We start from the raw sequence: 57,671 nt of genomic DNA on the forward strand, positions 1-57,671 counted from the left end.
TGGATTTCTACCCTGAGCTCTGAAAATATTAAAAGCTGCATCATTCATTTGCAAATATACAGTATCTAAGGTAACACCAGTTTTATTCACTATTTTATAATCACAAATAACATAATTATCATGAAATTGCTGACTCCACGCAAACAGTTTGCGATGAACTTCAATACCCCAGTAATTTCTTGTAGACACACTAATTACTTGATCGCTTGTCCCAACCATTTTTGTGGGATCAACAACTGCCCAATGTTCTTTTATTTGTCTATTTTCATTATTAACGTAATTATCTGGTAAGTCCCATCTGATATAATTTGTCATTGGCTGAATTACAACCTCAGCAGTATCCCAGCTCGAACCATAACATGATAATGTATAATAAGGCCATACATCCCAGGTGGTATCTGAAACATTATCAACTGTAGTTACATTGGGTCCATAAAAATTCCTCATAGCAATAGTTGTTGGCCCCGTAGAGTTTCCATAATTATTATTAAAACCTATACAATTGTAATCTGCAGGAAACCAGCCTGCTGTATAATTAGGAGACTTCTGCCATGTAGGACCGTGATCCCACACTCCAATACCTACCCTATTAACCTTCATTATTGCCAGCTTATCATCACCAAAAAGATTTATACCAACAAAAAATGTGGTAGTAAATACAATCACATAGCAGAAAAATCTTTTTTGAGCCTTTAATAGATTTCCCATGTATTTAACCTCCTAAAAATTTTGTTGTTAGAAATTAATCTCTAAACCAAACCATATTTGACGAGGATATCCATATAAAAACATCTTATTATCTGGATCGTTTATATAAGGTTTATCATCACTTCTTAATTCACCAACCTTATCATTTCCGGGAATATAATAACCAGGATTTTGCTCTCTCAGGTTATCATATATCGGATCATCATACATAGGAAGCCTTAAGGATGCAAGATATTTTTCTCTATCTTCCCTATTCCTAAAACACCATCCTTCATTCATCCAGCTATGTTTAATATTAAAAAGGTTTTGAATATCCGAAAATAGGCTGACTTTAATTCTCCCAAAATTAATTCTTTTTGATATCCTCATATCAAAATTTAGATAATCTGGCCATCTTAAATTATTCGTATAATTTCTTATGTTAGCAGGATTCCACGTGAAAGTACCTCCTCTTACCCATCTACTTGTTATACCAATCAACCAGCCACCAATCGGATATATGCCCCCAAATCCGGGACCTATTGTTTCAGGTACATGAAAAGTCACATTACCAGTGACCATTGGTCTCGTTGATGGTCTTATTTCCTCTGCTTCATAATATCCATATTGTTCATTCCATACTTCGTCATCAGAAATTACTGATCTTCCCACATATCCATATTTTTCTATCATATATCTGTAATTAAGCCAACCTGTTATATATTTACCAACCTGCTTGGTAATGCTTGCCTCAAAACCTTGTATATCTTCATATCTATTATTTGTTCTCACACCATATCTCACTGTTCCGTCTGTCCTTTGATAGGTTATACTCCCTGGTTCGCCAGAAACATCCTTATAATATGTACTTAGATTAATTAGATACATATCAAGTAGATTATAAGTAATACCCAGCTCATATTGAATTGTTCTTGGTGGTTCCAGATTTGGATTTCCTATATCTCTTAATCCTACATCTCTAAAGCTCATCATATACAGATACATATCATTATATGCCGGATTTGAGCGAAAATGACCATAATTGAAATAAAACTTCGATCTTTCAGTAACAGGAAAAGAAATTCCTAATCTTGGGCTTATAGCATAATGATTTTTAGTTTTTTCAAATAGGGTACCACCTGTTGTATCATTTATAGTATTCCACCTTCTCCAGATTACGGAGATGCCTGCAAGCTGATCAGCAACCAGCTGAGAAATATTACCTCTTTCAGTACCTGTACTAAAGGCAGCCACATTGAAAGGATCGCCCGTTGGCCACACTTCATCTCCTGTATTATAATAATCAAACCTTACACCAATAGTAGCAACCATACCTTCAATAGTAATCTGGTCTTGCACGTAGGCACCAGCTACCCATGGCTGTCTATGGAAATACAACTCCCTTTCATTTATTACATACATTTTATTGTTTAAATCGAAATAGTTTACTTCAAAACCTGCTTTGATTAGGTGAGCTAATGTTACCTGACTGGAAAAATCATATCTCAGGCTATATTGGCTTGCATATGAATCATCAAAGTAATTCGCTGATTTACCACTAAATCTTCTTCCCAGACCGTATACAGACGATAATCCATTGTCTTCCCAATATTTCGAAGAATCCTCCGGATCATAAACCAGGTACTTCTGCATACCCCATCTTGGTTCAATCATTCTTCCATAAGGTTTTTCATCTAAGTATATGGGACCAAAATTTATTTTATATGATTTGTCTCTTAATTCCCATAGTTTTTCACCCATATAGTATTTTGAGGTTGAATACTGTAATGTCAAATCCCAATAGGTTCTAGAGCTAATCATATGATTTAATTTTAATCCTGCAACATATATTGTCTGATTTTTTGGATGAAAGAATGTAGGATGCCAGTAGTAAGTTTCTCCTACTCCTCTTAGATCTCCAACATTATTTTCGTCCATTAAACCACCACGACCATATAAAGTAGGAGTTGCTAAGGCGATATTTTGTATTTGTGCTACTCCTTTTCTAAGTCGGTACAAGAGAGTCAAATTCAGAGTAGTTTTTCTAGTTAAATAGGATTTTAAGGTTAGCATTGTGGTAGACTTCCAATCAGAAGGTCTCTCTTGACATACAGTCGGCTGTATAAAATAAGTATTATTTGTCTGATGCGATAAATAAAAAGTCGCATCTCCGAGAAATTTACCAATCAGTGGCACCGGTCCACCAAAACCAAAATCTATATTGTAATCGGAGTGCGTACCTTCCTTTTCATGGGCATGCTCCTCAATTGCCTTTTTCTTCTTTTCCCACTCTGGATCCTGTGTTGTCCATTCAGGATATAATTCTTCGAGCTTATCCCAATCTGGAACTACCATATGATTCCAACATGCCCATAGATATAAATCCATTGGAGTTGCCTCTTTCTGATAGTCAAGATAGAACAATGTAGCTAATGTTTTCCATCCTGTGAAAGCGTCATGCTGTTGAGCCAAATATTCTGCTTCACCAGTATCACCATTGGTATACATTAACCACCCATTCTTAGTACCCTCAAAACCAACTATAGGATCCAAATAAGGCTTCAGGGCGTAATTACCTATATCGTATATCGATTTACCAAATCTTTTCATCCGTGGCAAATTAGCCGAGATTGACAATCTACCATGATATGCATCTCTATAACCTGTTTTTGTGGTTACATTTATAAGTCCTGATCTAAAATTTCCATATTCTGCACCAAATCCACCAGTTACAACCGATATTTGTTCAATTGCACTTAATGGTATTATAGGCTCAGCTTTACCCATTCTAAAATCAACAACAAGAAGACCATTTACCATAGAGCCTGTCTGTTCTGCAGACCCTCCTCTAATCTCCAGATACCTTGCATTAGTTACTCCAGGCAATTTGTCTAAAAAGTTTTCAACCGTACGTACTCCAGATATCTCCAGGATTTGTTCAGAGGATACCACCTGTTGAGTGACAGACACTTCTTTATGTAGAATATCTCTTTCAGCAGTTACGACAACTTCTTCCCCCTTAATAACTTCCTGTTCCATTTCAAAATTGACCGTCGTAATCTGATCGACGGAAACAACAACCCCCTCTTTGGTAATCTTCTTATAACCAATCATCGAAGCCTGCACAGAGTACACTCCTGGTGGCACATTTAGAATAACATACCTACCATCCTCATCAGTCGCAGCACCAAGATATGTGCCCAGTATGATTATATTAGCTCCAGGCAAAGGCTCTCCTGTATCCTTCTTTATAACCCTACCTGTAATTTTACCAGTAACAGCAGCATATAACATATCGATACATGATAGACTTACTATAAAAAAAATGATAACATTAAAACTAATGATAAGGATTTTTTTCATAATCCCCTCTGTTTAAAATTACACCCTCGTTCTAACAAACGTTTGCTCATCACAAATAGATATTAAAAAAATAAAAACCTCGTGTCAATACCTTTTTAACTACCTGCAAAAAAATATTCCATCTACTAAAATAGTTATTATAGCCATCCAAAATGAAAATACGATTTATTCTTAAAAGTCATTATCATCTCATTGGGATATCACATAAGGACTCTTGTCTTATTACACGTATTTACCTCAAAGTGATATTGCAAAAATTAGCTAATCTCTTAATAAAACGCTTGCATAAAATAAAAATTTTATTATAATTAACAGCGATATAAGGAACTATTTATTGACAGGCAATTATAAATTTCTTAAAATTTCTAGTTATTGAACAGTTTCTAAATGCATCGAAGAGATTTTATTAAAAACATTACAACATCAATCTTATCTATACCGCTTTTTAACCTATTATCATGTGGAATTAGGGAAATTATTCATAAACTTCCCAATATTCTAATAATTATCTCTGATGATACCGGCTGGAACGATGTTGGTTTTCATAATCCAGAGGTTATAACCCCAAATCTTAATAAATTAGCGAAAGAAGGTATTGAACTTACCAATTTTTATGTTCATCCATTATGCTCACCAACCAGAGCTGCTCTTCTTACCGGAATACACCCTAGCAGATTCGGAATTCTTGGACCCATAGCTGGTAAAGATAAAACTGCTCTTCCCAGAAATGTCATTAATCTACCCGCTTTTTTAAAAAATATCGGATATAATACAGCCCTTATCGGTAAATGGCATTTAGGTCTTTCACTATCTGCAGGACCTAAACAGTATGGTTTTGATTATACTTACGGATACCTCCATGGTCAGATTGATCCGTATACCCATATGTATAAATTTGGTGACAAAACCTGGCATAGAAATGACAAATTTATTGATGAAAAAGGACATGTAACTGACCTATTAACAGAGGATGCTACAAGATATATAGAAGAATCCTCAGGGAAGGGAAAACCGTTTTTCCTTTATCTTGCATATAATCTACCTCATTACCCTCTAAACGAAGAAAAAAAATGGCTGGACTACTATAATGAAGAGACAAATTATTCCAGAAAGCAATTCCTGTCCGCAATGACTCACCTTGATCATTCTATAGGACAGGTCGTCAATTGTATTCAAAAAAACAAATTGCTAGAAGACACTATAATCATATTTTTAAGTGATAATGGTGGGCAAAAAGGCTGGACTCCTTCACCTCTCGAGTACAATGGTAGATATAAAGCAGCTGATCGATTAGGTGATAATTCTCCTTACAGAGGATGGAAAGGAGAACTCTATGAAGGAGGCATTAAGGTACCGTCTCTTTTATACTGGAAGGGAAAATTTGAAAAAGGGAAAAATAGTCAACTAATAATAGTTGAAGACATTTTCCCAACGGTTGCAGCTATTTTAAATGAAAATATTAATAATGAAAAAACAATAGAAGGCATCGATATAACACCATCCTTTAAAGGACATGAGCTACCAGAAAGGACACTTTACTGGAGAACTAAAAGACAAATCGCTGTAAGAAAAGGTCGCTGGAAATTGATAAAAAATCTCAAACCAAATGAATCAACACCTGAGTACGAATTATTTAATCTGCACGATGACCCTTATGAACAAAATAACTTATTTGATAAAGAAAAATCTATTGCAGAGGATTTAATTCTGGAAATGCAACAGCAAATAATCAAAGATCCGCCATATCTAAGGAATTTATAAAATATTTATAGAAATAGATTGGAGATAAACCATGACTTATGGAGAAAGTATCCAATTACAGACAAAAGGATTCAGTCACATTATAAATATCACACCTCAGGTTCAGTCAATTGTAGAAAAATCAATTATAAAAAATGGTATAGCTTGCATATCATCAATTGGTTCCACAGCAAGCATTACTACTATTGAATATGAGCCTGCTCTTGTAGAAGATATGAGAGAACTTCTCGAAAAGATTGCACCATCTTCCATGCGAACACGACACTCCCAGACTTGGGGTGATGATAATGGTTTTTCCCATCTCAGGGCATCACTTATGGGACCATCCGTAACAATTCCATTCGAAAATAAGAGACTTATATTGGGCACATGGCAACAAATTGTAGTAATTGATCATGATAACAGACCAAGAAATAGAGAGATTTATGTACAGCTTGTAGGGGAATAAAAACTAACTTTATTTTTGACCAATATTTTTTCTCAATCTATTTACAAATCGCTTCATTTCATCATAATCTCTTGCACGTATTATGTGTGTTAGGTATGACAGCTGAGAATTTATTCTCTCAATTTGTTTTAAGGTATTTGGATTAAATAACACTTCCGCAATCAAATAGTCATCCTCAGATAGAAGCCCCCTCGCTATATCTAAATGTTTCTTAAATGTCGTTCCTGGTGCCTCCTGCTCCTTCATACATGCTGCGAAAACGAGTGTAGAGGCAAATGGCGTACCAAGTGAGTATGCAGTTATTTCATCATGTTCTTTAAAGGTGTATTCATAAATATTTAGTCCCAGGCTTTTATAAAATTGTCTAAAGAATTCTTTACCTTCCTCATCTGATTCTTTAATTATGATAGCATTTTCATTCTGAAGTTCGTGAATGTTTGCAAAAGTAGGACCAAACATTGGATGAGTGGATACAAATCTTCTATTAGCTTTTTTATAAAATCTTTGTACGTCAAACTTCACAGTTGTTATATCGGATAGAATACAATCTTCCCTGATAAAAGGCAACACATTCTCAAAAGCACTGATTGTATGTTGCAGATTAACAGCATTAATTACAAGATCAGGATCAAATTTCTTTACCTCTTCCAGACTTTTGAATCTTTCAGCATTGAAAAGATACTTCATTTTTCTGATATCAACATCGTATGCTGCTACATCATAATCATGACAAAACTCTTCTACAAGCCAAGCCCCCATCCTTCCAATACCCATTATAAATATTTTCATAATTGCTCCTCTTTAAAAAATTCTTTTGACCCTTTGTTCAATTAACATTAAATCAGCAAAAACAATTGCAGAGGCAGCCTCAAGAATTACTGGCATCCTCAATGCTATACAGGCATCATGCCTTCCTTTAACTTTTATTTTTTCCTTTTTACCAGTTATTAAATTTGTGGTATCTTGCGATTTAGAAATGCTTGAGGTGGGTTTGACAGCAACTCTAAAGACCACTGGATTCCCATTTGTAATACCACCATTTATCCCACCTGCATTATTCGTTGCGGTTTTACCATTAATATCCTCAATAATATCATTATGTTCACTGCCTCGCATTCCTGCCGATCTGAAACCGGCTCCGAATTCTATTCCTTTTATACCTGGGATGCTAAAAACAATGTGACTTATCAGGGATTCTACAGAATCAAAAAAAGGCTCTCCCAAACCAATAGGCACATCATCTATCCTACATTCCACTACACCACCTACAGAGTCACCTTCTTCAACAACATTTTTAATCGCATTTTCTATATTTTTATTACCACCGACTTCTATAATCTCTGTACTATATTTTACTGGATAGGTCACTTTTTTAGCAATTACTCCAGCTACCACAAGTCCAGCAGTCAATCGTCCTGAAAAATGTCCACCTCCTCTATAATCATTGTACCCACCATATTTCTTAAAAGCTACGAAATCGGCATGACCTGGTCTTGGAAGGTATCTTAACTTATCGTAATCCTGAGACCTAATATTTTTATTCTCAAGAATAATTGTAATCGGTGCGCCAGTGGTCTTATTATTAAATACACCAGACAGGATTATGGGTCTATCTTCTTCCTTTCTTGGTGTTGTTCCTATTCCTCCTCCTCGACGTCTCGATAGGTCGATAATAAAATCACTCTCATTTAATTCAATTCCTGCCGGACATCCGTCAATAACAATGCCAACTGATTTTCCATGGGATTCACCAAAAATATTTACCCTAAAAATTCTCCCAAAACTATTCATTTTATTTTTGCTCCCAGACTTTTTAAATCATCGAAAAAATTCGGATATGATTTCTCAACTGCCTCTGAGTTTTCAATTTCAACTCCTTTTACAGAAACCAATCCTGCTACCGCACATGCCATCGCTATCCTATGATCATCGTGGGAAAAAACTCTCCCACCCTCTACATTACCTCCCTTAATCTTCATAACATCATCTATTATCTCAATAGCAATACCGACTTTAGCAAACTCATTTTTAAGCGCAGTAGCTCTATTCGACTCTTTGTATACAAGCCTACTAACTCCTTTTATTTCAGATACTCCATTACATGCAGAGGCAAGTGCAACAAGTGGTGGGAAAAGGTCAGGGCATTCAGTTGCATCAAACTCAAAAGGTAATAAATTATTTTTCTTTATTTTTACTTTGCCCTCGTTAGTATCAACATCTGCACCAGCTTTTTTTAATACATCAATGATGGCTCTATCTGCCTGATATGAATTCATATTTATATTTTCCACCTCAACATATCCAGCCAATGCACCAGCAACAAGAATAAACGAAGCTCCGCTCCAGTCTCCCTCAACATTATACCTGTCTCCTCTGTATTTTTGCCCACCTTTAATTATAAATCTTTCATAATTATAATTATCGACAAACACGCCAAAATCACTTAAAACTTCAAGAGTCATGCCGATGTAAGGTTTGCTCTTTAAATTTTCAACATATATAAAAGAATCCTTCTCTATAAGAGGCAGTGCAAATAGAAGCCCCGTTAAAAATTGCGAACTAATAGAGCCATCAACGTATACCTCACCACCCTTTAGAGGTCCCTTTATCTTTATAGGCGGTTTACCATTATTATCAATGAAACTTACACCGAGTTCTTCGAAGCTTTTTCGCATGAAATCCACTGGTCTATTTAATAGCGTACCCTTCCCAGTTACTGTAATCTCCTTATCAGTTAGAGCTACAACTGGAGAAAACAACCTGAGGCACAGTCCACTTTCATAGCAATTCAAAACTTCATCTCCAACATTTAACTTTCCATCAGTTCCTTTTACAAATACCAGTTCACTTTCAACATTGACCGATGCACCAAGTTTTTTGGCTATTTCAATTGCGGCAAGTCCATCTTTACAAAATGAAGGATTGGAAATGATCGATTCACCTCCTGCTAAAGTCGATGCGGCTACAGCCCTTATCATCATGCTTTTTGAAGGTGGAGCCTTTATCCTACCTCTTACTTCTGATGGCGAAATTAATCTCTTCATACAATCTATCCACTACACTATCAATACTCTTATTTTCATTTAAAATTACAAGGTCAGCTACATCAAAATAATATTCTAATCTGCTTTTGAAAAGCTCATGTGCTTTTTTATATTGATCCTTAACGTTTAAAAGTGGTCTCGTATCACCTCTAACCCTTTTTAATGACTCATCGATTGAATTAACAATCCAGATATTAAAGCATTTATCCTTCAATAGTTTCCTATTTTTCTCCCTGACTATAATACCACCTCCACATGAGATAATCTTTCTCTTACCCAAATTCTCACTGATTGCGTTACTTTCATATTCCCTGAATTTATTTTCCCCTTCAATCTGAAAGATATCTTTTATCATTTTCCCCGTTTTTTCCTCGATAAAGTCATCAAGATCGACAAATTCCCAGCCCAGTCTCTTCGATAGCAACCTCCCTACTGCGCTCTTCCCGGTTGCCATAAATCCAATTATACATATGGTATTTATTTCCTTTTTTAAATTCATTATCCCATTTATAATTTTGTCATCAAGCTCTGGTTTTATCCCAACAAACTTTTCAAAAGCAGGAATTGATTGTCCAATCAGCCAGTAAAAACTATTCATCACGACACATTTCTTACTGTTATCCAATTCCTGGAATATAGAGTTTTTATAATTAACATCCATCAAAAGCTTATTTTTATCAACCCACTCTTTTTTAATAAGATTTATTTTTTGTGGTAGAGCTGAGATTACAATATCAGAGTTCCTGACTACCCATTCAAGGTTTTCCAGCGGAGACCATGAGCAACCCAATTTTATTGCAAATTCAGCAGCCTTTTTTTCAGTCCTATTTAACAATATTACCTCGGCACCCATACTTTTAAGAACATAGGCACATGTTCTGCCAGCACCGCCAAGTCCAATAATCGCTACTTTTTTCTCCTTGATATCAATACCGTATCTATTAAAAACAAATTTAACTCCATCTATATCGGTATTGTATCCATATAATTTACCATCTTTTTTAATTACAGTATTTACAGAATTCAGAAATCGTGCGTCATCATTTATATCATCAATAATTGAAATTATACTCTCTTTAAAAGGTGATGTAACATTTATACCATTAAGTAATAAAAGATCAAACAACAATTTAACTTCAATAACATCATCTACAGCTATTCTGGTATAGTACCCCTTAATATCATAAATTTTAAAATATGTACCCATTATGTCAGGGCTTTTACTATGAATTATAGGATTGCCTATTACACCAAAATATTTCATAAATATTTCTTTAAACTTATCATCATCTCTTCATAGGTCTGGTAATCTATCTGACCATCAGCAGTTGTTAAATTAACTGCATAAGAAGTATACATAAAAGGAGCCCCAAGAAATGGAGCAGCTATTCTAGTTATTTTCCCGATTTCACCCATTCCGAAGGCTATTAATTTCTTAGATTCAACCTCATATAACGATAATATCCTTGAGACATCTTCAGTCTCATTTACTTTTGTTACTACCTTTACAAGATCTGCTCCTTTTTTCAAGGCATGCCTTATAATATTTACTAGTTCTCTTCTTGTGTTTGTATAGCTAAAATTATGATATGATAATATCAAGTTTGTATTATGAGCTTTTGTATACTCCTTAAAAATATCTATCAATTTTCCATCTTCAAAAATATCCAGATCAATATATCTTACTGAAGCAATCATTGCATCAATAAAATAATCTTCCTTATTGCGAACATTATACCCTCTGTAAGTAACGATTAAATTTTTATATCTTGAAATAATATTCGAGTATTCGGATTTATCATTAATGAGATCCAACCTCAATTCAATAAGATAGCCTTTTCTAACCAAGGCACCAATTATTTTTGCATCAAGAAATGGCAAACTGACGCAAATCATTCAAGACTCTTTTTAGTTCATGAAAGCTTATTTTTTTTATTTTACTTCTGCCAATTTCTTCTAACAGAACAAGATTTATAAAATCTGTTTCTTTCTTCTTATCTTTTTTTATATTATCGATAATAAGGTCAATATCAAACTCAGCCTCCACTGGCAGGTCAAATTTTTTTATCATTTCAATTACTTCAAATGTATCACCTTTACTAAATCCGAGAAGCAACTCTGAAATCTCCGTCTCAATTTTCATGCCTATGCTTATCGCTTTTCCATGACTTATACCTGTTATTCTTTCAAGTGCATGCCCTATTGTATGTCCAAAATTCAACTTACGACGTTCGTATGATTCTTTCTCATCACGGGAAACAATATCAGCCTTTATTCTGACACACCTTTCGACAATATGTGAAATCACATCCTGATTAAGGTTCTTTGCTTTTTCACAATTTAACCTTAAATAATCAAATAAATCTCTATCAGCAATTAAAGCGTATTTTATAATTTCAGCAAACCCGTTAATTAGCTCCTCTCGAGGCAGTGTATTCAACATCTCTATATCACAAATAACAAATTCTGGCTGATTTATAGTCCCAACTATATTTTTATATCCCCGAAAATTGACACCGTTCTTGCCGCCAACGCTGGCATCTACCTGTCCTAGAAGAGTGGTCGAAACAAAACCAAATTTCAAACCCCTCATATACGTCGAAGCAACAAAACCAACCACATCAGTTGTAATACCTCCCCCAATTCCAACAATAAACCATGATCGGTCTATCCCCTTTTCGAGTAAATCATGGTAAATTGGTATTATTCCATTTATAGATTTATTATCCTCCTTCGGTTCAAATAAGATAACCTCTTTTCCAATGTTTTTGTCAATTATATCTTTATAAATATTATAAACATTGGCATCCACAATCAGAATTGTATCCTCAGGAATATACTCTTTTAAATTTCTGATACTCTCCCCAACTAATAATAATGATGTTTTTGCTTTCGTCTTTACATTTACTTTTTTTATCATATTAACTCCGTATTAATCAATTGGAATTACCTTTAATTTTATAAATACATCTATATAATATATTAATTTCTTTCATCAATTTTTTAAATTGCTCGGGATTTAACTGTTGGTCCTTATCACTCAAAGCCTCAGGTGGATTATAATGAACCTCTATCATTAGTCCATCAGCACCAGCAGCTATTGCAGCAAGGCTCATAGGCGATATGAGTTCTATTCTACCTGTTCCATGAGATGGATCAACAACAACAGGAAGATGAGATATGCTTTTGACCGCAGGTACAATACTCAAATCAAGAGTATTTCGTGTATAGTTTTCGAAAGTCCTTATGCCCCTTTCACATAAAATAACATTCGGATTTCCTTCTGACAATATGTACTCTGCGCAATTTAGCCACTCACTCATTGTGGAGTACATTCCTCGTTTCAATAACACCGGTTTATCAACTTTTCCAACTTCCTTCAAAAGCGAAAAATTCTGCATATTTCTTGCTCCGATCTGTAGAATATCAACATACTCACAAATCCAGTTCACATCTCTCGAATCAATAACTTCTGTAATAACAGGAATCCCAAACTCCCTTTTTGCTTTCTCTAAAAGTTTCAAACCCGTTAAACCTAGTCCCTGAAATGAATAGGGGCTTGTTCGAGGCTTAAATGCACCACCACGCAGAACATTTGCACCTGCTTCCTTCACCGCCTCTGCGGTTTTCATCAGCTGGTATTCATTCTCGACAGAACATGGTCCGGCTATTACAAGAAGGTCCTGACCTATTCGTACACCATCAACTTCAATTATCGTTTTTTCTTTTCCTGAGGACTTTAAAGCTAACTTTATATCCTTCATTTCAATTCCCCACTTTTTAGGTTATAAATATAACAATTTCTATAATTTATTTTAAATCTATGTTGGAAAAGAATGTTTTATTTAAGCTTTAATACATGTAAACATTATTCCCTTTCCAAAACATATTTTCTTGCTTTCATCATTTTTCTTTCAACATAAATCTGAATTGCCTCTGCCAATCCAAGAATCTTAATCTTTTGAAAAAATAGTTTTTTCAAGTATTCTATCATTTCATCGAGTGTTTCAAACTCCTCAGGATTAACACCATTAATAATATTCTCAAAAACATTCAATGCCAGAAGTTCATTTTTAAATAATGCTATATTCTGAAAAAATACATAGTTGGTTAATTTTCCTGCATTTTTCTCTTTTTTCGTCTCTTCAATTAATTGTTCAATATCATCTTCTAAATCTTCAAGTTCAACTTTTAATACTTTTAAATAACATTTCTTTACTTTTCTCATCTTAATGCCTCCATTTAACTTAATATATTCACCATATACTAAATTTTCAAGCCTTCTGTTACATTTTTATTTAGAGATAATAGAAAATTTTTTTATTTTATGAACGATAAATTATAGATTCGATATAGTCTGAAAGTAACTTATTGAAAATTTAAAATTAAGATTTATAGTTTCAGGATATACGGATCACTGACCAATTTATTAATATTACACGTAAACTCTGTTGTGATGTGGAGAACCTAAAATGGCTTCTAGGAGAACTGAAAGAGAAAAGAGCGAGAATACTGCTCTCCAAAAGGAGCTAAAAACAATAGACGTATTTTCAATCGCCGCAGGAGCGATGATATCCTCAGGGCTATTTATTTTACCATCTATACTTTATAAAGACCTTGGTTCTATAATGATTATGTGTTATTTCCTTGCTGGAATCGTATATATTCCATCAATATTTTCAAATATAGAGTTGGCGACCGCTATGCCAAAAGCTGGAGGAAGTTATTTTTTTATAGAAAGAAGTCTTGGTTCAATATTCGGAACAATTGGAGGTCTTTCAACCTGGCTATCACTGAGCTTTAAAAGTGCTTTTTCTTTTTTCGGAATTGGAGTATTTATTTCATTCTTGTTTCCTCAAATAGCAAATAATATTAAAATCATTGCTTTAATATCTTGTATTATTCTTACTCTCATCAATCTTTTTAAGATAAAAATTTCAAGTACTCTTCAAAATGTCTTGGTCTTCTCAATCATTTCTATTTTAACCATTTATTTGGCCATTGGAATAACTAAGATTAATCCTCAATACCTATTACATTCAAAAAGCTTTTCATTCGGTGCTCTAATATATGGGGTCGAATCTGTATTTATATCATATTTAGGACTTACAAAAGCAACAAGTATCTCAGAAGAAATTAAAAATCCCACAAAAACAATTAAAAATGGTATGCTATCATCTTTCTTTGTTATATGGGTATTATATACTTTGTCCATCATAGTAACAGTTGGTGTTCTTCAACCAGGTGAATTTGATAAAACACTTGTTCCTTTATCTACCTCCGCATTAAAAATAATGGGAGTCCCGGGAGAAGTTCTTCTCACCATTGCTGGTATATTAGCAGTACTAACAACTGGTAACGCTGGCATAATGGCAGCTGCTAGGTTTCCATTAGCTCTTTCAAGAGATAAATTATTGCCGAGTTTTTTATCCTATGTCTCGCCAAAAACCCATATACCCACTCTTTCAGTTATCACAACAGGAATCATTATTGCTGTCAGTATTTATTTTCTTGATATAGAAAGTTTGGTCAAAGTTGCAGGGGCCTTTGTAATTTTAGAGTTCATCTTTGTAAATACTTCACTAATAGTGATGCGAGAAAGTAAAATTTTAAATTACAAACCATCCTTCGTGTCTCCTCTATATCCATGGTTACAAATTCTCGGTATTATTGCCTATATATTCATCTTATCTCAATTGGGTACAAAAATAATTATAGGAATGGCATCCTTTATCGTTATAGCCATTTTATGGCATTTTATATATAAAAAAGAGTTTACAACCAGAAAATCTGCCATCATACATATCATAGAGAGAATAACCGATAAAGAGATAGCAGACCCATCCTTAACAAAAGAACTAACTGAAATTTTAAAAGAGCGTGATGAAATAATTGAAGACAGATTCGACAAATTAATAAAAAATGCAATCATCATTGATATAAAGGAGAGTATTACCTTAGAAGAGTTTTTTAAAATAGCTTCTCAAAAGCTCGGCGATAAACTTGAGGTTGAGCCTGAATATATTTATCAAAAGTTGCTAAAAAGAGAGAAAGAAACCACAACAGAGATAAGACCTGGATTGGCTGTTCCGCATATTACAATAGAAGGTGAGAAAAAATTTGATATGCTTATTGCAAGATGTGAAGAGGGGATATTATTTACACGAGATTTGCCCCCTGTATATGCGGTATTCGTTCTAATTGGAACGAGAGATGAGCGCACTTTTCACCTGAAAGCTCTATCATCTATAGCACAGATTATTCAAAATCCTGACTTCGACAAACACTGGCTGAGAGCCATAAATGAAGAAAGTCTCAGATATTTAATACTCGCTGCCGATAGAATCAGGGATGTCTATAAATCAGGTAAATAAATTGACTCTACACGTTCGATAAAGCTATTAACCTCAATTAAATACCTATCATAAGCATCTTCATATGTTTCAAAAACATGTTCTCCTATTGTCCATGTTTCAGAATCATCGGGATCAGGCTCTATCGAAACCAGTGAATCTATGTCGCTAAATTTTCCAAGATAATAAAAACAGTCTTCTATATCACCAGTCATAAAATAAGCTCTTGCTAAAATAACATAAATATCAATATAATTTATTGACGTATCATGCTGAAAAACATATGTAGAATCCAACTGTAATAACTGCTCGCCCTGCTCAATAACAAAAACATAAATACTATCATAATAACCATAAAGAGCAGCCCCACAGATAGCATCTCTATGCGGGTTAAGCGAACCAAGTACCTTGATAAAATCCTGAAAAATAGTTGAATCTGTCTTATCAATAAAAAGCTTTGACCATCCAATACCTATATATGCATCAAGTGAGGTGCTGTCATATTCAAGATACTTATAGAAATAATTTAGCGAAGACTGATAGTCACCATTTTCAAAATAATTCCAGGCAATTCCTAAATACTTAATGAAATTGAATACTGTATGAAATCCTATAGTATCTGTTAAAGTAAAATTTCCCCATAAATCAAAGGATGTTGCAAAACATCTGTATAATGTTGAATCTTTTAGATCTATCAGTTCAAACCTGTGAGATTGTCTATATTGATCTTCATTTAAAACTTCTCTTTTTGTATCTCCACTCTGCCAATAGCAAACAACTGATGAACACGGCTCATCCGTCTCCCAGTATAAAACAGCACTGGTATCAGTCACTTCTAACACAGTCAAAGGCTCCAGTATAACAGGAGGATCAGTATCTTCAATTATTTTTATAATCTCCCTTTCACAATTTACCAAAAACACAATAGTCAAAACCAGGATAATTGAAATCTTCTTCATGCTATACCCTTTTGTTGATATAAACAATTGACATCTAAAATTATATTATATATATTAAAATTGATTGATGAAAATTTCACATAGGTAGTAAATGGAAGAAGAAAAACAAAAAAACATTGACAAAGATAGAAGAGAATTTTTGAAGAGAATGGCATCATCTTCAATATTCGTCCCTCCAGTTATAAAAAGCTTTTCTCTTTTGCAAATAAGCACCTGGTGGTGGTGGACAGGACATCATCATCATCATAGATGGAGGACCAATGAACCTCCTCCACCTCCCCCACCTCCTACTCCTCAGTAATCGGCATTTCAAGATACTTTTTTTTTAAATAATTTATAGCTGCAAGAAGTGTCTCTTCATAGCTTTTGTATTCTCTATCCTCAACTATCCATGTAGAAGGAATATCAGGCTGAATTCCATTTTCAGGCCACACCTGATCTATCAATGCCTTTACTCTGGTAAAATTCCCCTTCTTAAAATATGGTTCCAGCAATATAACTCTGACCGTATTGGCATCTATTTTCTTACAGTATCTAAATTCCCAGTTAGGATAAAAATTCAGTACCTTTTCACCATAGAAAATTGAAGAATCAACATTAGCTTCAATTATATAAACAAGCGCTAATCCCGCCAAGCCAATTTTTAAATAATTGTTTAGCTCAACGCTCCTAATTAGAGAACTTTTTGCAGCAATCAATGAATCATTGTATATTCTGTGCCAACCGATCGAGGCGTGGCAGAATGGGTAAAAAGTGTTCTTATTAAATGCACCATAAAAATAAAATCTTGCAGAATCATAGTCGGCTTCTGTAAAAAATGACCATCCAACTCTTAAGAAACTGTGTATATTATGTAAAGTGTGAAAAGAGTCAATCTCAGTCTTGACAGGACCATTTTCATAATAATCCCATATTTTCAACCTATAATAGTAAGTCATAAATGGTTCAAGTCCACCAATCTCAACTCTATGAATCTGACTATTTTCTTCTTCAATATATTCTCTGACATCACCACTATCAAACCAATATTCTATGACAGCGTTAGTTGGTTCGTTAGTTTCCCAATATATCACTGCGGAAGTATCTTTTACTTCAATTACATCAGGCTGGACTACTACAGCAGGATTCGTATCATCATATTTATAAATTATTTTTTCTGAACAAGAAATAAAGATCAATAAAAGCACTATGATAATAGATACTAAAAAGTTATTTCGAGATTTCCTCATTTCACCAATACCACCTTTTTGTTATTATTATAAATTACCTTACCTTTATCTCTTATAAATATTTTAACTATATACATACCAGAAGAAAGTATCTTACCATTCAAATCCCTCCCATCCCAACATGCCACATGATAACCTATATTTTTTCTACCTAAATATTCACTATAAACCTCGCGCCCAAGCAAATCATACACTTTCAAACTTACATCTCCAGCTTGCCCCATTACATATCCTATCATCGTCCTGTTATTAAAAGGATTAGGAAACGGCTCATCTAACCTGAAATCTATCACTACCTCTATCTCATCATCTCCTCTGTATCCCCTATCATTCATAACCGCATATATCCCACTCCTATCAACAATCATCTCTCCATTATACCTGCTAATATATTCCCACTTTCCTCCACTAAACCTGTATACCGATAACCTCTCCTTATTACCTATTCCAGCCAAATCTATCCTCAACTTCCTCCCCGTATCTATCCCCTCAGGTCCAATATACACAGGACTATCTACTAACTCCATTCCCCTCGGTATATCTATCGCCATCTCTCCACGACTTATCAATAACTCATTCACCGTTATTCCATCATCTATCCCAACTCGCATACCTAATCCATATAACTCAACCTCTTCCACAATCTCCTTACCTACCTCTAACCTTGCAAGCCCTATATCCATTGTCCCTTCATTACCACTTAAATCCTTCCCCAATACCTTTACATTGTGATTGCCATATCCTATATCTATATCACTATAATATACCCTCGGTGGATCATCTATACTCCTTACCTCCTTCTCCTCTCCATCTAACTCTATACCTATACTATCCAATGGCTCATCACTTACTATATACAAACTTATCCTACCTCCAGATATACCTCTCTCGGCTATCACATACCTGAATGCAGGCGGACTATTATCTTCTACTACCTCACCTCTTAGCCTGTACCTCATCAGGCTATCTCTCATAACAAATCTATATCCATCACTATCTCGTAAATCCTCTATAAGTAGATTACCATCTTCATCAAGTAAGCTGAACTTAACATAACCAGGCAACATCCTTATATGTGGCCATAATATATAATACTTTTTGCCCTTGTTTGAACTATTCACCGTTATCTCTATATTCCACTCCTTACTCTCTCCCTTCCCAAAACTACCCTTAAACTCATATGCCAAAGGTCTATCATCCGGACCCCTAAACTTCATATCTACAAAATTTCCCATTCTGTCTATCCCTTGAAAATCATAAGCATCCCAAGCATCCAATCCATCTTTAGAACCTTTACATACTCCCACCAGATTCTCCATATCCCTTAACTTCCCATCCTCACTTATCACTCCTATCTTCAAAAACCAATCCCAATCATCATGATAACTCCCTCGCTTTAATCTGAATACCTCCGAATATCTACTCAATCTACGCTGTACCTCCGATACCTTACCCAATATCCGCCTGTTAGGTATTACTATATCTATATCACTTACCTTATCCAACTGTATAAACCAAAATCCCTTCCAAACAGATATTGTATCCACACTACTTACATAATTAGGTACTACTAACTCATATTGACCATTTACATGATCCCATAAATAGGCATACTGACTTATTATACCCGCATTCGCAGCATCTATTAAACTCATCTCCTGAACACTACTACCATTATGTAACAACACAACTGTATTCGACCAATCTATCAAATAAGGATAGGGATTGGCAAACATGTTAAACCCAGGCGCAGGAGGCTGCCAATCCACGTTCGGCGCAGCAGCTACATCAAGTGTATCTGGTACTCTCAACTGCTTACCCTCTACATCTACATTTATATCACTACCTATATTCTGCCATATGAAATGACTTATACCTGGATAACAATCCGGCGGCCAGTAACTGGTATCTGGATACCCATACTCATAATATTCCGATACCGAATCCTCTGTCGTCCACCTTATACATCCCCATGACCCATCAGGCATCTGATTACCAAAATCATCCCCATATACAGCAAAAGGGTCACCATCAAGCGGCACTAATGGCACTCCTACCATCACCCATACATTTAATGGAAAATTACTATAAACCAGCTCCCTGTAAGGTAACGATTTACTAGCCTGCGAAGTGTTACCATAACACCCCATATTTATCAAATCTCCATTATCCTCCGGCTCTAAACTATAATCATCACCAGGATAACCACCATCTATACACGGAGAATGATTTGCATCTGCTGTCCATAATCCACCATGATATGACCCTGCCTGACTCTGAAGATGAAAATCATCATCACTCCAACCATCACCCCCAAGTACATTATCCGACCCATCCGGATCTACAAACAACGGATCCTCAGATATAGACCCATTACCAGGACTCGCTACTCCATACCAGTTGTTACTATTTCCATATACACAATTGTAACCCAAAATCACATCAAATACACCAGAGCCGTGTATACCTCTCGAATTTCCAACCACTATATTATTACGCCAAAATCCAGATACATCACTACCATATAGCCCCGTCCCTCCTACACTGTATATAGTATTATTTTTTATATCTACCGAATATCCCCCATTACTGTATATACGTATACCGTAGGCAGTTGAGTATTTTCCATAATATATTAAATTGTTCTCAATTGTTGTGTTATTAATAGATGAAGCATATATTCCACCTGTTCCTATCGTATGGATGATATTATCCCTAAACTCACCAATACTAAATGGAGTTGATGCATTTATTAAAATTCCCTCATCTATATCATAAATAGTATTTCCTTTGATAGATTGGATGTTGGCGGGATCAGAAAAATATATACCATCACCACCACAACTATAAATAGTATTACTATCAATTCTATTTATATAATAACTACCATCAGAAATAATATAAATTCCTGCTCTACTGGAAATATCATGAACGATATTATGTATTACTTTATCACAATTTGAATTCTGAATAAATATACCATCGTAGCTCCAGACGTTGTATATCTCGTTATTTGATATAATAGCAACGCTATTTGCCTGTGGAATGTTATACACACGAATTCCATAATTCTGACAATCATGTAATAGATTGTTATAAATTGAATCACAACCACTACTATAAACATATATTCCAGCCGAGCCCCAGATATTATATATTAAGTTATCATGAATTGACCTAATAGTGCTGTTGCTGATATTAATGCCGTAATTATTACATCCATAAACCTCATTGTTGTAGATAGACAATATAGTTGAACCGTCATCAACGTATATCCCATAAGGAGTATTTGTTATATTATTCCCCGATATATTATTAGCATCGGAATCAGTTATATATATTCCTCTCTGATTACCTCCCTGTATTTGACAATTTTCAATGGAAACATTTGAAGAACTTTTTACATATATTCCATAATCACTATTCCATAAAAAATTACCCCTGTAAATATTAATATTCGAAACACCATTTAATCTAATTCCCATATCAGAGTAATTTATATCAAAATCGTAAATGTAAATATTATTGGAACTCGATATATCTATACCAGGATTACTACCACCCTGAACTACACAATCATTTATGTATATATTCGAAGAATTATTACTTATATACATCCCTCTTTTACTATTCCAGTTAAAATTACACGTGTCAATATAAATAAAACTGGCACCGCTTATCACAATACCATTGCTATTAGCACCAGTTATTGTAAAACCCCTTAACCGTACATAACTATTACTACTCAACCTTACTGAATAATTCTTCCCTGAAGAGATTGTGACATCACCTGGACCGTCTGGAACATATCTTGCCTCATAGTCACCATAGTAGGTTACCATATTTGATGAATTCCCGCTTTGAGATATACTTACTCTCTCACTGTACCAAGCCGGTCCCACTATTACCGTATCTCCAGGTCCTATATTTCCATCTTTTGCCGCCCTACCTATAGTTTGCCATGCTGTCTGTGGTGTCAATCCATCATTTTTATCATTACCAGCATAGCCTCTCACATAATATTTAGTTGCTAAAATATTACTTGTTGCAATTATTAAAGACATAATAATAATTTTTAAATACTTTGAAAGGTGCATATTCTTAATCCTTTACATACCAATTATTAAGTTATCATAGAATGGGCAATTTGTCAATCCAGTGCAGTGTGACCTGCGTCACGAATTGAATATTTTCTCCAGTTTTTTCTCAAATTCTACTTTTAATAATCCTGTTAATCCATGCTCTTGTCCATTTAATATCTTTTTCAAAGCTTTTAACTCCTCCCCGGAAAATTTTATAGCATTTAAAACATGCCTTTCAAAGGCTTCATAAGAAATTGGTGCTACAATTTTTGTAATCTCTGCAATAACTCTCGCATATTCCCTTATCTCATACTGCGCATGATAGTCAAGACGCAGCTCTAAAAAATGAAAAAGGTTATGCAAATCTATTTGCCAGTACCACTGAGTATATAGAGATAGAGGCAGATTTATTCTTGCAAGCTCCCTGGCTATATTATCGTCAATCATTTTATTATAATCCTCATACGCCCTCTTTTGACCCTCCTGCAAAATTCTCAAAACCTTTTTCTGTAACTCTATCGGTACTTCGTCCTGATCATCTCTACCCTGACGATTAGTCCTACTCTGAAACCTGACACATTTTGCCTCAGGTACATAAAACTCCTCCTCCAAGATACTATACCTACCAGAAATCTCATTAACTCTCGCTGTCCTGTGTCTTATCCATTGCCTTGCTACAAAAATTGGCATTTTACAGTGGAATGTCAAAATAACCTGTTCAAATGGTGATGTATGTTGATGCCTCATAAGATAATCTATCAACATTTTATCTTCACGCAATGTCTTTGTACCCTTTCCATATGAAACACGTGCAGCCTGAACAACTCTTTCATCACCACCCATATAATCGACAAGTCTAACGAAACCTTTATCCAGTACTTTAAACTCTTTATCCAATATTTTTTCTGCTTCTTTATTTATTACATGCCCCATTGCATCCTCCCTTTCTAATATCATCAAAAATGTATCATTTTATATTGTTTTTTTAAAATAATATTTACTACAAATTAAAAAATCACCGCCTATTTTCAATCTTAAGGTGTGGTTCAATATTTCCTTAATAACAAAATAATGATTTATTCCATTTAAAAAATTTCTAACTATTAACTTCAAGTCTTGTAATTCTAAAATTCAAACAATAAATTAAGTTGCCTTTTTTGGAGATTAATTTATTATGAAGGGTGGTATTAATATTAACACAAAAACTATAAAAACGACACAGACCACCCACGAATATTTCCAAACAAACTTAACGAATATTCCTACAACTACAACAGGTAGATAATAACCTGCCTCCCGGGACAGAATCCCTGAGAAAATAATATCAGGAAAAATCCCGGGAGAGGGAAAAGGCTATTTGAATATTTAATAAAGAAAATGGAGGGGAAGATGAGCAAAAAAGTGGCTATTTTAGGCGGAGGAAATATCGGAGTCGCGATGGCAAAAGGATTTACAAGATCTGGTTATCTTAAACCCGATAATTTAATAATTACAAGAAGACACCCTGAACATATTAAAGATCTCGAAAAAGAGGGATATATAATAACAAATGATAATAACTATGCTGTAAAAAATTCTGAAATTGTAATAGTTGCCGTGAGGCCAGAACAATTGAAATCACTACTTGATGTTATAAAAGACGATGTTCAGGAAAACAAACATATCATCGTTTCAGTTGTCACTGGCGCTACTATCGACTTTATTAAAAGTTATTTAGGTAAAAAGGTATGGGTTTTCAGAGTAATGCCGAATACAGCAGTTGCAATATGCGAATCTATGACCACTATTTCCTCTATTGATGCACCAGAAGATGTAAGAAAAAAAGTGGTAACTCTTTTCTCAAAAGTTGGTAAAGCACTGGAGATCCCGGAAGAATATATTATACCGGCAACTGTCCTATGTGCGTCTGGTATAGCATTCTTCCTTAGAGTAATTCGGGCAGCATCCCAGGGTGGTATTGAAATCGGCTTTCATTCTGATGAAGCAATCATGATGGCAGCCCAGACAGCAAAGGGATCCGCATCAATCCTATTGGAGTCAAAAGGGCATCCAGAATCGGAAATTGACAAAGTAACAACACCACGAGGTATCACCATCGCTGGGCTAAATGAAATGGAACACAATGGTATTAGTTCTGCTCTTATAAAAGGTATAATCGTATCGTATAAGAAAGCAGTGGAGTTAATGCAAAACGGTAAGAAGTAATCTGCCTATGATTGTTATTAAGCTAAGTAGTAACGCACTAAGTAGTCCTCATTATCTACAGAGAATTGCGGAGATTGTAAAATATTTCTGTAAAAGATATGGTAGATTAATTATTGTTAATTCATATATCGAGAAAATTGCAGATTATGTAAATAGTATTATCACAAAATCTGGTGAATATGGATCCCCGGGTACTACCATAAAACTGATAAGAGATACCATTAATGATTATTATATTTCACAAATCAAGCCATCAGAAAAAATTGTACATGAATTACTAAAAAATCTGGAGGATAAACTCAGGGCTTATGAATATATAGGTGAAAGCTTTCCTAAATATAATATGATGCTCTACTATTACATATATTTAATCTCTATCCACCTGCTTTATGATATGCTGATAAGTACCGGTATCAATATTTCCATAGTAAATTCAGAAGACATAATTATTTCCAGCGATGATCCAAACAATCCAGAAATCAATATTGAGGGTACAACAAACAATCTAGAAAATTTGCTTTCTGCGGAGAATGTTTCTTTTATGTTTTCTGGTGGCATTGCAAAGAATACTTCAGGTAATATTGCAGTATTAAATGAGAAAGAAATTGACAAGGTAGCAGCTCTTGCATCATCTATAGCTAATGCAAATCACCTTCTTGTATTGAATGATGACAAATACAACAAAATACTTTCTGATGAGATACTCAAAACTAAAGGACAAACAAGGATATTCAATTATGATGAAGCAATAGATTATTTTAGTATTACAGAAAATATCTTCTCAAGGGATGCAATACATATATTAAAAAATAATAATACTCCTATTCGTTTTTCAGGGGTAGAAAATTTCTCTCGTGCATCTTTGGAAGTTGCAAATCCCGATAAAAATTATGAAGACTCCTCTCTTAAAGCCATATTCCTAAGAAGCAATCTATCTCACATTCGAATTTTTTCAAGAAAAGTTGACCAGATACCAGACCCATTTAACGTTGACAATATAATTAACAAAATAAGTGGAGGAGAGATTTACTGGCTCAACAATAAATCTCAAGAGGGCTATTTAGATATAATTCTGCCAATAGATCAAAAAAATAAATTCTTAATAAATATTCTTTCGGATGAAGAAAACTCACGGTTTTCCTTCGATATCAAAGATAATATTTCATTGATAGGTATAATTGCTGATATGCAAAAATACTGGGATAAAATTCTAAACTACACTACAAGAGAACTTTCGAAAAATAATATTGTCATTAAAGACATTATTAAAAACATCTCGAGCAATCTAATATTATTTATTATAGACAGTACAAATAAAAAAAAGGCACTAAAAATAGCACAAAATCTTCAGCTGATGGAAAATGGGAAAATAGTAAACCTTTTTATAGTCGGTACGGGTAAGGTTGGAAGCTCCCTTTTTCATATACTAAAATCCCGCTCTTTTAGAAAAGATGTAAACTTAAGAATTGTTGGCATAACAAATACCCGAAAAATGCTAATCGATGAGAGAGGAATAGATTTACACATATGGGAAGAAAATCTTATAAATAAAGGTAAAAAGGCAAATATTGAAGAATTTAAAAAAGAAATTATTAATAATACCCTTCCAAATAAAGTTTTCATTGATTGTACTCCTTCAAAAGATATTGCATTCTTGTATCCGGAACTTATAAGAAATGGAGTATCTGTCGTCACTGCCAATAAAATTATGAATACAGAATCATATCAGTTGTATGAACAGCTCAGAGATAACACACGCAATGGATACGTCAGATACCTTTATGAAACCACAGTCGGAGCAGGTCTTCCAATAATCTCATCAATACGTAGTCTGGTTGATAGCGGTGATAAAGTATTAAAAATTGAGGCTCTGCTTTCCGGAACTATGAGCTTTATCATGAACAATGTCAATAAAGGTATAAAACTAAGTGAAGCAGTTTATAAAGCATGGATGCATGGCTATACAGAACCCGATATCAGAAATGACCTTGATGGTATGGATACAAAAAGGAAACTTCTGATACTTATAAGAGAAAGCGATGCAAAAATGGAGCTATCAGATATTGAATTAAAACCGCTTATACCTGAAGAATATTTTAACGTGAAATCAAATGAAGAATTGATTGAAAAGTTAAAAAATTATGACGATGAGTTTGCAGGCATAATAAATACAGCAAAGAAAAGAGGTAAGAAACTCATGTACCTTGCATATTATGATTCAAAAGAGGCTAAAGTTGGATTAAGAGAAGTCGATAAAAACAGTCCATTCTATCATCTTGAAGGAAATGATAACCTGGTTGTGATACAAACCAGTCGATATTACACAAATCCATTGGTTGTAAGAGGGCCTGGAGCTGGACCCGAAATAACAGCCGGAAGCATTATCAAGGATGTGATGAAGCTCGTTGATATCCTGGAATTCTAAGGAGAAAGTACAATGAACCAAATAAAAATTTTTACACCAGCTACCATTGCGAATATCGGTTGTGGCTTTGACATTCTTGGATTTGCCTTTTCTTCCCTTGGAGATATAGTCACACTTGAGAAAATTGAAGAAAAAAAGATCGAGATAACTGAAGTAAAAGGTTACAGTGAATTGCCGACAGAACCCGAAAAAAACACCGTAACAATTCCCATTTTGAGAATAATGAGTGATTATAATCTAGATTTTGGAGTAAGAGTAAAAATCAAAAAGAATATCCCCATCGCCAGCGGCATGGGTTCAAGCGCTGCGGGTGCTGTTGCAGGAAGCTTTGGCATTAGCTATCTTGCTGGAAAAATTCTCAGTGATAAAGAAATTCTAGAATATGCCCTAGAAGCTGAAGGAACAATAAGTGGTGAAAAACATGCCGATAATATAGCTCCATGTTATTATGGTGGAATCACTCTTATCAGAAATACCGAAAAGCTTGAAATAATTAAGCTTCCTATTCCCGAGGATATCTCGTGTATTATAATGCATCCACATATCGAAATTAAAACAGAATATGCAAGAAAACTTCTAAAGGATCTTATTGAAACTTCTAAATGTATAAAACAAATGGCAAATATCGCTTCATTTATAGCCGGTATATTCCAGAATGATAAAAACCTCTTATCTTCAGCAAATATAGATTTTATAGCAGAACCACACAGAGCAGAGCTTATTCCAAAATACTACAGGTTAAAAGAAAGTGCCTTAAAATCTGGAGCAATTGCCTGCAACATATCCGGGTCAGGTCCATCAATTTTCGTACTGTATCACAATAACGATACCAGAAATAAAATAATTGACTCAATCAAAAAAATATATGATAAGAAAAAACTAAACTATGATTTATATTTCGGGAAAATTTCAAAAATTGGGGTCAAAATTATAGAGGAATCAAATGAAGTATTATAATATAAACAACAGAGCTGAAGTTGTAGATTTCGAAACCGCAGTTTTAAATAATGTTGCAAAAGATGGTGGATTGTATATACCCTGTGAATTACCGCAAGTCAATATTGATTTCTTAAAAGAGATAAAAAATCTATCCTTTAAAGAAATTTCGTTCAACATTGGTAGAACAATTTTCAAAGATGATATACCTGATAATATTCTTGCAACAATTATTGACAAAGCTTTTACCTTTGAACCCACGATAAAAGAACTCAATGAGGATATAAGAGTAATCGAATTATTCAATGGACCCACCCTTTCATTTAAGGACTTCGCTGCCAGATTTATGGCAAATTATATGTCCTATCTTGCGGAAAAGTACGGGAAGAAACTAACAGTACTTGTAGCTACCTCTGGAGATACTGGTAGTGCTGTAGCAAATGCATTTTATGGAATCGATAATATAAAGGTGTATGTTCTTTATCCTTCACAAAGAATTAGCAAAATTCAGGAAATGCAGATAGCTACATTCGACGAAAATGTTCAACCGATTGAAATTGAGGGAACATTTGATGATTGTCAGGGACTTGTGAAAAAAGCCTTTGTGGATGAAGATCTAAATAAGAAATTAAATCTAACATCTTCAAATTCAATAAATGTGGCAAGACTTGTCCCCCAGTCTTTATACTACTTTTACTCAGTATTAAAATTAATCGATGATTTCAATAAGAAGATAGCTATATGCGTTCCATCTGGAAATTTCGGTAATCTAACGGCAGGGATCCTGTCCAAAAAGATGGGATTACCCGTTTATAAATATGTCGCTGCGACGAACTGTAACGACAGTTTTATCCGCTTTTTAAAAACCGGGAAATTCGAACCAAATCCAACAATTAAAACATACGCAAACGCAATGGATGTGGGAAATCCAAATAACTTTCAGAGACTTTATGCTCTTTATAATAATAGCTTCGAAAAGATAAAATCGGAAATAGCTGGATATAGTTTTGATAATAATGATATGATCGATGCTATAAAATATGCATACGAATACCATGGGTATGTTTTAGAACCTCATGGTGCATGCGGATACAAAGGGATAATTTCATTCAAAAATGAAGTTAATAATTCGCATATATACGCTTTTCTTGAAACTGCACATCCTGGAAAATTTAAGGATATTGTTGAAATGGTCCTACAGGTAGAGATTGAGATCCCTGAATCTTTAAAACAATGTTTGAGTAAAAAGAAAAACTCAATAAAACTCCCTGATGATTTTAAAGTATTTAAAAATTATTTAATTGAAAATTAACCTCATTATTATAAATTTAGAATTTTAATAAAGAGGTTTCTTTTGCGAAAAGTAGATTCTGAGATTATAAAAAATACTGTTAAGAACCTTATACTTGAAGCAAACTATAACATAGATTACGATATAATAAAAAGAATTAAAGAGCTTTCAACCCAGGAAGAATCACCTATAGGTCAGGAAATTCTCGGAATACTATTAAAAAACTACCAGCTGGCAAAAGAGGAAAAAATGCCCATTTGTCAGGATACAGGTGTCGTAATCATTTTTCTCGAAATAGGACAGGAGGTTATAATACAGGGGGAGAATTTATACAACACAATAAACAAAGCCATAAGACAGGCGTATACCGAAAATTACTTACGTGCTTCAATGGTCTACGATCCTGTTTTTGATAGAAAGAATACTAAAGACAATACACCCGGTATAATCTATACCGATATTGTACCAGGTGATAAAATAAAAATATCTGTACTAATAAAAGGTGGCGGTGCTGAAAATATGAGTGAAGTCAGAATGCTAACCCCGACAGATGGAATAGAAGAAATAAAAAAATTCGTTCTCGAAAGAGTAGAAAACTCAGGTGCTAACCCGTGCCCACCAGTAGTTGTAGGCATAGGCATCGGCGGTTCTTTTGAACAATGTGCAATACTTGCTAAAAAATCGCTCTTAAGACCAATTTATGATAAAAATCCAGATAAAAGATATGCACAATTAGAAGAGCAGCTCTTAAAAGAAATAAATAAACTTGGTATAGGACCTCAGGGACTCGGAGGTAGAATCACTGCACTAGCAGTAAAAATTGAAGTCAGACCTTGCCACATCGCTTCACTACCGGTTGCAGTGAATATAAACTGTCACGCTCACAGACATAAAACAGCAATTATATAATAGAAAACAAATGAGCAAAACCCATTATATTAATACGCCACTTAACGATGACACAATAGCAAAACTTAAAGTAGGTGATAGAGTTCTAATATCAGGAACTGTTTATACTGCAAGAGATGCTGCACATAAATTAATGGTAGAATCACTAAAACAAGGGAAACCTCTCCCATTTGATATTGCGGGGCAAATACTATATTATACCGGTCCAGCTCCAGCACCTCCCGGAAAACCAATTGGTTCAGCCGGTCCCACTACAAGTTATAGGATGGATGCATACACACCAATACTCTTAAATGCAGGTTTAAAAGGTATGATTGGAAAGGGAGACAGATCAAAAAAAGTAAGGGACGCGATTAAAAAAAACAAAGCCATTTATTTCATAACAATTGGTGGAGCAGCTGTATATATTGCAAAGTCCATAAAGGAAAGTAAAGTTATTGCCTATCCAGAACTCGGGGCCGAAGCAGTCTATTTATTAGAGGTAAAAGAATTCCCTGCTATAGTCGGAATTGATATGTATGGTGGTGATATTTACGAAATAGGACCTTTAAAATATAGAATGCCATAATTTACTGCTACTTTTCACCTTTGCTAAGGATTTCATTAAAAAAACAGCTTCTATTCCCAGTATGACATGCTGGTCCTATCTGTTCAACTTTTATAAGAAGTGCGTCCTTATCACAATCTGCGTAGATTTCCTTTACATATTGAATATTCCCGCTTGTTTCTCCCTTACGCCATAATGTCTGTCTTGACCTGGACCAGAAGCATGTCCTGCCCTCCTTTAAAGTTATACTAAGACTTTCTTTATTCATATAGCCAACCATAAGTACTTCGTTTGACTTATGATCCTGGATTACAGCTGGTACCAATCCCTTTTCATCATACTTTAATTCATTAATATCTTTCAACTTTTCCATCTCAATACCTCACTGGAATTCCTCTTTCGCTTAGATATCTCTTTAATTCACTTATTTTTATCTGATCATAATGAAAAACCGATGCAGCAAGTACTGCATCTGCTTTTCCAAGCTTTATCGCATCATAAAAATGCCTAAGTTTACCCCCACCTCCGGAGGCTATTACAGGCACAGATACAGATTCACTTACTTTTCTATTTAACTCATTATCAAATCCCTCCTTTGTACCATCAGCATCCATACTTGTCAATAGTATCTCACCTGCTCCAAGCTCCACACCTTTCGCTGCCCATTCAATAGCATCTATATCAGTCGCCTCTTTACCACCATAAATGTAGACAACCCATTTATCGTCACCAACTCTTTTTGCATCAATGGCAAGTACTATACATTGAGATCCAAAAATCTCGGCACCTGCCCTTATTAGATCAGGATTCTTAATAGCTGCTGTGTTGATACTTACTTTATCTGCACCTCTGGATAAAATCATTCGCATATCTTCCACTGTTTTTATGCCACCGCCTATTGTAAATGGAATAAAAATTTCTCTCGCCACACGTTCCGCAAGATCTGCTATTATCCTTCTTTTTTCTGCCGATGCTGTTATATCAAGAAACACCAACTCATCAGCCCCTTCATCATTGTATCTCTTTCCCAATTCTACCGGATCACCTGCATATCTGAGATTCTCAAAGTGTATCCCCTTCACGACCTTTCCATCTTTCACATCCAGACAGGGAATAATTCTCTTTGTAAGCATATTAGTCCTCTAAAATAGCAATTGCTTTATCTATTTCTATGCTGCCTTCATATAATGCTTTACCTACAATTACACTATCTACATTCTTACCTTCGAGCTTTTTCAATCTAACAAGATCATCATAACCAGAAACTCCACCAGAAGCTATTACCTTAGCAGATCGTAATGAAGAAGCAAAGCTTTTGATCGAATCAAGGGAGATTCCTATAAGCGTTCCATCTTTTTTTATATCAGTGAATAAAAATCTCTTAACCCCAATTTCTTCCATTTTACCTGCAAATTCAATTGCCTTTATGTCAGATACCTCTTTCCATCCGCGTAACGCAACAAAATCACCCAATACATCCACAGCAACCACAATCCTGTCAGAACCAAATGTTTTAATTGCATCTTCCAGAAGATGAGGATACATCACTGCCATGGTTCCAATCACTACTCTCTTTATACCCATTGAAAGCCACCTATCAATATCCCTCAGTGACCTTATACCACCTCCAAGCTGAATATCAATCACCTTCTCTTTAACAATCTTTTCTACTACTTTTTTATTTCCCCCTATTTCAATCGCTGAATCAAGATCGACGATATGAATCATATCCAAACCCTGACTGGAAAACCTTTTTACCAGTTTAACAGGATCATCACAATACACTTTTTTTTCTTTAATATTACCCTTTGTTAATCTAACACACTTTCCTTCGCTTAGATCAATTGCAGGTATCAATTTCATATTGTCCAGTTCTATCTTTCAAAGCTTTGCAAAATTTTCAAGCAATTTCAACCCCACTTTATGACTTTTTTCAGGATGGAATTGTACCCCATAAACATAATCCTGTGCTGTTGCCACACAGAACTTCCTACCATATTCGGTTACAGCAATAACATTTCTGGAGTATGCAGGTCTACAATAATACGAATGAACAAAATAAAAATATTCCCCACTTCTAATACCTCTAAATAACTCATTATCCGCTATTATTTCGACACTATTCCAGCCCATATGAGGTACCTTTTCAACTCCCTCAATTTTTAGTACCTCACCATCAATTAAATCAAGACCCTTCCATACCCCATTTTCATAACTTTTGGTGAATAATAATTGCATTCCAAGACATATTCCGAGAAGTGGAATATTCTTATCTACTTTTTCAACAATTACCTCATTAAATTTCCCATGTCTCAACTTTTCTATCGCTGGTTTAAAAGCACCAACACCGGGAAGGATTAGCTTATCAGCCTTTTTTACCTCTAAAATGTTTGATGTTACAACAATGTCATAACCAAGGTAATCAAAAGCATTCTTCAGACTTGCGAGATTACCAACACCATAATCAATAATTACAATATTCTGTGCCAAGGCTATTCCCCTATTATTCCTTTTGTTGAAGGAATGTTTCCATCAATGGGTAACACCGCCATTTTTAATACTCTACCAAAACACTTAAAAACAGCCTCTGCAATGTGATGTGAATTACCAGTTTTTAAAATGTCTATGTGTAGTGCAATTTTCGACTCTCTAACAAATCCCATAAAAAATTCCTTTATACACTCAGTAGAAAGCTCTCCAATCTTTTCCCTCGTAATTTCAACATTATAATTAAGGTAGCTTCTGCCCCCGATATCGATTGCAACCCGTGCAAGGACCTCATCCATAGGCATTACAAAAAAGCCATATCTCGATATTCCTGATCTATCGCCCAGTATACTATTTAGAGCCTGTCCCAGGGCTATCCCTACGTCCTCAACTAAATGATGATCATCTACAAAAGTATCCCCTTCTGCTTTGACATTTAAATTAAAGCCACCATGAAAGGCAAACAATTCAAGAAGATGATTAAAAAACCCTAATGGAGTATTTACTGATATTTTTCCACAACCATCCAAATTCAATTCAAGCTCGATTTGAGTTTCTTTTGTTTTTCTTACAATTTTTTTTGATCTCATTTTTATTTCCTTTCAAAAACTTTTAGGACTTCATTCATATCTCTAGTGGCAATTACGTCGCTATCAAAAGCATCGGCGCTATTATTAATTATCTGAATAAATATCACATTATCATCACCTGAAATTTCTTTATAATTTTTAACGACCAAATAGTCATCGTAGGAATCTCCAAAATAGACTATACCACTAGCATTCAATTTATTTTTGATAATTTCCAGTATTCTACCATCAGGTTTTACTATTCCTTCTCTGCCATGATAAAAAATAAAATCAAAAACATCCTCCAATCCATTTCTTTCAAGAAAAATTTCCAATTCCTTTATATTTCTACCCGTTACAATAGCTTTCTTAAGTTTTAGTCTCTTTAACATTTCCCTATCAACGAGTAGATATTCATTTTCAAGCATTCCTTTTTCAAAAACATACTGATTTTCAAAACCATACAATCTTTTACAATAATTTATCCCACCGTAATATTCCATTGTTAACTTTCTTATAAGGTTATTATTAAATAACTCTTTTAATTTATTCTTTAACCCCGGATCTAAATTCTCAATGATTTTATAAACAGAATACAATCCAATACCATTTTCCTTTACATCTTTTAAAAAATTATCCAGACTATCATATACACACAAATGTTCTAGAATTTTGTATGCCAATAAAGCTTCAGCCAAGTCCCAGTCATTATTAAATCCAGGTAGCATACGAAAAGAGGTAACATCTTTTACAGTGGGCATTTCCCAACGTTCCATACCATACATATTGCCATAATTATACACAGCCCTCCTTATAGCCTCGGTGTATGAAGTGGATGTGTCTACAAGTACCCCATCTACATCAAAAACAAGTAAATTTACTTTATCCTTCACCATCATAGGCTTATTTATTCCACCCATTAAATCATACTCTGCTCAATATTTCATCCATAGCATTTAATAAAAGCTCATTTTCCTCTGGCTTTCCCACTGTTATTCTCAAATGATTCTCTAGAAGAGGATAATATGATACATCACGAACCAATATACCTTTTTCTATCAGACCTTTATACAAAATTCTATAATCGAAATAGGTTTTAATCAATATAAAATTCGCATCTGATTTATACGCTTTAATATTATCAAATTTTCTTAATCCATTAAACAAAATTTCTCTCTGTTCCACAATCTTTTTAACACTTTCTTTAATAAACTTCTCATTGTTAATAAACGATGAAACTATTGCTTCCGTTATAGAACTAAGATTATAGGGAAACATTGCTTTCCTAACTTCTATCGCAAGATCAACTGGCAATATACCATATCCAAATCTCCCACCTGCAAAGGAAAATGCTTTCGAAAATGTCCTGACCAGTATAAGATTATCATATTTATATACATACTCTTTTAAATCTTGATCGGTAAAGTCAATGTATGCTTCATCTACTATCACATAGCCTTGTGCATTTTCAATTATTTCTTTCAGTTCAGCTTTTTCGATTTTCGTACCTGTTGGATTGTTCGGTGAACATAAAACAATCAGCTTGTAATTACTTTTTGCCTTTTTTACAAGTATCTCAACAGGGAAAGAAAAATCATCGCGTTTTAAATAAACAACAACATTTTCAGCTTCAAGTATTCTCAGAAAGTTGTCTATCATAGAAAATGTAGGTGCAACAGTTAAAACCATATCACCCTTTGATATCATACAAAACATTATAAAAAAAAGCACCTCATTGGAACCATTCCCCAGAATTATCCTATCTTTATCTACTTTTAGCCACCTGCCAATTTTTTCTCTCAATGCACTATAAGTAAGATCAGGATATCTGTTCCAGCTGATACTCCTCACCTTTTCCAGAATTTGATCCTTAATACTATCTGGTAAATCATAGGGATTTTCATTCTGGTTCAGCTTAACTATATATTTAATCGAAGGCAGCGAGTAAGGCAACCTCTCCCTTATTACTTTTTTTACAAATTTTTCTACCCTATTCATTTCATCAACCTAACTTTAATTGCCTTTGCATGAGCGGTAAGTCCCTCAAGCTCTGCCAATTTAATTATCTTCTCTCCATCAGCAGCTAATCTGCTCCTGTCACAATGCAGATAATTTATCCATTTTAGATAATCTCTCACAGATAATCCCGAAGAAAAACGAGCACTTCTACCTGTGGGCAATACGTGATTTGTTCCAGCCCAGTAATCACCAATGGGCTCAGGAGTCTCATCTCCAATAAATACAGCTCCAGCATTTTTTATGCGATGCAGTATAGAATCAGCATCCTTTAGATGTAGCTCAAGGTGCTCCGGAGCAATGGCATTGACTATCTCGATAGCTTCCTCCAAACTCTTTACTTTTACAATCGCCCCATTCTCTGTAATTGACCTAGATGCAATCTCTTTTCTTTCAATTTCCTGTAAAAATTTATCAATAGACTTGCAGATTCTCTCAGCATTTTCATTATCTATCGTTACACAAATAGCTTTTGATAATGGATCATGTTCTGCCTGTGATAACATATCTATCGCTATATATTCGGGATTAGCGCTATCATCAGCCATAACAACAACTTCACTAGGTCCCGCAATAGAATCAATTCCAACATATCCAAAGACCTGCCTTTTCGCCTCTGCAACATAAACATTTCCCGGACCCGTTATTTTATCGACAGGTCTTATACTTTCTGTTCCAAATGCCAGAGCAGCGATTGCATGTGCTCCCCCCACAACGTATACTTCTTTAATCTCCAGCATATCAAGAATAGCTGCCACATATTTATTTAACCTGCCTGTTCTGGTATCAGGCGGTGATACTACTACTATTTCTTTAACACCCGCTACCATAGCCGGGACTACATTCATTAAAACAGAAGACGGATAGCTTGCTGTCCCACCCGGTACATATAACCCTGCCCTTTCAACCGGCACCAATCGTTGTCCCATCAAAATACCGGAACTTTTTAACTCCCAGCTGGATATATTTTTCAACTCCTGGTGATGAAAATGTTTTATATTTTCATATGCCTGGTGAAACAGATCGAGTTCCTCTTTGGAAACTTTATTCTCCTCGTCAAAGTCATCCTTATCAGCTTTCACACTTTTCCTCTTGATACCATCAAATTTCATAGTGTATCTCAAAAGTGCTTTATCACCATTCATCCTAACATCGTTTATAATTTCGCTTACACTACCGGAAACTTCAATTTGTTTTAAACGGTCAAAATAATAATTATCAATAAAGTCTTTTATATTCTCAAAAATTTTTATAGGCATAAAAATCTCCTTAATATATAACTTTATTCAAAGGATACTCGATAATGTCGGTAGCTCCGTAGTCTTTCAATTGTGGTATAATTTCTCTAACAACTTTCTCATCTACAATCACTTCAAGAGCTACCCAATCTTTATCAAGTAAAGGAGATATAGTTGGTTCTTTCATTGCAGGTACAAATTTCTTTATTTCCTCAACTTTATCTTTTCGGATATTGAATTTTAATCCTACTTTTTCCTTTGCCCTTATTGCCCCCTGTAATAGAAGAGCTATGTTATCAATTTTCCTTTTTTTCTTTTTATCCATATATGATTCTTTATTAGCAATAAACCTCGTAGTAGATTCAAGGACTGTATCGATTATTCTCAAATTGTTAGCTCTTAAGGACGATCCAGTTTCTGTCAATTCGACAATAGCATCTACCAATCTTGGGGCTTTCACTTCTGTTGCCCCCCATGAGAATTCTACCTCGGCTTTTACACCCTTTTTCTCCAGATATCTCTTTGTAAGATTTACCGCTTCTGTAGCAATTCTTTTGCCATTTAAATCATATACAGACTGAATCGGTGAATCATTCGGCACAGCAAGCACCCATTTAACAGGAGAGAAACTGCTTTTGGCATATACAAGTTCACATACCTCAACTACATCAGCCCCAGATTCAATTATCCAATCGAGACCTGTTAGACCTGCATCAAGAACATTTTTCTCAACGTACTTAGCCATCTCCTGAGCTCTTACAAGTATTGCCTCTATCTCATTATCATCACATACAGGGAAATAGCTTCTAGCACTTACACGAAACCTAAAACCTGCCAGCCTGAATAATTCAAATGTGCTTTCTTGCAAACTACCTTTTGGCAAACCAAGTCTTAATATCATAATTATTGTTCCTCCATTTTTTTCTTTCATTGGAATTGAGGACACGGGATAAAAAACCCGGGTCCTCAACTCCCTCACCTGAGAACCCGGGTCTTCTCTCAAATTAAAAACATCACCCGGAAATTCTCTCAGGTGGGCATTTTAAATGGTAATGTCGATGATATACTAACTTCATAAAAAATATCAATCAAATCTCAATACGATTTAAATATGCCTTAAAATTTTTAATCTTTCAATGAAATATTTTCCACAAAAAACATCTTAAATTTTTATTGCTTTTACAAAAACAAATTAAAAAACAAGCCTAATTACATTAAACTTTGCAACTTTGCATTCTTTTATATATATTATAACTGATATTTGATCAATTACAAAATTTTGTGACTTAAATCAAGCGGCAAAAGTTTTTAATCCCAAAAAGTGATAGAAAACATATTAAAATAAATAAATAAAGTATAAACTTTTATCGGCTGAAAAGTAAAGTGTAATTGAAAAACCGAAAAGGTGGAAATGAGGAAGAATAAAATAATAATACTTGCCATAAAAATAGTCGTAATAATAGCGATCACTACGCATTTATTGTTAATTAATAGCCATGATTCTGTCGGTAGCAGTAGAGGAGAAATACCTCCTGCATATTCAAACTTGATTAATCAGCTAGAAAAGGAAGGTTTCCACAGAGACTTTTTGATTAATTTATATTCCGATCCAAGAGTAGAATTCTATGAACAATCGATTTATAAAAATATTATCGATAATGTCTCTAGCTATGTTTCAGATATATATAGAGAAAAAGTTCAAATATATGATATTGACGATTTTATACGTGAATACGATGATTATCTAAAAGCTGCTGAAGAAAGGTTTAATGTTGAAAAAGAAACAATCGTAGCAATACTTTTCACAGAGACGAAACTCGGGAAAATAATCGGCAAATATCCTGTTTTCAACGTTCTCAGCTCATTAGCCGTAGCAAGTGAGCCTAAAAATCTACAAAAGATAGAACACTACGTAAACATAAAATACCATTATTATGACTATGACACTAGACAACAAGTAATAAGAAAGTTAAAAGAAAGAGCAATAGAACGTAGCAATTGGGCGAAAAGCGAGCTTGTCTCTCTTCTGAAACTTCATTTAACAACAAAAATTGATGCCCTTTCTCTAGTGGGCTCATATGCTGGGGCGTTTGGTTTACCTCAATTTATGCCATCAAGTATGATAAAATATGGAGTTGATGGTGATAATGACGGAGATATAGACCTATATTCCTACCCCGATGCTATCATGAGCGTAGCAAATTTCCTAAGTAATTCCGGGTGGAGCAAACATCACGTCAACAAAAGGAGAGCCTTGCTCAGATATAACTACAGCAGCAGATACGTCAGACGCGTTCTTAACCTCGCTTCTTTATTAAACAAAAGATATTAATAAATACTATAAAATAATGCTTTTGCAAGGGAACTTCAAAATCAGTGTATTTGCCCTGTTATTGTTTTGGTATGTGTACTCAACTTCATATTTGGACATTAATCCACTCAGTCCCTCTAATGACCAGTCCAGATTAAAATGTTTTTTTGTATATTCACAAAAGGAGAGATTTTTTACTGACTTATCAATATTATCTGAGATTATTCTTGATAGATCCCTCCCATTACTTTCAAATTTAATCAATACCTTACCATCTTCATAACCAGTTTCGATTTTTAATTTTTTAGAACTAATTCCTTCCATACTCTTAACAACGATATAAAAAAATGCCAGGAATATCTGGGAAAGGTCTATAAATCTACCGAATATAACTTTTGGTACAATTTTTAAACTCAGTTCTTTTTCTATCTCATGTTTAATATAAGAATTGGCATTTAGATATTCCATATTCGTAACAATGAGTTTATTTATATCAATGGAGTCAAAATCTTCATTCCTTTCTTTAATACTTTTATGACTTATATTTTCCAATATTCTCTGTATCTTCCTTAACTCAGCAATGATCTCATTAGTCCCCTCTGATTCAATACCTTTCATTTTAAACATTTGCAACTTATTTAAAGCAACCGTAAGTGGGCTACTAAGATTATGGACTATACCAGGAATACTCAGCCCCATATAAGCATAGCTTCTTGTAATTCTTGTAATATTGTAATACATGTCAACAATTGATATTACAATTTGGTCATCCAATAGAAAAGAATTCAATGCAATTGGGAAGTTAATATTACCCCCAGGAAAGTATAATACCTGTTCTATGTCTTTTCCTGACCTAACTTTTTCTATATGCTCTAATAATAAATGTACAACATTTTCATCATCAATTAGATCCTTAACAGTTCCTTCTGTATCTTTAAAAGCCAAAAAGTCTTTTACATCATCAGAAACGTGAATAACCTCATCTTCTTTAAATACTATAGTTGACATATGTAACCTATCTAATACCTTCCCTAATTCAGATAAATCCATTAATACTATGCGCCTGTCAATAATAATATTTTAATAAACTAATTTCCATCTATTGTAAAAATAAATCAATACTAAGGATATTTTCAAATAAAATTAACCTACTGATTCATTGTCTTTAAAAATTCTCTGTTATTTTTTGTTTTTTTCATCTTATCAATTAAAAATTCCATTGCTTCTATAGGATTCATTTCATTTAATAATTTTCTCAATATCCAGACCCTCTGTAGTTCCATCTGAGACAACAATAACTCCTCTTTTCTGGTTCCTGATCTGTTTATATCTATCGATGGGAATATCCTTCTGTCACTTAGTCTTCTATCGAGAACCAATTCCATATTACCTGTACCTTTAAATTCCTCAAATATTACATCATCCATTCTACTTCCTGTATCAATCAAGGCGGTAGCAATAATTGTTAAGCTTCCTCCCTCCTCAATATTACGAGCGGAGCCAAAAAACCTCTTGGGTTTATGTAATGCATTCGCATCAATACCTCCTGACAAAATTTTCCCACTATGAGGAACCACAGCATTATGTGCTCTGGCAAGTCGGGTAATACTATCGAGTAGAATCACCACATCAAACTTTAACTCAACCATTCGTTTTGCTTTCTGTAATACCATCTCAGCTACCTGTACATGCCTCTCTGGTGGTTCATCAAAAGTTGAACTAACCACCTCTGCTTTAACGGACCTTTCCATATCGGTAACTTCTTCCGGTCTTTCATCGATTAGTAATACAATTAATATTATTTCTGGATGATTAGCAGTTATACTATTTGCAATATGCTGTAACAGCGTTGTTTTACCCGTCTTTGGCTGTGCTACAATTAGCCCCCTTTGCCCTTTCCCAATTGGACACAACAAATCCATAATTCTCATCGATATATTATCAGAGTCCATCTCCAATCTGATTCTTTCCATCGGATATAATGGTGTCAGATTATCAAAAGGAATTTTATTTTTTACCAATTCAGGATCCATCCAATTAACAGCCTCAACTTTTAAAAGAGCAAAAAACTTTTCATTATCCTTTGGTGGTCTTATTTCACCAGATACTATATGCCCAGTCTGAAGATTAAATCTTTTAATCTGTGAAGGAGAAATATATATATCATCGGGGCCAGGTAAATAACTCTGCTTCTCCGAGCGAAGAAAACCATACCCTTCATCAGTAACTTCAAGAATGCCAGTAGCAAAAAGTCGACCTTCATTTGAGGCTTTTGCCTGCAGTATTTTTAACGCAAGTTCATGTCTGTTTACCTCATCGGAACCATTAACACCAAATTTTCTAGCAAGCTCGATCAGTTCACGTGTTTTCATCAAATTCAATTTATTGATGGTAATTTCTTCTTCCATTCTATTCCACTCTCCCCTTTTTTACTTAAATTAGTTTAAAAATGCAAAAAGATTAGTTATTCTTTGCGTTTGCCCGGATTGCACTATATACATCATTCGCTATATAGTGACTTCCCGTAATTAATAAAACTCGCTCATCTCTTATTGAAAGACTTCTTAAAAATGCCCCTATATTCTTCAATTCAGAAATTCCAGCTGTAAAATTCAATAAACGTTCTAATCTAGGTTTGAGTTCATTAAAAGTATAAAATCCATTAAAATTCGATATAATATATACATTACCATTCACTTTTACAAGTCTTTTAAGTATGAGGTCTATATTTTTTGTTTTTTTTACAGCCATGATAATGTCAATCTTTTTGTCAGGGAAAACTTCTTTAAGTGTGTTAAGGACACTGTCAAAACCTGATTCATTGTGAGCAACATCATAATATATAAGAGGATTTTTATTTAATAACTCAAGCCTAGCTTTCCAGTTTATTTCCTCCATCCCTTTTTTTAATATATCTTCATTAAATTCACAAAAACCATTTCTAGAAAGGCTTTCTAAGGCAGCTAAGGAAGCTTTAAGATTATCCACTTGATGTTTACCAATTAAAGGGAATTTCACACTTTTCACATTTTTATTATCGGTTATTATATCGACAACTTGAAATGAAGGCTCAATTTTACAGACCTTTACTTTTATAATATCCGGAGCATAAACATATTTAAAATTACTTTCCTTACATTTTTTAATGAAATAACTTTTTATCCGTGGGTGCTGTCTTGAAAATACAACATTCACACCACTCTTGACTATTCCAAATTTTTCCATCGCTATATTGAGAAGTTTGTCACCCAGATACTCCTGATGGTCCCTTGAAATGCTTGTTATTATAGAAACTATAGGATTGACTACATTCGTAGCATCCCATCTGCCTCCCATTCCAACTTCAATTACCGCAACATCAATATTATTTTCAGCAAAATACTTAAAAGCCAAAGCCGTTGTGACCTCAAAAAAACTGGCATCAATCCTCTCGACCTTATTCTTAATGGAATTTATGAAGTCGATAATATAACTATCTCCAATCATCTTGTTGCCAACCACTATTCTCTCATTAAATCTTAATAGATGAGGAGAGGTATAACGCCCCGTTTTGTATCCAGCTTCCTTTAAGACACTATGCAGTATAGCACAGACACTCCCTTTCCCATTTGTTCCAGCAACATGGATTGAATGAAATTTCCTTTCAGGATTCCCAAGATAATCAAGTAGTTTTCTAATCCTGTCGAGACCGGGTTTAATTACCTCTGGTCTCAGGTTAAATAGATATTGAATTGTTTTGTCCATAATTGATTTAAAACGATTATTCCAAAAAGACCTTTTCTATATTTTTTAATCTCTGTCCCATGAAAAAACTAGCAATCTCTTCAAATTTTTGTGGATAATCCGATACAAAAAATCTATCTTCGATTTCTAAATCTTTATCATGATCCGCCAGCAGATTGATTTTTTTGAAAATTCTATACACTTCATTAGCTACCTCAATAGAAGAATCAATAATAATTACTTTACTATCGAAGTAATTTTTAATAGAATCCTTTAATAGCGGATAATGAGTGCATCCAAGTATTAAGGTATCAATTTTACCTTTTAGTGAGCTTAAATAATAATCTATTACACTGTCAACAATAGCACCATTTAACAATCCTTCTTCAATCAGAGGAACAAACAATGGGCAAGCCTTCTGTATTACCTTAATATCAGGTTTCAAATTGTTCAACATCAATTTGTAAGTATCAGAATTCATTGTTGCAATCGTACCAATTACTCCTATAGTACCTTCTTTTGTCACTTCAACTGCCTTTTTGCATGCTGGCTCAACCACCCCTATTACCGGTACATTACATTTTAGCTTTAACTCTTCAAGGGCTATGCTCGATGAAGTGTTACAAGCTACAACAATAAATTTTACTCCGTTGTCCTCAAGAAATTGTGATATTTGCAATGAATATCTGATTACAGTTTCACTGCTCTTTGAACCATAAGGCACCCTCGCTGTATCACCAAAATAAACTATTTTCTCATATGGCAATATCTTTTTTATTTGTTTTACAACTGTTAACCCACCAAGTCCTGAATCAAAAATGCCAATAGGTCTATTGTTATCTACCACCAACAATTTCCTCTTCACATACTTTCTTGAATTCAATTATACTCTCACATAGAGTCTCAGCTATCATCTGTCTGTATTTGGAACTATTTAATTTCTTTTCATCAGCTGGATTTGTCATATATCCGATCTCACATAAAAGGCTCGGCATTGATGCGCCTATTAATACATAGAATCCCGCTTGCTTTACACCTCTATTTTTAAAGGGAACCTTCTCTTCAAAATTCTCTGAAACTATTTCAGCCAACCTTTCACTATCCTTCATATAAGCAGACAGCACCATATTAGCGAGAATGTTTGTTATGTCATCATAGCCCTTATATTTTTCCTGATCTTCCTTTGACTCGAGTCTAATTACAGAATTTTCCTTTTCTGCCACCGCAATTGCATCCTCGCTTTTACCAGGTCTTAAAAGATAAAATTCAATACCAGATACACGACTACTTTTGCGAGAAGCATTAACATGTAAACTTATAAATAACTTCCCATTCTCATTATTGGCTATCTGGGTTCTTTTCCATAGTGGTAGAAATACATCTTTCTTTCGTGTATAAACAACGCGTATCCCCTTTTTTTCAAGCAGTCTACCCAGTCTCAACGCAATATCAAGAACAATATCTTTCTCATTTAATCTATATCGTCTCCTGGGAGTACCTACATCCTTACCCCCATGTCCAGGATCCAGAACAACAGTGTCGATGTACCAAGAGCTTTTTGCCCTCTCTATTTTCTCTTTGATAACATTACTATCTGGGAAAAACAGAGAGGCAAGTATTTTACCTGTAGTATAATCATAATGAACATCAGAGGATATGAAATTCTTATTAAAATTAAAGATAATTTGTACTGACTCCCCTAATTGCAGAACTTTTATCCCTTCTATATAGACAGATTCATTTATAAATGGAATATTATTCGAATCAACTCTAGCACCATATATAGTCAGATAAAATTGTTGGTTATTATTCCTGAAATAATATGAAAAATCTTTATCTGAAAAAGGTTTATCAGCATCTATTATTACAACCAAACCATTGACCTTATCGGTGGCCTTTATTTTACTTATATTCCCAAGGACAAGAGTAGACGGCTTAAATAACCTGGATTTTCTATATATCGATACCTCAATGTTATCTTTATTAATCCTGAAGGACAGATTTGGGAAACCTGATATTTTTAATGCGTTCAAGAACCTACTGGCTGGAGCATATATATCGTTTCCAACTAATAACACTGGATATTTAATATTCACTACATCTGTACCGATAACAAGGAAAGAACTATTTATTGTAAACTTTATTATCTTTTTATCAATGAATATAAGCAACTTACCATTCTCAGGCCGATAATATGTCCTTGCACCAATCTTCTTCGTAAAATCATTCAACGATACGTATGAAATAGTATCATATTTTGCAATACGGACTCTGAAATTTTTATTAAGCTCAGGGAAATTAACACTCATATAGCTGGAAAAGGCTATATTAGCCAGCAAAACTATCAATCCAGATACTCTCAAAAAGTTTTTCATTTTATTATTTATCCCAGAGATAATAACATGTTTGAAAAACAACTCTATTCTTCTCTTTTATATCATATTTTCTATCAATTTCCAAATTCCTTTTATATGCCAGATTGAGTTCAAATTTATCATTAATATGACCTTTAAAAACTATGAAAAATCTGTGACCATTTCCATATAAATTTACCAGATCGATATTATATGAGACTGAAGGCTCAACTATCGAAGACATAGATCCTGCCTTATTAAAATACTCAGAAATCCCGATATACACAATCCAATTCACCATCTCATACCTCAGGGATAACATCGCAAGTGTTGACTTTAATTCCTGTTTAAATAATTTCATGACAATGATATTCTTAAATAAAAATTGTTTCACTATCCTATAGTGAATATTAAACCTCATCTTTAAACTTTCATTCGGACTTGATGGATTGTCCCTGTATATATCCAGTCCAAAATTAACTTTTTTCCTAACAGGTATATAAATATATAGTCTGTCCAACCTGCTCCACGTATCATCACTATCAAAGATACGCCTGTGGAAATCTAAAAAGAAACTTATATTAAAAATTTCAAATCTTTTCATAATCGAAAATAAAAATCCTTCCTCATTCACATTGTATGAGGAAAAATACTTTCTGCTTCTTCCCAGGCGAGAAAAGAGGTATGGATTCATCCTTCTATAACCTGTCGCAATTCTAACTCTATTTACATCCACCTTAATTCCCTCAATGAAAGAAATATATTTGTCAATCAACGCCACCTCTCCAACATAACTAACCTTATCAAAAGTCATCCGATGATAGAGTGATATATAACTATAATCATCATCGTTGCATAAAAATTCAATAACTTTATTATAGGTCATCTTACCAAATAAAATTCCACATTTACCAGCATTGAAACTTCTATTAAATCCTATACCACACAGATTTTCAGCAACTGCATTTTTAGAAATAATTTCACCTTGGCTCACATGATAACCTGATGTAATAAATTTTGTAACGGTATCGTTATTTACCCTTGCATCCAGATTCCGCTTGGAATAAAAAATTAAAATATCACCTGTTCTAAAATTTACTTTAGCAGCAATCCCACTCAGAAAATGATCTTCACTATATCCTATATACTGTCTTACTCCTGATTTTGATATATAGATATTGTTATAACCATCCCTGACAAATCTAGAAAACAGGCTATTGCTAAATAAAATCCCTGCTCCCCATTTTATCCTGTATGAACCAGCCATTAATTCACATCTATTGTGAAATACATTCAGAGAAATAGCGAATTTATAACTATCAAAAAAGCTTTTCTCACCTTGATCCATTTCATTACTAAAAGCTGTAAATAGAAACCTGTCACTATATACAATTTGTTGTTTTATTTTACTCAATGGATATTTATTTAAATAGTTATTATCCAAGGAAATGAAATTAATAATATCATATTTTTTATAATCATCTTTCCTGATTATGAAAAACAATCTTATAACGGCAATTTCATTTTCGGAAAAACCTATTTTTGATAGATCGCTCCATTTACTAACTCCCGCAAATTGCTTCATATTTACTAAAATTTTATACTTCAAATCCACACTAATAGGTAAGCCTAATATATCGTCCCTTGTAACCTCAGACAGAATAACCGGATTATTTTTATATTCATTTATAATATCCTCAAGCTCATCAGCACTAATATTTCCCTCATCCAGATAATCTACAATCTCTGAATAATCCTGTGATAGACCAGTATTTACAAAAATAATTAAAAGCAAAATAAACATAATTACTTTAAATAACATCCTACCCCATAATAAACGGTACCAGGTAATACCCCATGATTCAAATACGATATGGATACCTTAAGAAAACTCAGATTCAAACTGATACCTGCTGAGAACCTATCCGGATATATCTGATAACCCGCTAATAAATCAATATACTTTATTGGAGATATTTTGTATCCCATTCTGAAAGTAAATGGATAGAGAATATCCTTGTACAATTCTAAGTAAAGACTTAAAACTTGCGTTACCCTGTAGTTTACTGCATAGTAAAATTCTTGAGGAATATTGCTATACATTTTCCCTTTCAAACCATCCTCTATATTGCGAAAGAGCACAGATATCAAAAGTTTTTTGTTTATATCATAAGCAAAGCCCATATCAAATGTAACTCTCATTGAGGAAACATACTTTTTAACAATAACTTCATATACATTCAAATTAACACCGGTGGAAAAACTATCCACTATTTTTACTGATAATCCCATACTGAAGAAGCTTTCTATATACAGATCGCCACCCATACGACTGCCTATAAATCTTAAATTCCACTTTTTCCCTCTATTTAACACAGCCACTATCTGATGAAACTTTAATTCTTTTATCCCAAAAATGTTGCCAGTGTTAAAAGAAAACATAGAACCACTGGTAAAACTCAGTGTTGCAGGATTTAGAAAAGGTTCGCAAACAGATGAGACCCCTCCCAATGCCATAGACTGTGAATTAAAGTTTTGAACTTCGAAAGCTGGGAAAGTAAAAGAGTAGAATAAAAAATATACAGAAAGAAATTTCCATACTTTCACTATTTATCCTAATTATTATTGCCGCAACGAAAGATTATCTTCGTGTCAGATCAGCATCAACGTAGATCTCTACACGCCGATTCTTTGCTCTACCTGTTGGAGTATTATTACTAGCAATTGGTCGAAATTCCCCATAGCCCATTGCACTGAAATATTTTTCCGGTATCCCTGTATTTTCTATCAGAAACTTTACAACATTTAATGCTCTGGCAGTGGATAATTCCCAGTTATTTTTATATTTACCAGAACGTATAGGCAAATTATCGGTATGTCCTTCGACCCTGATTTCCACATCAAGATTGATACCTTCTTTCTTCAGAATCCTTTCAAAACGATTAAGTTCGGGATATCTATCAAGGTTCAGCAGTCTTGACTGTCCTATTATGTAGCCAATATTTCTCAATATTGGCTTAAATTCATTTTTTATTTCTGCTTCATTTATGTTAAAGACAATTGAACTACTCATTAATAACTTTACACCTTTGGTGTCTCTTGTGACTTTTATCAAATTCTTAAGCCTTGATTCCCTTATATAAGATTCTATATCTTTTTTTGTCTCATCAAGTAAAACATCTATTACCCTGTATATGTTGCTCTGTGCTTCATTAACAATTATTAGAGTAAGAACAAAAAACGTTAATAGGAGGGTAACCATATCAGCATATGTTATAGCCCAGAAGTTCTTAGGAGCCTCTATTTTTCTGTCAGACATTATTTAGAGTCTCCTTTTCCCTTTCTTTCATAGGGACAAAGGTTATCAACTTTTCTTTGACAATAAGTGGGTGTTCTCTATTATGCAGGCATAAAATTCCCTCAATCATTACCTCCTTAAGCATAATTTCTTCCTCAGACCTTCTTTTAAGCTTACCTCCAATCGGGATAAATAAAAGATTGGCTAAAATTAACCCATAAAATGTCGTAAGTAGAGCCATCCCCATACCACCAAGCAATTCTTTAAATTGAGCCGTTATGTCAAAATTTATTGTTTCAAGAAGAGCATCTATGCCACCCGCTACACCAGTAGATACTGTAAAATTTTTCAGCATTACTATAAGACCGATAATGGTTCCAACCATACCAAAAGCCGGTGCATATGTGCCCATATAGAAAAATATCTCCTGCCCAAGCTGATGTCTCTTTCTCATATTCGACAGTTCAAGTTGAAGATAATTTCTTAATCTGTCGGGGTTCTTTTCATTAATAGCTAATTCAAGTCCATTTCTCATAAAAGCATCTTCAATATTTGGCAGATCCTCTTCGAGTGAAACTATACTATTTTTTCTAACTTTATCTGACAATTTAACAAATTGATCTATAACCTCTTCATATTTCAACTTTTCTCTCTTAAATACATTTTTCAGTACTTTGAATACACGCCATACAACCTTGAACGGATAATTAACAAATGTCGCAGCAAGTGTCCCACCAAGCACCAGTAATAGAGACGGATAATCCCAGAAATAGTTTGCAGCACCCTCCTTGGCAAAAATCGCAAAAATAATAAGACCAATACCACTAATAATTCCAAATAAAGTTGTTAAATCCATTATATTTACATATTAACTATCTATATTTTTTATCTATTTTTCAATTACTTTAAAAACCCTCTCACCTTTTTTTACCATTCGATACCTTTCTCTGGCAATTTTCTCTATGTATTCGAGATCCCTCTCAAGGCGGAGCCGCTCCGCCTTGAGGGAATCCTGCTGCATTTTCAATTGATTTATTTCAGAATAAAGTTCCTTCTTCATTTTATTTAACTTTATTACTTGTACAATACTGTAATCGCTCGCAACAAATGTAATGATAAAGATACATAATCCCAGAATAATAACCAAGAGATAAAATAGTTTCTTACTACTTATTTCCTCCGTATCGCTATAATTATATTTTCTGGTCCTTCTCATCTTTTTAAAACATTTTTACCCTGATAAGTCGCCATGTCACCAAGTTCTTCTTCTATTCTTAAAAGCTGATTATACTTACAAATTCTATCGGTCCTACATCCTGACCCAGTCTTTATCTGTCCAGCATTTACCGCTACTGCCAGATCAGCAATTGTAGTATCTTCCGTCTCTCCAGACCGATGGGAAATAACAGCCGTAAATCCAGCTCTATGAGCCATATTTATAGAATCAAGTGTCTCAGTCAGAGTACCTATCTGATTAAGTTTTATTAATACCGAGTTAATAGCTTTCTCTTCAATCGCTCTTTTAATTCTTTTAACGTTTGTTACAATGAGGTCATCACCGACTATCTGAATCCTATCTCCCAGTTCTTTCACCATTATTTTCCATCCATCCCAGTCATCCTCTGCAAGACCATCTTCAATTGAGAAAACGGGATATTTCTCAACAATATTTTTATAATAAGCTACCATCTCCTCAGACGTTAACTCTTTCTCTTCAGATTTTAGTTCATATTTCTTTGTATTTGTATTATAGAACTCTGAAGACGCTGGATCAAGTGCTATAAATATATCATCCCCAGCCTTATAACCTGCCTTCTCAATAGCCTCCATCATAACATCAAGGGCTTCAATATTAGACTTAAGATCAGGAGCAAAACCACCTTCGTCCCCCACGGATGTATTCAACCCTTTTGACTTCAATACACTTTTCAATGCGTGAAACACTTCCACACCCATTCTTAACGCTTCCTTGAATGAACTTGCACCCACGGGTGCTACCATAAACTCCTGTAGATCAACATTATTATCGGCATGTTTCCCACCATTTAAAATATTCATTAATGGAACAGGCATTACTTTTGCATTTGTTCCACCAATATACTGATAAAGAGGGAGACCACAGTAGGCAGCTGCAGCCTTCGCTACTGCCAGCGAAACTCCCAGAATAGCATTGGCTCCGAATTTCGACTTATTCTCGGTTCCATCAAGCTCAAGCATCAGATTATCAATGTACGGCTGTTCAAGGACACTAATACCAATTAATTTTGGTCCGATTATTTCATTAACATTCTGAACAGCTTTTAATACCCCTTTACCATTGTACCTTTCTTTATCACCATCACGTAACTCTAATGCCTCATGTTCACCAGTTGAGGCACCTGAAGGAACAGCAGCTCTACCGAAAAAGCCACTTTCAGTAATTACATCAACTTCAATTGTAGGATTACCCCTTGAATCCAGTATTTCTCTTGCAATTACATCAATTATTTCGCTCACTTTAATCCTCCTTCTTTTTTTAACGGTTCAAATTTATACTATTTGTCAATAATAGACAAATAACATCAAATAATCTTAAAAATGCTATATTCCAGTTTGAATATTAATTTAATTGCTTCTAATTTCCTTTGTTATATTGAATAGAACGCAATGAAAATACTGATCTGCATAGCAGGTGAAAGAGAAATAAATATCAATATAGTTAAAAACCAGCTGAAAGATATATATTTAAAAATTAAATATACTGGCATAGGAGTAAAAGATAAGGAAAGCCTGAAACATTTTATCAAAAAAGAAAAGTTTTCACATGTTATAAATGCTGGAACAGCAGGAATAGTAAGTGACAAGGTCAATCTCTTCGATATTATCTTGCCATCAGTTTTTTATAGCTTTAAAGATGATAAGGTGATTTGCTGTGATTCTATATTTACTAAAAACATCAATAAAAATTGGAAAAGAGTAGGAATTATCACCGTAGATAAACCAATAACATCAATACATCAAAAAAGTGAAATACAAAAAAAATATATCGACGCTGGAATAGTTGATATGGAATCATATTATATTTCAAAAATTTGTAATGATTTGAATATCCATTTTATATCAATCAAAGTAGCTACAGACTACTGCAATACTGATACAACAAGAATATTTTACAAAAACCTATCAAGAATCAAAGAAATCCTTACCAGTGCTACTATAGAACTGATTAAAAATTTGATAAAAAATGAATAGCGAACTTGTATCAGTGATAATTCCGACATACAACAGAGTTTCTTTCCTGACACGGGCTATTGAATCAGTATTAAACCAAACCTACAGGAATATTGAACTAATTATAGTAGACGATGGATCAGAGGATAAAACGGAAAAAGTTATTAAAAAATATGCAGGATTATTAAAGTATATTCGCATACCACATTCCGGAGTATCAGCTGCTAGGAATACTGGAATAAAACATGCAAAGGGGAAATGGATATCATTTCTGGATTCAGATGATTACTGGCTTGAGAAAAAACTTGAAATACAAATGAATTATATGAAAGAAAACACTCATTATCTCATATCACAAACCGATGAGGTCTGGATAAGACATGGCAAGCGTGTAAACCCAATGAATAAACATAAAAAATACGAGGGATGGATATTTTTTCAATCACTACCACTCTGCATTATAAGCCCATCAGCTGTGGTAATTCATAAAAAAGTTTTTAAAGACATCGGATATTTTGATGAGAGATTTCCTGTTTGTGAGGATTATGATCTATGGCTTAGAGTCACTTTGAAGTACCCTGTGGGCCTTATTAACGAAAAACTTATAGTAAAAACAGGTGGACATTCCACACAGTTATCCAGAACATTCTGGGGTATGGATAGATACAGAGTACTGGCATTGGAAAAAATTCTCAAAGCTAGACTTGACGATGAAAAAAGGCTTGCAGTCATGAATGAAATTGTAAAAAAATTGAAAGTTTTATCGACTGGCAGAAACAAAAGAAAACATCTGCCTGATATTTATAAACCAAAATTGGAGTATTATAAAAATGAACTCGAAAAATTTAAAAGTAAAATTGGTAAAATTTGAAAACCTAAATGTTGGAGATAGAGAGTTTGATTTTTTTAAATTAAAATCCTCAAGGAGTTCTATCGTTCCTATTATCATTGAACCTTTAAATTTAAAATATAAAATAATCTATGGATACCACCTATTACACATTTATATTGAATACAGTTTTGACTCTATCCCTGCCATTTTACCGAAAACGGGTTCTATAAAAGAAAAAATTGTCTTTATCTTAAATTACCATCAAAAGTTTTTCAAACTATTTCCAACGGAGATATCAAGAATAGCTGGATACATTCTAAAAAACAAAATTGAAATAGATGAACAGATATTAAAAACACTAAGAATAAGCGATTATAAAAACAGAATTGATGAGATAGCAAAAATCAAGGACTTAAATAGAGTCATAACAGACTATCTCGATGAAAAGTTTGCTCCTATTAAAACATGCATTTATACAGTCCGATTAGACAGTGAAGCAAGAAAATACGTGGAGAAATTAATAATAAAATTTAAACCCTCTCTCAGCATTTACAACGAAATAGCTCAAAATCTTTACGAAATATCAAGAAGAGACAGTATTAAGGTGAGTAAGATTCTAACAAAGTACAAATTAAACAAGATGATTGAAAAAAGAGGTACAAATCTCGAAGAAATTAGAAAAGAAATTTACAGGATTCGTTATCCCACTATATCAAGATATAATAAAAATATAGAAAACTTAATAAGAAAGAAAAATATTCCTAAATATATAAAGATTAACTGGGATAAAACACTGGAAAAAAGAACTCTAGAGATTAATATTAAAATTGATGAAAATATTAAAGATAATAGATTAAAAGAATTTGTAACAGATGATTTTTTAAAAACAATAAAATCTATTCAGGAAATTATTAGATGATAAAAGTCTATGTAGAAAAAGAAACCTTACAGGAATACTGGACACAGGAAATACTAAAATATTATAAAAACTATGAAATTATCAATTCCGAAGAGGAAATTTTTAATAAAATACAACCAGAAGAAATGAAAAATACTTTACTGGTAAAGAAAAGTAAGGGTGAAATAGTCAAAGATTGCCCTGGGACGCAGGAATCTTATCTATGCTGCGGATATAAGGTAATAAATCAGACAATAAATTGTCCTCTTGATTGTTCTTACTGCATATTACAATATTACATAAATAAGCCTGTAACAATAATTTACACAGACTTTGAAGATATTTTTAAGCAGGCAGAAAAACTAATTAAAATTATGGGGAAGAATATTTTAAGAATTGGGACCGGCGAATTATCAGATAGTCTTGCCCACAAGGGCACAATTGTCTTCGCAAAGGAAGCAGTGAAATTTTTTTCAAAGAAGAAAAATGTATTTTTTGAGCTGAAGACAAAAACAACAAACATCGATGAAATATTAAATGTGGAACACAATGAAAATATAGTCCTATCATGGTCTGTGAATCCAGATAAAATCGTAATGAGTGAAGAGAAATTATCAGCAAGTCTGTCAGCTCGTATAAAGGCGGCGAAAAGATCTATAGACGCTGGATTTCTTGTTGGATTTCACTTCGATCCAATTGTTTATTACAAAAATTGCGAAATTGACTATGAAAAAGTTGTTGATATGATATATGAGAATATCCCTCCTGAAAAGATTGCATGGATAAGCCTCGGTAGTTTAAGATACCCACCTGCAACAAAAGATAAAATCTCAGATAGGCATCCGGAAACCAAGATTATTTACCAGGAGATGATAAAAGGACTTGATGGTAAGTTACGTTACCCACGTCCCTTGAGAACTATGCTATACAGGAAGGTCTATGATAAATTAATGAACGTTAATGAACCGCCGTTTGTATATTTTTGTATGGAAAGTAAAGAGGTATGGCAGGATATTATGGGTTGGTATCCAGAAAATAATGAAGAATTCGAAAACAGATTTGCAATAGAATTATATAAAAGATTTAAGCATTCAGGCTTAATAAAACCCAAGAGAAAATTTAAATTTTAGAATATGAATTATGGATTTATAAAATTTTCCATCTATAAATTTTAAATCTTGATATTGTATTTCTCTCTTAATTGTTCATTTTCTAACAAATATTCTGCAATAAATACTCCGATGATTGTCTTTGAGTCCTTTATCTTACCATCAAAAATCATTTCCACCACCGAATCAAGATCAATTTTTAGAACCTGGATATTCTCATCTGAATCAGGTCTCTGACCAATATATTCTAGATTATCTGCCCAAAAGATATAGAGTTTTTCATTAGTATAGCCGACAGAAGGATAGAAATAAAATATATATCTCAGTTCACCAATCTTATAGCCAGTCTCCTCTATTAATTCCCTTCGAATCGTCTCTTCTGGATTCTCACCTGGATCTATCTTACCTGCAGGCAGCTCAATCGTCACCTCTCTAACCGGATAGCGGTATTGCCGGACAAAGACAATTTTCTTATCACCAAGATATGGAATTACAACAGAAGCACCAGGATGCTTTATATACTCACGAGCGGCTTGTCTTCCATCCGGAAGTCTGACCTCATCAATATAAACATCAAGGAGCTTACCTGTAAATATTTTTTTAGAATTGACCTGTTCCTCATACAATTTTTTCATAATATCGACTTAAGGTTTATATATGAGGGAGATGACCCAATTGGGAGGAGATCCCAAGGAAGGAGGGAGGTTTGTAGATAATAGCGGATAAGGCGTCCTCAAGGTCATCCCCCTCGCGGATTACCAATTCCCTACAACAAATACCATAGGTAATATAAGGATTATTTAAGATTAATTCATAAAAAATTTATATGCGTGATAAAATGAGTTGAAAAAAATATATTTTGAAAAATTAAGCGCATTAGCAACCATTAGTATTTCATACCATAAATTATTCTAAGCAATCACTCTAATTTATAAATAGATATTTGTGAACTTTTATAAATTATTACGTTTTTTATGACAAAATGTTCAGCATTTACCTGAATAACTTATTTCTAAAAACGTGGGGGCTTCAGGTACATAGTGGTACAGATCATAGTTAAGGTTAATCGGAGAGGTTAATGTATCTTTGCCGAGTAATTTATCGACTATTATTCGTAGAATCCCTATTCGGGAGAGGAGGCATAAATGCGATACTTTGGGATATTTTATAATCTTTCAGGATATTTACCAGGGTTTCGAATTTTTTATATGAGTTTTTTCTCAGGAAATCGAAATAGAATTGGTATATAAATACTCAAGCAATAATTTCATAGAGATTATTGTCGATGTTACACTTTTCTCATATGTATAGAAATAAAGTTGTTTTCCAGAGCTTACTGGAATATTGTAGTTCATGTCTTTTCTTATCTTTGATTCCTTTTCTAAAAATCTAGCAGAGCATAGCCTGTCCACGGGCTATGCTCTCATCACTCATTACCCTCAATTTAATCAATTCTATCGTACCACCATGTGCATGAACTTTCCCAAATATTTAAAAAAAGGACTTGATAAAAAATTTTGAATTGATAATATTGTTTATTAAAAGATAAGATATTGTATATGAAATGGATAATCAATAACCATGATTGTGATGAGTTAAGAGATATTTCATATAATCCTTGGGTTGCAATTTTTACAACAGGATAGGAAAAATATGGTGAAGATTAGGGGGAGATGACCATAAGTGGAAAAGGTATACTATGGTCGCAAGTGGTAGTTTTGCCATTAGAATGCAAATGAAGAAGAGTAAAAATGTATAACATTGACTGTTCCAGTGATTCTAATTTTGCGTTTTTTGGCGAACAGTATGTGCATTTCAAGTATTTAATTGACAGTGTTATATATAGGGAGGAGGGATAAATGAAAGTGTCAGTAAGAAATTGGAATGTTTTAGCAGTTGTTTTAATAAGTTTTTTGATTTGTAATAAATACGGATGTGGAAAGAATCCTTTTGGTAATGATACAGAAACATATAGATGGTATGAGGTAGAGAGTCCAACGGAAGAGAATTTATATTCTGTATATTTTGTGAATTCTAATGATGGTTGGGCGGTGGGAGACAGAGGGACCATTATTCACTATGATGGGAGTGAATGGCACAATGTAGTTACTCCTGTAAATTGTAATCTGCATGATGTCTATTTTGTTTCATCTCACAATGGATGGGCAGTGGGTGATTCTGGCACTATTTTGCACTATGATGGTAATTATTGGCAAAATATCTCATCTTTCAATAGTAAACATTCTTTCACCTCAATCTATTTTGTTTCAGATAACATTGGTTACATTTGCAGTTGGGAGGGGTCTATAATTTTCTATAATGGTGCAGAATGGGTGTTGAGTTATAATAGAGATAGTGCTGGCTGGATGTCACTCTATTTCATATCAGAGGATGATGGATGGGTAGTAGGTTGGATTGGTATTATGCACTACACAAATGGTATTTGGGAATATGTTGATACCCTTAATTCCCTTTTTAATAGTGTATTCATGTTATCTTTAAATTTAGGGTGGGCAGTAGCGAGTCCAGCCAAATCTGGTCCTAATACTGCCCAGACCTGGCGTTATGATGGTATCAAGTGGGAGCAGGTGGAAAATCCAGCTCCCGTGGACTCCTGGGGGCTTTCTGATATATACTTTGTTGATGAAAATAACGGGTGGGCAGTTGGACACCGCGGTCCAGGGGATGAAGAAAAGCCTAGAGGATACATTATGTATTACAATGGTACCTCATGGACTTTGGCAGAGAGCAGTATAGGTGATTGCCTAAAATCGGTATACTTTCTTTCTCGAGATGAGGGATGGGCGGTAGGAATGAACGGCACGATACTGCACTATTGTGGCGATTGATTTGTTTTTAAGAGATGGAAATAAACCCGGATATGGGATGGGTTGAAAGTTAACTGGGGAAAGGATATAGTGAAAGATTATGGAGGTAAGCTAACAAATTTAAAAAGTAGAAATGGAGGTAAAGGGTTGTCGTAAGATAGAGATTTCAGGGTGATTGAAGAGACAGATGTTTTTTTATTTGTTGGGGTGATGGCCATGAGGTTTGGAAGTTTAATGAGGATATTTGTTCTAACTATTTTTCTTTTTGTATATGGATTTTTAAGTAGTTGTAGGGAAGGAGATTCGGATGATTTAATTTCTGATGATTTATTTGAAATGTGTGGTTCGGGAGATTCGACGATAGTCAGTGGTGAGATAGATAGAAATACAATATGGAAATTCTAGGGGCTTAATAGAGTATAGTTCCATATCAGTTCATGGATTTAATTCAGCAGGGATTTTTTGTGACTACCCTACGAATCCGATAATCAGGAATAATAATATTAAATGTGGAATGGGTGTATTTGCAGTTAGGGGATGAGGATTTTTAGATGGTAAT

General features: G+C 34.0%; 52 protein-coding genes (1 of these 52 running past the window's edge). 17 read left to right on the forward strand and 35 right to left on the reverse strand.

Features of this window, described 5'->3' with window-relative positions:
- Positions 1-708: the 5' end (the start) of a hypothetical protein gene (locus H0Z29_00885; GenBank protein MBO8130053.1), read on the reverse strand. 1,503 nt of this gene lie to the left of the window's left edge; 708 of the gene's 2,211 nt are visible here — the first part of the coding sequence; the start codon lies at positions 706-708; the stop codon falls past the left edge of the window.
- A 27-nt stretch (positions 709-735) separates the two neighbouring features.
- Entirely contained in the window at positions 736-4,050 is a 3,315-nt protein-coding gene (locus H0Z29_00890; protein ID MBO8130054.1) for a TonB-dependent receptor, read from the reverse strand.
- Positions 4,051-4,437: 387 nt separating this feature from the next.
- On the opposite strand from H0Z29_00890, the gene H0Z29_00895 reads away from it, so the two are divergent.
- Together H0Z29_00895 and H0Z29_00900 are read left to right on the forward strand one after the other, a co-directional pair.
- Positions 4,438-5,811 (forward strand): sulfatase-like hydrolase/transferase, encoded by a 1,374-nt coding sequence (locus H0Z29_00895; protein ID MBO8130055.1) that lies wholly within the window; start codon positions 4,438-4,440, stop codon positions 5,809-5,811.
- A gap of 31 nt (positions 5,812-5,842) precedes the next feature.
- A complete protein-coding gene (locus tag H0Z29_00900) occupies positions 5,843-6,259 on the forward strand; it encodes a YjbQ family protein (protein MBO8130056.1) in 417 nt (138 codons plus the stop codon).
- 9 nt (positions 6,260-6,268) lie between these two features.
- On the opposite strand, the gene H0Z29_00905 is transcribed toward H0Z29_00900, so the two are convergent.
- From H0Z29_00905 to H0Z29_00940, 8 genes are all read right to left on the reverse strand, one after another.
- Positions 6,269-7,048 carry a prephenate dehydrogenase gene (locus tag H0Z29_00905; protein ID MBO8130057.1) on the reverse strand — a complete coding sequence of 260 codons (780 nt, stop codon included), beginning with the start codon at positions 7,046-7,048 and terminating at the stop codon, positions 6,269-6,271.
- 12 nt (positions 7,049-7,060) lie between these two features.
- Positions 7,061-8,050, reverse strand: a complete 990-nt coding sequence (locus H0Z29_00910) for a chorismate synthase (protein MBO8130058.1) — start codon at positions 8,048-8,050, stop codon at positions 7,061-7,063.
- Positions 8,047-9,303: a 3-phosphoshikimate 1-carboxyvinyltransferase gene (gene aroA, locus H0Z29_00915; protein ID MBO8130059.1), complete on the reverse strand. Its 1,257-nt coding sequence runs from the start codon at positions 9,301-9,303 to the stop codon at positions 8,047-8,049. The genes H0Z29_00910 and aroA overlap by 4 nt, the downstream gene beginning before the upstream one ends.
- The gene (locus tag H0Z29_00920; GenBank protein ID MBO8130060.1) at positions 9,266-10,567 is read right to left on the reverse strand and encodes an NAD(P)-binding domain-containing protein; all 1,302 of its coding nucleotides are present in this window, start codon (positions 10,565-10,567) and stop codon (positions 9,266-9,268) included. The genes aroA and H0Z29_00920 overlap by 38 nt, the downstream gene beginning before the upstream one ends.
- Positions 10,564-11,199: a type I 3-dehydroquinate dehydratase gene (locus H0Z29_00925; protein MBO8130061.1), complete on the reverse strand. Its 636-nt coding sequence runs from the start codon at positions 11,197-11,199 to the stop codon at positions 10,564-10,566. Before H0Z29_00925 ends, H0Z29_00920 begins: the two co-directional genes overlap by 4 nt.
- Positions 11,171-12,223, reverse strand: coding sequence for a 3-dehydroquinate synthase (gene aroB / locus H0Z29_00930; GenBank protein MBO8130062.1), 1,053 nt, complete (start codon positions 12,221-12,223; stop codon positions 11,171-11,173). The genes H0Z29_00925 and aroB overlap by 29 nt, the downstream gene beginning before the upstream one ends.
- Before the next feature lie 16 nt (positions 12,224-12,239).
- Positions 12,240-13,067, reverse strand: a complete 828-nt coding sequence (gene aroF / locus H0Z29_00935; protein MBO8130063.1) for a 3-deoxy-7-phosphoheptulonate synthase — start codon at positions 13,065-13,067, stop codon at positions 12,240-12,242.
- A gap of 104 nt (positions 13,068-13,171) precedes the next feature.
- Positions 13,172-13,531, reverse strand: a complete 360-nt coding sequence (locus tag H0Z29_00940) for a hypothetical protein (GenBank protein MBO8130064.1) — start codon at positions 13,529-13,531, stop codon at positions 13,172-13,174.
- A 244-nt stretch (positions 13,532-13,775) separates the two neighbouring features.
- On the opposite strand from H0Z29_00940, the gene H0Z29_00945 reads away from it, so the two are divergent.
- On the forward strand, positions 13,776-15,677 hold the full coding sequence (locus tag H0Z29_00945; protein ID MBO8130065.1) for an amino acid permease: 1,902 nt from the start codon (positions 13,776-13,778) through the stop codon (positions 15,675-15,677).
- Here the strand turns inward: H0Z29_00945 and H0Z29_00950 are convergent.
- Complete coding sequence (locus H0Z29_00950; GenBank protein ID MBO8130066.1) at positions 15,659-16,615, reverse strand: hypothetical protein; 957 nt, start codon at positions 16,613-16,615, stop codon at positions 15,659-15,661. The two genes, H0Z29_00945 and H0Z29_00950, sit on opposite strands and share 19 nt — an antisense overlap.
- A 91-nt stretch (positions 16,616-16,706) precedes the next feature.
- On the opposite strand from H0Z29_00950, the gene H0Z29_00955 reads away from it, so the two are divergent.
- Positions 16,707-16,916, forward strand: coding sequence for a hypothetical protein (locus H0Z29_00955; GenBank protein MBO8130067.1), 210 nt, complete (start codon positions 16,707-16,709; stop codon positions 16,914-16,916).
- On the opposite strand, the gene H0Z29_00960 is transcribed toward H0Z29_00955, so the two are convergent.
- The 3 genes from H0Z29_00960 to H0Z29_00970 all read right to left on the reverse strand — a co-directional run bounded on the left by H0Z29_00960 (position 16,903) and on the right by H0Z29_00970 (position 22,859).
- Positions 16,903-17,844, reverse strand: a complete 942-nt coding sequence (locus tag H0Z29_00960) for a fibronectin type III domain-containing protein (protein MBO8130068.1) — start codon at positions 17,842-17,844, stop codon at positions 16,903-16,905. The two genes, H0Z29_00955 and H0Z29_00960, sit on opposite strands and share 14 nt — an antisense overlap.
- Positions 17,841-21,941: a right-handed parallel beta-helix repeat-containing protein gene (locus tag H0Z29_00965; protein MBO8130069.1), complete on the reverse strand. Its 4,101-nt coding sequence runs from the start codon at positions 21,939-21,941 to the stop codon at positions 17,841-17,843. The genes H0Z29_00960 and H0Z29_00965 overlap by 4 nt, the downstream gene beginning before the upstream one ends.
- A gap of 78 nt (positions 21,942-22,019) precedes the next feature.
- Positions 22,020-22,859: an FAD-dependent thymidylate synthase gene (locus H0Z29_00970; protein ID MBO8130070.1), complete on the reverse strand. Its 840-nt coding sequence runs from the start codon at positions 22,857-22,859 to the stop codon at positions 22,020-22,022.
- 456 nt (positions 22,860-23,315) lie between these two features.
- On the opposite strand from H0Z29_00970, the gene proC reads away from it, so the two are divergent.
- The 6 genes from proC to H0Z29_01000 are packed head-to-tail and all read left to right on the forward strand — an operon-like array spanning position 23,316 to position 30,260.
- A complete protein-coding gene (proC, locus tag H0Z29_00975) occupies positions 23,316-24,131 on the forward strand; it encodes a pyrroline-5-carboxylate reductase (GenBank protein ID MBO8130071.1) in 816 nt (271 codons plus the stop codon).
- A gap of 7 nt (positions 24,132-24,138) precedes the next feature.
- Complete coding sequence (locus H0Z29_00980) at positions 24,139-26,556, forward strand: hypothetical protein (protein MBO8130072.1); 2,418 nt, start codon at positions 24,139-24,141, stop codon at positions 26,554-26,556.
- A 12-nt stretch (positions 26,557-26,568) separates the two neighbouring features.
- Positions 26,569-27,513 carry a homoserine kinase gene (locus H0Z29_00985; protein MBO8130073.1) on the forward strand — a complete coding sequence of 315 codons (945 nt, stop codon included), beginning with the start codon at positions 26,569-26,571 and terminating at the stop codon, positions 27,511-27,513.
- Positions 27,500-28,804 carry a threonine synthase gene (gene thrC / locus H0Z29_00990; protein MBO8130074.1) on the forward strand — a complete coding sequence of 435 codons (1,305 nt, stop codon included), beginning with the start codon at positions 27,500-27,502 and terminating at the stop codon, positions 28,802-28,804. Before H0Z29_00985 ends, thrC begins: the two co-directional genes overlap by 14 nt.
- Before the next feature lie 42 nt (positions 28,805-28,846).
- The gene (locus tag H0Z29_00995) at positions 28,847-29,692 is read left to right on the forward strand and encodes a fumarate hydratase (GenBank protein ID MBO8130075.1); all 846 of its coding nucleotides are present in this window, start codon (positions 28,847-28,849) and stop codon (positions 29,690-29,692) included.
- Positions 29,693-29,702: 10 nt separating this feature from the next.
- On the forward strand, positions 29,703-30,260 hold the full coding sequence (locus H0Z29_01000; GenBank protein ID MBO8130076.1) for a Fe-S-containing hydro-lyase: 558 nt from the start codon (positions 29,703-29,705) through the stop codon (positions 30,258-30,260).
- A gap of 7 nt (positions 30,261-30,267) precedes the next feature.
- Here the strand turns inward: H0Z29_01000 and hisI are convergent, their stop codons facing one another.
- The 9 genes from hisI to H0Z29_01045 are packed head-to-tail and all read right to left on the reverse strand — an operon-like array spanning position 30,268 to position 37,450.
- Positions 30,268-30,612 carry a phosphoribosyl-AMP cyclohydrolase gene (gene hisI, locus H0Z29_01005; protein ID MBO8130077.1) on the reverse strand — a complete coding sequence of 115 codons (345 nt, stop codon included), beginning with the start codon at positions 30,610-30,612 and terminating at the stop codon, positions 30,268-30,270.
- Between the two features lies 1 nt (position 30,613).
- The gene (gene hisF, locus H0Z29_01010; protein ID MBO8130078.1) at positions 30,614-31,372 is read right to left on the reverse strand and encodes an imidazole glycerol phosphate synthase subunit HisF; all 759 of its coding nucleotides are present in this window, start codon (positions 31,370-31,372) and stop codon (positions 30,614-30,616) included.
- A 1-nt stretch (position 31,373) separates the two neighbouring features.
- Positions 31,374-32,102, reverse strand: a complete 729-nt coding sequence (gene hisA / locus H0Z29_01015) for a 1-(5-phosphoribosyl)-5-[(5-phosphoribosylamino)methylideneamino]imidazole-4-carboxamide isomerase (GenBank protein ID MBO8130079.1) — start codon at positions 32,100-32,102, stop codon at positions 31,374-31,376.
- Positions 32,103-32,120: 18 nt separating this feature from the next.
- On the reverse strand, positions 32,121-32,729 hold the full coding sequence (gene hisH, locus H0Z29_01020) for an imidazole glycerol phosphate synthase subunit HisH (protein ID MBO8130080.1): 609 nt from the start codon (positions 32,727-32,729) through the stop codon (positions 32,121-32,123).
- A gap of 2 nt (positions 32,730-32,731) precedes the next feature.
- On the reverse strand, positions 32,732-33,316 hold the full coding sequence (gene hisB / locus H0Z29_01025) for an imidazoleglycerol-phosphate dehydratase HisB (protein MBO8130081.1): 585 nt from the start codon (positions 33,314-33,316) through the stop codon (positions 32,732-32,734).
- Between the two features lie 2 nt (positions 33,317-33,318).
- On the reverse strand, positions 33,319-34,215 hold the full coding sequence (locus H0Z29_01030; protein MBO8130082.1) for an HAD-IA family hydrolase: 897 nt from the start codon (positions 34,213-34,215) through the stop codon (positions 33,319-33,321).
- A gap of 4 nt (positions 34,216-34,219) precedes the next feature.
- Positions 34,220-35,293: a histidinol-phosphate transaminase gene (gene hisC / locus H0Z29_01035; GenBank protein MBO8130083.1), complete on the reverse strand. Its 1,074-nt coding sequence runs from the start codon at positions 35,291-35,293 to the stop codon at positions 34,220-34,222.
- Positions 35,290-36,570: a histidinol dehydrogenase gene (gene hisD, locus H0Z29_01040; GenBank protein MBO8130084.1), complete on the reverse strand. Its 1,281-nt coding sequence runs from the start codon at positions 36,568-36,570 to the stop codon at positions 35,290-35,292. Before hisD ends, hisC begins: the two co-directional genes overlap by 4 nt.
- A gap of 10 nt (positions 36,571-36,580) precedes the next feature.
- Positions 36,581-37,450 carry an ATP phosphoribosyltransferase gene (locus H0Z29_01045; protein MBO8130085.1) on the reverse strand — a complete coding sequence of 290 codons (870 nt, stop codon included), beginning with the start codon at positions 37,448-37,450 and terminating at the stop codon, positions 36,581-36,583.
- A gap of 510 nt (positions 37,451-37,960) precedes the next feature.
- Between H0Z29_01045 and H0Z29_01050 the strand changes: the two genes are divergently transcribed.
- A complete protein-coding gene (locus H0Z29_01050) occupies positions 37,961-38,881 on the forward strand; it encodes a lytic murein transglycosylase (protein MBO8130086.1) in 921 nt (306 codons plus the stop codon).
- A 6-nt stretch (positions 38,882-38,887) separates the two neighbouring features.
- Here the strand turns inward: H0Z29_01050 and H0Z29_01055 are convergent, their stop codons facing one another.
- From H0Z29_01055 to eno, 11 genes are all read right to left on the reverse strand, one after another.
- Positions 38,888-39,868 carry a hypothetical protein gene (locus tag H0Z29_01055; GenBank protein MBO8130087.1) on the reverse strand — a complete coding sequence of 327 codons (981 nt, stop codon included), beginning with the start codon at positions 39,866-39,868 and terminating at the stop codon, positions 38,888-38,890.
- 140 nt (positions 39,869-40,008) lie between these two features.
- Positions 40,009-41,268, reverse strand: a complete 1,260-nt coding sequence (rho, locus tag H0Z29_01060) for a transcription termination factor Rho (GenBank protein ID MBO8130088.1) — start codon at positions 41,266-41,268, stop codon at positions 40,009-40,011.
- 52 nt (positions 41,269-41,320) lie between these two features.
- Entirely contained in the window at positions 41,321-42,604 is a 1,284-nt protein-coding gene (locus tag H0Z29_01065; protein ID MBO8130089.1) for a bifunctional folylpolyglutamate synthase/dihydrofolate synthase, read from the reverse strand.
- 16 nt (positions 42,605-42,620) lie between these two features.
- Positions 42,621-43,430, reverse strand: coding sequence for a glutamate racemase (locus H0Z29_01070; protein ID MBO8130090.1), 810 nt, complete (start codon positions 43,428-43,430; stop codon positions 42,621-42,623).
- Entirely contained in the window at positions 43,420-44,958 is a 1,539-nt protein-coding gene (locus H0Z29_01075; protein MBO8130091.1) for an N-acetylmuramoyl-L-alanine amidase, read from the reverse strand. The genes H0Z29_01070 and H0Z29_01075 overlap by 11 nt, the downstream gene beginning before the upstream one ends.
- A 4-nt stretch (positions 44,959-44,962) precedes the next feature.
- Positions 44,963-46,759 (reverse strand): hypothetical protein, encoded by a 1,797-nt coding sequence (locus H0Z29_01080; protein ID MBO8130092.1) that lies wholly within the window; start codon positions 46,757-46,759, stop codon positions 44,963-44,965.
- Positions 46,744-47,544 carry a hypothetical protein gene (locus H0Z29_01085; protein MBO8130093.1) on the reverse strand — a complete coding sequence of 267 codons (801 nt, stop codon included), beginning with the start codon at positions 47,542-47,544 and terminating at the stop codon, positions 46,744-46,746. The genes H0Z29_01080 and H0Z29_01085 overlap by 16 nt, the downstream gene beginning before the upstream one ends.
- A gap of 34 nt (positions 47,545-47,578) precedes the next feature.
- Positions 47,579-48,256: an OmpA family protein gene (locus H0Z29_01090; GenBank protein MBO8130094.1), complete on the reverse strand. Its 678-nt coding sequence runs from the start codon at positions 48,254-48,256 to the stop codon at positions 47,579-47,581.
- Positions 48,249-49,091: a MotA/TolQ/ExbB proton channel family protein gene (locus H0Z29_01095; protein MBO8130095.1), complete on the reverse strand. Its 843-nt coding sequence runs from the start codon at positions 49,089-49,091 to the stop codon at positions 48,249-48,251. The genes H0Z29_01090 and H0Z29_01095 overlap by 8 nt, the downstream gene beginning before the upstream one ends.
- Before the next feature lie 33 nt (positions 49,092-49,124).
- Positions 49,125-49,451 (reverse strand): septum formation initiator family protein, encoded by a 327-nt coding sequence (locus H0Z29_01100; GenBank protein ID MBO8130096.1) that lies wholly within the window; start codon positions 49,449-49,451, stop codon positions 49,125-49,127.
- A complete protein-coding gene (gene eno / locus H0Z29_01105) occupies positions 49,448-50,731 on the reverse strand; it encodes a phosphopyruvate hydratase (protein ID MBO8130097.1) in 1,284 nt (427 codons plus the stop codon). The genes H0Z29_01100 and eno overlap by 4 nt, the downstream gene beginning before the upstream one ends.
- 150 nt (positions 50,732-50,881) lie before the next feature.
- On the opposite strand from eno, the gene H0Z29_01110 reads away from it, so the two are divergent.
- Genes H0Z29_01110 through H0Z29_01125 form a run of 4 tightly spaced genes read left to right on the forward strand, consistent with a single transcriptional unit; the run spans position 50,882 to position 54,305 of the window.
- Positions 50,882-51,466 (forward strand): hypothetical protein, encoded by a 585-nt coding sequence (locus tag H0Z29_01110; protein ID MBO8130098.1) that lies wholly within the window; start codon positions 50,882-50,884, stop codon positions 51,464-51,466.
- Entirely contained in the window at positions 51,459-52,316 is an 858-nt protein-coding gene (locus H0Z29_01115) for a glycosyltransferase (protein MBO8130099.1), read from the forward strand. The genes H0Z29_01110 and H0Z29_01115 overlap by 8 nt, the downstream gene beginning before the upstream one ends.
- Complete coding sequence (locus H0Z29_01120; GenBank protein ID MBO8130100.1) at positions 52,276-53,196, forward strand: hypothetical protein; 921 nt, start codon at positions 52,276-52,278, stop codon at positions 53,194-53,196. Before H0Z29_01115 ends, H0Z29_01120 begins: the two co-directional genes overlap by 41 nt.
- Positions 53,193-54,305 carry a hypothetical protein gene (locus H0Z29_01125; GenBank protein ID MBO8130101.1) on the forward strand — a complete coding sequence of 371 codons (1,113 nt, stop codon included), beginning with the start codon at positions 53,193-53,195 and terminating at the stop codon, positions 54,303-54,305. The genes H0Z29_01120 and H0Z29_01125 overlap by 4 nt, the downstream gene beginning before the upstream one ends.
- 41 nt (positions 54,306-54,346) lie before the next feature.
- On the opposite strand, the gene H0Z29_01130 is transcribed toward H0Z29_01125, so the two are convergent.
- A complete protein-coding gene (locus H0Z29_01130) occupies positions 54,347-54,919 on the reverse strand; it encodes an NUDIX hydrolase (protein ID MBO8130102.1) in 573 nt (190 codons plus the stop codon).
- Between the two features lie 1,224 nt (positions 54,920-56,143).
- Here H0Z29_01130 and H0Z29_01135 point away from each other — a divergent pair.
- Both H0Z29_01135 and H0Z29_01140 read left to right on the forward strand, forming a co-directional pair.
- Positions 56,144-57,133: a hypothetical protein gene (locus H0Z29_01135; protein ID MBO8130103.1), complete on the forward strand. Its 990-nt coding sequence runs from the start codon at positions 56,144-56,146 to the stop codon at positions 57,131-57,133.
- Between the two features lie 150 nt (positions 57,134-57,283).
- Complete coding sequence (locus H0Z29_01140; GenBank protein MBO8130104.1) at positions 57,284-57,517, forward strand: hypothetical protein; 234 nt, start codon at positions 57,284-57,286, stop codon at positions 57,515-57,517.
- Positions 57,518-57,671 lie beyond the last annotated feature (154 nt).

It is taken from the genome of Candidatus Neomarinimicrobiota bacterium (assembly GCA_017656425.1).
In the GTDB taxonomy this organism is placed as follows: Bacteria; Fidelibacterota; UBA2242; order UBA2242; family B5-G15; genus JACDNV01.

Excerpts from the sequence above, each read along its gene's own strand:
- H0Z29_00945 (MBO8130065.1), top strand. The coding sequence starts at position 13,776 with ATGGCTTCTAGGAGAACTGAAAGAGAAAAGAGCGAGAATACTGCTCTC.
- H0Z29_00985 (MBO8130073.1), top strand. The coding sequence starts at position 26,569 with ATGAACCAAATAAAAATTTTTACACCAGCTACCATTGCGAATATCGGT.
- H0Z29_01100 (MBO8130096.1), bottom strand. The coding sequence starts at position 49,451 with ATGAGAAGGACCAGAAAATATAATTATAGCGATACGGAGGAAATAAGT.
- H0Z29_00955 (MBO8130067.1), top strand. The coding sequence starts at position 16,707 with ATGGAAGAAGAAAAACAAAAAAACATTGACAAAGATAGAAGAGAATTT.
- H0Z29_01130 (MBO8130102.1), bottom strand. The coding sequence starts at position 54,919 with ATGAAAAAATTGTATGAGGAACAGGTCAATTCTAAAAAAATATTTACA.
- H0Z29_01045 (MBO8130085.1), bottom strand. The coding sequence starts at position 37,450 with ATGATATTAAGACTTGGTTTGCCAAAAGGTAGTTTGCAAGAAAGCACA.
- H0Z29_01075 (MBO8130091.1), bottom strand. The coding sequence starts at position 44,958 with ATGAAAAACTTTTTGAGAGTATCTGGATTGATAGTTTTGCTGGCTAAT.
- hisB (MBO8130081.1), bottom strand. The coding sequence starts at position 33,316 with ATGAGATCAAAAAAAATTGTAAGAAAAACAAAAGAAACTCAAATCGAG.
- H0Z29_00960 (MBO8130068.1), bottom strand. The coding sequence starts at position 17,844 with ATGAGGAAATCTCGAAATAACTTTTTAGTATCTATTATCATAGTGCTT.
- H0Z29_00890 (MBO8130054.1), bottom strand. The coding sequence starts at position 4,050 with ATGAAAAAAATCCTTATCATTAGTTTTAATGTTATCATTTTTTTTATA.
- hisI (MBO8130077.1), bottom strand. The coding sequence starts at position 30,612 with ATGGAAAAGTTGAAAGATATTAATGAATTAAAGTATGATGAAAAGGGA.
- hisA (MBO8130079.1), bottom strand. The coding sequence starts at position 32,102 with ATGAAATTGATACCTGCAATTGATCTAAGCGAAGGAAAGTGTGTTAGA.
- H0Z29_00950 (MBO8130066.1), bottom strand. The coding sequence starts at position 16,615 with ATGAAGAAGATTTCAATTATCCTGGTTTTGACTATTGTGTTTTTGGTA.
- H0Z29_00925 (MBO8130061.1), bottom strand. The coding sequence starts at position 11,199 with ATGATTTGCGTCAGTTTGCCATTTCTTGATGCAAAAATAATTGGTGCC.
- H0Z29_00970 (MBO8130070.1), bottom strand. The coding sequence starts at position 22,859 with ATGGGGCATGTAATAAATAAAGAAGCAGAAAAAATATTGGATAAAGAG.
- H0Z29_00920 (MBO8130060.1), bottom strand. The coding sequence starts at position 10,567 with ATGAAATATTTTGGTGTAATAGGCAATCCTATAATTCATAGTAAAAGC.
- H0Z29_00965 (MBO8130069.1), bottom strand. The coding sequence starts at position 21,941 with ATGCACCTTTCAAAGTATTTAAAAATTATTATTATGTCTTTAATAATT.
- H0Z29_01115 (MBO8130099.1), top strand. The coding sequence starts at position 51,459 with ATGAATAGCGAACTTGTATCAGTGATAATTCCGACATACAACAGAGTT.
- hisF (MBO8130078.1), bottom strand. The coding sequence starts at position 31,372 with ATGCTTACAAAGAGAATTATTCCCTGTCTGGATGTGAAAGATGGAAAG.
- H0Z29_00940 (MBO8130064.1), bottom strand. The coding sequence starts at position 13,531 with ATGAGAAAAGTAAAGAAATGTTATTTAAAAGTATTAAAAGTTGAACTT.
- aroB (MBO8130062.1), bottom strand. The coding sequence starts at position 12,223 with ATGATAAAAAAAGTAAATGTAAAGACGAAAGCAAAAACATCATTATTA.
- rho (MBO8130088.1), bottom strand. The coding sequence starts at position 41,268 with ATGGAAGAAGAAATTACCATCAATAAATTGAATTTGATGAAAACACGT.
- H0Z29_01055 (MBO8130087.1), bottom strand. The coding sequence starts at position 39,868 with ATGTCAACTATAGTATTTAAAGAAGATGAGGTTATTCACGTTTCTGAT.
- H0Z29_01125 (MBO8130101.1), top strand. The coding sequence starts at position 53,193 with ATGATAAAAGTCTATGTAGAAAAAGAAACCTTACAGGAATACTGGACA.
- H0Z29_01030 (MBO8130082.1), bottom strand. The coding sequence starts at position 34,215 with ATGGGTGGAATAAATAAGCCTATGATGGTGAAGGATAAAGTAAATTTA.
- H0Z29_00900 (MBO8130056.1), top strand. The coding sequence starts at position 5,843 with ATGACTTATGGAGAAAGTATCCAATTACAGACAAAAGGATTCAGTCAC.
- thrC (MBO8130074.1), top strand. The coding sequence starts at position 27,500 with ATGAAGTATTATAATATAAACAACAGAGCTGAAGTTGTAGATTTCGAA.
- H0Z29_01120 (MBO8130100.1), top strand. The coding sequence starts at position 52,276 with ATGAACTCGAAAAATTTAAAAGTAAAATTGGTAAAATTTGAAAACCTA.
- hisD (MBO8130084.1), bottom strand. The coding sequence starts at position 36,570 with ATGCCTATAAAAATTTTTGAGAATATAAAAGACTTTATTGATAATTAT.
- H0Z29_00910 (MBO8130058.1), bottom strand. The coding sequence starts at position 8,050 with ATGAATAGTTTTGGGAGAATTTTTAGGGTAAATATTTTTGGTGAATCC.
- hisC (MBO8130083.1), bottom strand. The coding sequence starts at position 35,293 with ATGAATAGGGTAGAAAAATTTGTAAAAAAAGTAATAAGGGAGAGGTTG.
- H0Z29_00905 (MBO8130057.1), bottom strand. The coding sequence starts at position 7,048 with ATGAAAATATTTATAATGGGTATTGGAAGGATGGGGGCTTGGCTTGTA.
- H0Z29_00895 (MBO8130055.1), top strand. The coding sequence starts at position 4,438 with ATGCATCGAAGAGATTTTATTAAAAACATTACAACATCAATCTTATCT.
- aroA (MBO8130059.1), bottom strand. The coding sequence starts at position 9,303 with ATGAAGAGATTAATTTCGCCATCAGAAGTAAGAGGTAGGATAAAGGCT.
- H0Z29_01050 (MBO8130086.1), top strand. The coding sequence starts at position 37,961 with ATGAGGAAGAATAAAATAATAATACTTGCCATAAAAATAGTCGTAATA.
- H0Z29_00980 (MBO8130072.1), top strand. The coding sequence starts at position 24,139 with ATGATTGTTATTAAGCTAAGTAGTAACGCACTAAGTAGTCCTCATTAT.
- H0Z29_01080 (MBO8130092.1), bottom strand. The coding sequence starts at position 46,759 with ATGTTATTTAAAGTAATTATGTTTATTTTGCTTTTAATTATTTTTGTA.
- H0Z29_01095 (MBO8130095.1), bottom strand. The coding sequence starts at position 49,091 with ATGGATTTAACAACTTTATTTGGAATTATTAGTGGTATTGGTCTTATT.
- H0Z29_01065 (MBO8130089.1), bottom strand. The coding sequence starts at position 42,604 with ATGGACAAAACAATTCAATATCTATTTAACCTGAGACCAGAGGTAATT.
- H0Z29_01090 (MBO8130094.1), bottom strand. The coding sequence starts at position 48,256 with ATGTCTGACAGAAAAATAGAGGCTCCTAAGAACTTCTGGGCTATAACA.
- aroF (MBO8130063.1), bottom strand. The coding sequence starts at position 13,067 with ATGAAGGATATAAAGTTAGCTTTAAAGTCCTCAGGAAAAGAAAAAACG.
- H0Z29_01135 (MBO8130103.1), top strand. The coding sequence starts at position 56,144 with ATGAAAGTGTCAGTAAGAAATTGGAATGTTTTAGCAGTTGTTTTAATA.
- H0Z29_01110 (MBO8130098.1), top strand. The coding sequence starts at position 50,882 with ATGAAAATACTGATCTGCATAGCAGGTGAAAGAGAAATAAATATCAAT.
- proC (MBO8130071.1), top strand. The coding sequence starts at position 23,316 with ATGAGCAAAAAAGTGGCTATTTTAGGCGGAGGAAATATCGGAGTCGCG.
- H0Z29_01000 (MBO8130076.1), top strand. The coding sequence starts at position 29,703 with ATGAGCAAAACCCATTATATTAATACGCCACTTAACGATGACACAATA.